This window comes from Streptomyces sp. CNZ301 (genome assembly GCF_004217425.1).
On record NZ_SHLG01000002.1, the window covers coordinates 399076 to 455543 of the forward strand.

51 protein-coding genes (2 of these 51 only partly in view) are annotated in these 56468 nt (G+C 71.5%); 27 read left to right on the top strand and 24 right to left on the bottom strand.

All coding sequences use genetic code 11. The annotated features are described in order from the left end of the window. The 4 genes in view from EV375_RS25945 to EV375_RS25960 are tightly spaced (each overlapping or abutting the next) and all read right to left on the bottom strand, a layout consistent with a single transcriptional unit that may run on beyond the window. Window positions 1-211, bottom strand: partial view of a CDP-alcohol phosphatidyltransferase family protein gene (locus EV375_RS25945; RefSeq protein ID WP_130302362.1) — the 5' portion only. Its footprint begins 569 nt before the window's first position; 211 of the gene's 780 nt are visible here — the first part of the coding sequence; it begins with the start codon at window positions 209-211; the stop codon falls past the left edge of the window. Beyond that, window positions 189-1250 carry an iron-containing alcohol dehydrogenase family protein gene (locus EV375_RS25950; RefSeq protein ID WP_130302363.1) on the bottom strand — a complete coding sequence of 354 codons (1062 nt, stop codon included), beginning with the start codon at window positions 1248-1250 and terminating at the stop codon, window positions 189-191. The genes EV375_RS25945 and EV375_RS25950 overlap by 23 nt, the downstream gene beginning before the upstream one ends. Further along, on the bottom strand, window positions 1238-1990 hold the full coding sequence (locus EV375_RS25955) for a phosphocholine cytidylyltransferase family protein (protein ID WP_130302364.1): 753 nt from the start codon (window positions 1988-1990) through the stop codon (window positions 1238-1240). The genes EV375_RS25950 and EV375_RS25955 overlap by 13 nt, the downstream gene beginning before the upstream one ends. Then, entirely contained in the window at window positions 1987-3912 is a 1926-nt protein-coding gene (locus EV375_RS25960) for a CDP-alcohol phosphatidyltransferase family protein (protein ID WP_130302365.1), read from the bottom strand. The genes EV375_RS25955 and EV375_RS25960 overlap by 4 nt, the downstream gene beginning before the upstream one ends. Window positions 3913-4293: 381 nt before the next feature. Here EV375_RS25960 and galE point away from each other — a divergent pair, with 381 nt between their 5' ends. The 3 genes from galE to idi all read left to right on the top strand — a co-directional run bounded on the left by galE (window position 4294) and on the right by idi (window position 7020). Next, complete coding sequence (galE, locus tag EV375_RS25965) at window positions 4294-5286, top strand: UDP-glucose 4-epimerase GalE (RefSeq protein ID WP_130302366.1); 993 nt, start codon at window positions 4294-4296, stop codon at window positions 5284-5286. Between the two features lie 172 nt (window positions 5287-5458). Next, on the top strand, window positions 5459-6394 hold the full coding sequence (locus EV375_RS25970) for a cation diffusion facilitator family transporter (RefSeq protein WP_130302367.1): 936 nt from the start codon (window positions 5459-5461) through the stop codon (window positions 6392-6394). A 65-nt stretch (window positions 6395-6459) separates the two neighbouring features. Beyond that, on the top strand, window positions 6460-7020 hold the full coding sequence (gene idi, locus EV375_RS25975; RefSeq protein WP_130302368.1) for an isopentenyl-diphosphate Delta-isomerase: 561 nt from the start codon (window positions 6460-6462) through the stop codon (window positions 7018-7020). Here idi and EV375_RS25980 read toward each other — a convergent pair. Beyond that, window positions 6995-7543, bottom strand: coding sequence for an ATP-binding protein (locus EV375_RS25980; RefSeq protein ID WP_130302369.1), 549 nt, complete (start codon window positions 7541-7543; stop codon window positions 6995-6997). The genes idi and EV375_RS25980 overlap by 26 nt on opposite strands. Before the next feature lie 246 nt (window positions 7544-7789). On the opposite strand from EV375_RS25980, the gene EV375_RS25985 reads away from it, so the two are divergent. The 4 genes from EV375_RS25985 (at window position 7790) to EV375_RS25995 (ending at window position 12446) form a co-directional block, all read left to right on the top strand. Beyond that, window positions 7790-8671 (top strand): enoyl-CoA hydratase/isomerase family protein, encoded by an 882-nt coding sequence (locus EV375_RS25985; protein WP_130302370.1) that lies wholly within the window; start codon window positions 7790-7792, stop codon window positions 8669-8671. A gap of 98 nt (window positions 8672-8769) precedes the next feature. After that, window positions 8770-9630 carry an SCO6745 family protein gene (locus EV375_RS25990; RefSeq protein WP_130302371.1) on the top strand — a complete coding sequence of 287 codons (861 nt, stop codon included), beginning with the start codon at window positions 8770-8772 and terminating at the stop codon, window positions 9628-9630. Window positions 9631-9718: 88 nt separating this feature from the next. Further along, complete coding sequence (locus tag EV375_RS29985) at window positions 9719-9844, top strand: LPFR motif small protein (protein ID WP_486588814.1); 126 nt, start codon at window positions 9719-9721, stop codon at window positions 9842-9844. A 163-nt stretch (window positions 9845-10007) separates the two neighbouring features. Then, entirely contained in the window at window positions 10008-12446 is a 2439-nt protein-coding gene (locus EV375_RS25995) for a Tex family protein (RefSeq protein ID WP_486588815.1), read from the top strand. A gap of 179 nt (window positions 12447-12625) precedes the next feature. On the opposite strand, the gene EV375_RS26000 is transcribed toward EV375_RS25995, so the two are convergent. Next, entirely contained in the window at window positions 12626-14305 is a 1680-nt protein-coding gene (locus tag EV375_RS26000) for an ABC-F family ATP-binding cassette domain-containing protein (RefSeq protein ID WP_130302373.1), read from the bottom strand. Between the two features lie 111 nt (window positions 14306-14416). Then, window positions 14417-17893: a hypothetical protein gene (locus EV375_RS26005; RefSeq protein ID WP_130302374.1), complete on the bottom strand. Its 3477-nt coding sequence runs from the start codon at window positions 17891-17893 to the stop codon at window positions 14417-14419. Window positions 17894-18053: 160 nt separating this feature from the next. On the opposite strand from EV375_RS26005, the gene EV375_RS26010 reads away from it, so the two are divergent. Beyond that, a complete protein-coding gene (locus tag EV375_RS26010) occupies window positions 18054-18980 on the top strand; it encodes an FAD-dependent oxidoreductase (protein WP_130302375.1) in 927 nt (308 codons plus the stop codon). Window positions 18981-19117: 137 nt separating this feature from the next. Continuing rightward, window positions 19118-20608, top strand: a complete 1491-nt coding sequence (locus tag EV375_RS26015; RefSeq protein ID WP_207228466.1) for a M1 family metallopeptidase — start codon at window positions 19118-19120, stop codon at window positions 20606-20608. A gap of 122 nt (window positions 20609-20730) precedes the next feature. Here EV375_RS26015 and EV375_RS26020 read toward each other — a convergent pair whose 3' ends face one another. Both EV375_RS26020 and EV375_RS26025 read right to left on the bottom strand, forming a co-directional pair. Then, entirely contained in the window at window positions 20731-21516 is a 786-nt protein-coding gene (locus tag EV375_RS26020; protein ID WP_130302377.1) for a VOC family protein, read from the bottom strand. A 131-nt stretch (window positions 21517-21647) separates the two neighbouring features. Continuing rightward, on the bottom strand, window positions 21648-22562 hold the full coding sequence (locus tag EV375_RS26025; protein WP_130302378.1) for an oxygenase MpaB family protein: 915 nt from the start codon (window positions 22560-22562) through the stop codon (window positions 21648-21650). Window positions 22563-23149: 587 nt separating this feature from the next. Between EV375_RS26025 and EV375_RS26030 the strand changes: the two genes are divergently transcribed. The 5 genes from EV375_RS26030 (at window position 23150) to EV375_RS26050 (ending at window position 27521) form a co-directional block, all read left to right on the top strand. Next, window positions 23150-24850 (top strand): ATP-binding protein, encoded by a 1701-nt coding sequence (locus tag EV375_RS26030; RefSeq protein ID WP_130302379.1) that lies wholly within the window; start codon window positions 23150-23152, stop codon window positions 24848-24850. Further along, the gene (locus tag EV375_RS26035) at window positions 24847-25263 is read left to right on the top strand and encodes a roadblock/LC7 domain-containing protein (protein WP_130302380.1); all 417 of its coding nucleotides are present in this window, start codon (window positions 24847-24849) and stop codon (window positions 25261-25263) included. The genes EV375_RS26030 and EV375_RS26035 overlap by 4 nt, the downstream gene beginning before the upstream one ends. Next, window positions 25260-25616: a DUF742 domain-containing protein gene (locus EV375_RS26040; protein ID WP_130302381.1), complete on the top strand. Its 357-nt coding sequence runs from the start codon at window positions 25260-25262 to the stop codon at window positions 25614-25616. Before EV375_RS26035 ends, EV375_RS26040 begins: the two co-directional genes overlap by 4 nt. Then, on the top strand, window positions 25597-26211 hold the full coding sequence (locus EV375_RS26045) for an ATP/GTP-binding protein (RefSeq protein WP_130302382.1): 615 nt from the start codon (window positions 25597-25599) through the stop codon (window positions 26209-26211). Before EV375_RS26040 ends, EV375_RS26045 begins: the two co-directional genes overlap by 20 nt. A gap of 110 nt (window positions 26212-26321) precedes the next feature. Continuing rightward, window positions 26322-27521 (top strand): cytochrome P450 family protein, encoded by a 1200-nt coding sequence (locus tag EV375_RS26050; RefSeq protein WP_130302889.1) that lies wholly within the window; start codon window positions 26322-26324, stop codon window positions 27519-27521. Window positions 27522-27591: 70 nt separating this feature from the next. On the opposite strand, the gene EV375_RS26055 is transcribed toward EV375_RS26050, so the two are convergent. Beyond that, window positions 27592-28461, bottom strand: a complete 870-nt coding sequence (locus EV375_RS26055) for an AMP-binding protein (RefSeq protein WP_486588874.1) — start codon at window positions 28459-28461, stop codon at window positions 27592-27594. Window positions 28462-28529: 68 nt separating this feature from the next. Here EV375_RS26055 and EV375_RS26060 point away from each other — a divergent pair, with 68 nt between their 5' ends. Next, complete coding sequence (locus EV375_RS26060; RefSeq protein WP_130302383.1) at window positions 28530-29294, top strand: MerR family transcriptional regulator; 765 nt, start codon at window positions 28530-28532, stop codon at window positions 29292-29294. Here EV375_RS26060 and EV375_RS26065 read toward each other — a convergent pair whose 3' ends face one another. The 5 genes from EV375_RS26065 to EV375_RS26085 form a co-directional block, all read right to left on the bottom strand. After that, a complete protein-coding gene (locus EV375_RS26065) occupies window positions 29295-31475 on the bottom strand; it encodes a 3-hydroxyacyl-CoA dehydrogenase NAD-binding domain-containing protein (RefSeq protein WP_130302384.1) in 2181 nt (726 codons plus the stop codon). It abuts the gene before it with no gap. Window positions 31476-31569: 94 nt separating this feature from the next. Further along, window positions 31570-32784 carry an acetyl-CoA C-acetyltransferase gene (locus EV375_RS26070; protein ID WP_130302385.1) on the bottom strand — a complete coding sequence of 405 codons (1215 nt, stop codon included), beginning with the start codon at window positions 32782-32784 and terminating at the stop codon, window positions 31570-31572. A 48-nt stretch (window positions 32785-32832) separates the two neighbouring features. Continuing rightward, on the bottom strand, window positions 32833-33975 hold the full coding sequence (locus EV375_RS26075) for an acyl-CoA dehydrogenase family protein (protein WP_130302386.1): 1143 nt from the start codon (window positions 33973-33975) through the stop codon (window positions 32833-32835). Between the two features lie 119 nt (window positions 33976-34094). Beyond that, window positions 34095-35120, bottom strand: a complete 1026-nt coding sequence (locus tag EV375_RS26080; protein ID WP_130302387.1) for an LLM class F420-dependent oxidoreductase — start codon at window positions 35118-35120, stop codon at window positions 34095-34097. Next, window positions 35117-36289: a CaiB/BaiF CoA transferase family protein gene (locus tag EV375_RS26085; RefSeq protein WP_130302388.1), complete on the bottom strand. Its 1173-nt coding sequence runs from the start codon at window positions 36287-36289 to the stop codon at window positions 35117-35119. Before EV375_RS26085 ends, EV375_RS26080 begins: the two co-directional genes overlap by 4 nt. A gap of 408 nt (window positions 36290-36697) precedes the next feature. Between EV375_RS26085 and EV375_RS26090 the strand changes: the two genes are divergently transcribed. From EV375_RS26090 to EV375_RS26105, 4 genes are all read left to right on the top strand, one after another. Continuing rightward, window positions 36698-37585: a sugar isomerase gene (locus EV375_RS26090; protein ID WP_130302389.1), complete on the top strand. Its 888-nt coding sequence runs from the start codon at window positions 36698-36700 to the stop codon at window positions 37583-37585. 233 nt (window positions 37586-37818) lie between these two features. Then, window positions 37819-38661 carry a class II fructose-bisphosphate aldolase gene (locus tag EV375_RS26095; protein WP_130302390.1) on the top strand — a complete coding sequence of 281 codons (843 nt, stop codon included), beginning with the start codon at window positions 37819-37821 and terminating at the stop codon, window positions 38659-38661. Continuing rightward, the gene (locus EV375_RS26100) at window positions 38658-39464 is read left to right on the top strand and encodes a DeoR/GlpR family DNA-binding transcription regulator (protein ID WP_130302391.1); all 807 of its coding nucleotides are present in this window, start codon (window positions 38658-38660) and stop codon (window positions 39462-39464) included. The genes EV375_RS26095 and EV375_RS26100 overlap by 4 nt, the downstream gene beginning before the upstream one ends. A 144-nt stretch (window positions 39465-39608) precedes the next feature. Then, complete coding sequence (locus tag EV375_RS26105; protein ID WP_486588816.1) at window positions 39609-41234, top strand: CoA transferase family protein; 1626 nt, start codon at window positions 39609-39611, stop codon at window positions 41232-41234. 39 nt (window positions 41235-41273) lie between these two features. Here the strand turns inward: EV375_RS26105 and EV375_RS26110 are convergent, their stop codons facing one another. From EV375_RS26110 to EV375_RS26120, 3 genes are all read right to left on the bottom strand, one after another. After that, window positions 41274-42005: a DUF1707 SHOCT-like domain-containing protein gene (locus EV375_RS26110; RefSeq protein ID WP_486588817.1), complete on the bottom strand. Its 732-nt coding sequence runs from the start codon at window positions 42003-42005 to the stop codon at window positions 41274-41276. Between the two features lie 133 nt (window positions 42006-42138). Next, entirely contained in the window at window positions 42139-42537 is a 399-nt protein-coding gene (locus tag EV375_RS26115) for a hypothetical protein (RefSeq protein ID WP_130302393.1), read from the bottom strand. Between the two features lie 108 nt (window positions 42538-42645). Beyond that, window positions 42646-43200: a glycoside hydrolase family 25 protein gene (locus EV375_RS26120; protein ID WP_130302394.1), complete on the bottom strand. Its 555-nt coding sequence runs from the start codon at window positions 43198-43200 to the stop codon at window positions 42646-42648. A 253-nt stretch (window positions 43201-43453) separates the two neighbouring features. Here EV375_RS26120 and EV375_RS26125 point away from each other — a divergent pair, with 253 nt between their 5' ends. The 4 genes from EV375_RS26125 to EV375_RS26140 all read left to right on the top strand — a co-directional run bounded on the left by EV375_RS26125 (window position 43454) and on the right by EV375_RS26140 (window position 46057). Further along, complete coding sequence (locus EV375_RS26125; RefSeq protein ID WP_130302395.1) at window positions 43454-43879, top strand: OsmC family protein; 426 nt, start codon at window positions 43454-43456, stop codon at window positions 43877-43879. A gap of 52 nt (window positions 43880-43931) precedes the next feature. Further along, complete coding sequence (locus EV375_RS26130; RefSeq protein ID WP_130302396.1) at window positions 43932-44810, top strand: DNA-formamidopyrimidine glycosylase family protein; 879 nt, start codon at window positions 43932-43934, stop codon at window positions 44808-44810. 92 nt (window positions 44811-44902) lie between these two features. Beyond that, the gene (locus tag EV375_RS26135; RefSeq protein WP_130302397.1) at window positions 44903-45613 is read left to right on the top strand and encodes a GAF and ANTAR domain-containing protein; all 711 of its coding nucleotides are present in this window, start codon (window positions 44903-44905) and stop codon (window positions 45611-45613) included. Window positions 45614-45664: 51 nt separating this feature from the next. Next, window positions 45665-46057, top strand: a complete 393-nt coding sequence (locus tag EV375_RS26140) for a Rid family hydrolase (RefSeq protein WP_130302398.1) — start codon at window positions 45665-45667, stop codon at window positions 46055-46057. Window positions 46058-46219: 162 nt separating this feature from the next. Here the strand turns inward: EV375_RS26140 and EV375_RS26145 are convergent, their stop codons facing one another. The 4 genes from EV375_RS26145 to EV375_RS26160 form a co-directional block, all read right to left on the bottom strand. After that, window positions 46220-46468, bottom strand: coding sequence for a DUF4236 domain-containing protein (locus EV375_RS26145; protein ID WP_130302399.1), 249 nt, complete (start codon window positions 46466-46468; stop codon window positions 46220-46222). Window positions 46469-46518: 50 nt separating this feature from the next. After that, window positions 46519-49176 carry an ATP-dependent Clp protease ATP-binding subunit gene (locus EV375_RS26150; RefSeq protein WP_207228468.1) on the bottom strand — a complete coding sequence of 886 codons (2658 nt, stop codon included), beginning with the start codon at window positions 49174-49176 and terminating at the stop codon, window positions 46519-46521. A 168-nt stretch (window positions 49177-49344) separates the two neighbouring features. After that, entirely contained in the window at window positions 49345-50244 is a 900-nt protein-coding gene (locus EV375_RS26155) for a DMT family transporter (protein ID WP_130302400.1), read from the bottom strand. Next, on the bottom strand, window positions 50244-50903 hold the full coding sequence (locus EV375_RS26160; protein ID WP_130302401.1) for a MarR family transcriptional regulator: 660 nt from the start codon (window positions 50901-50903) through the stop codon (window positions 50244-50246). Before EV375_RS26160 ends, EV375_RS26155 begins: the two co-directional genes overlap by 1 nt. Before the next feature lie 219 nt (window positions 50904-51122). On the opposite strand from EV375_RS26160, the gene EV375_RS26165 reads away from it, so the two are divergent. Both EV375_RS26165 and EV375_RS26170 read left to right on the top strand, forming a co-directional pair. Continuing rightward, entirely contained in the window at window positions 51123-51962 is an 840-nt protein-coding gene (locus EV375_RS26165) for a Scr1 family TA system antitoxin-like transcriptional regulator (RefSeq protein WP_130302402.1), read from the top strand. Continuing rightward, entirely contained in the window at window positions 51959-52171 is a 213-nt protein-coding gene (locus EV375_RS26170) for a DUF397 domain-containing protein (RefSeq protein WP_130302403.1), read from the top strand. Before EV375_RS26165 ends, EV375_RS26170 begins: the two co-directional genes overlap by 4 nt. 21 nt (window positions 52172-52192) lie before the next feature. Here the strand turns inward: EV375_RS26170 and EV375_RS26175 are convergent, their stop codons facing one another. Then, window positions 52193-52924 carry a FadR/GntR family transcriptional regulator gene (locus EV375_RS26175; protein ID WP_130302404.1) on the bottom strand — a complete coding sequence of 244 codons (732 nt, stop codon included), beginning with the start codon at window positions 52922-52924 and terminating at the stop codon, window positions 52193-52195. Window positions 52925-53015: 91 nt separating this feature from the next. After that, window positions 53016-53810: an SDR family oxidoreductase gene (locus tag EV375_RS26180; protein WP_130302405.1), complete on the bottom strand. Its 795-nt coding sequence runs from the start codon at window positions 53808-53810 to the stop codon at window positions 53016-53018. A gap of 137 nt (window positions 53811-53947) precedes the next feature. Between EV375_RS26180 and EV375_RS26185 the strand changes: the two genes are divergently transcribed. Continuing rightward, window positions 53948-55969, top strand: a complete 2022-nt coding sequence (locus EV375_RS26185; protein ID WP_130302406.1) for a beta-galactosidase — start codon at window positions 53948-53950, stop codon at window positions 55967-55969. Between the two features lie 101 nt (window positions 55970-56070). After that, window positions 56071-56468 carry the beginning of an extracellular solute-binding protein gene (locus tag EV375_RS26190; RefSeq protein WP_130302407.1) on the top strand. The gene runs 928 nt beyond the window's last position, so the window shows 398 of its 1326 coding nt (coding positions 1-398); the start codon lies at window positions 56071-56073; the stop codon falls past the right edge of the window.

The following is a 56468-nucleotide window of genomic DNA, read 5'->3' on the forward strand; positions in this document are numbered from 1 at the left end:
GCAGCAGTGCCGGGGCGGCGAGGACACCTGCGAGAGTCATCAGGTAGGTCAGCTGGTTGGGCGTGACCCCGGTGTTCACCAGGTGCCGGTCCACGCGCAGGGAGACCTCGCGCATGTAGAGCCGCCCGGCCCAGTGCTCACCGCTGCGCCTGTCCTTCACGCCCTCCGGGTGAACGACCGGACGGAGTTCAGCTACTGATGGCTTGTGCATAGTCGCGGTATGCGTCCCTGATCTGGTCGGCGGACAGGTCGAGGTGTTCGAGGATGGTGTACCGCCCGGGCCTGGTCTCCGGGGCGTACTCCGTCACTTTCACGAACTCGTCCTCGTCGAAGCCGATTTCGTGAGGCAATACGGGAAGGCCGTGGCGCTGGAGCACCTCGACCATGAGCATCGACATCTCCCGGTCGCCCCGCAGGAACGTGGCGAACGCCGCCCCGAGACCGCACTGTTCGCCGTGGCTGGCGGCGCGCTTGGGGTAGAGCAGGTCGAAGGCGTGGTTGATCTCGTGACAGGCACCCGAGGCCGGCCTGCTGTCACCGGCGACCGACATCGAGATCCCGGTCATCACCAGCCCCTCGGCGAGGACTTGGAGGAACGCGTCGTCGCCGACACCGCCGGGGTGCCGCAGCACGGCCTCCCCCGCCTGGCGGGCCATGGCGGCTGCGAGGCCGTCGATGTCCTCACCGCGCACCGTGTGGGCGAGCTCCCAGTCCCGCACCGCGGAGATGTTGGAGATCGCGTCGCCGATCCCGGAGCGTACGAACCGCGCCGGTGCCTCCCTGATGACGTCGAGGTCGATGACGACGGCGATCGGGTTGGGCACGCCGTACGAGCCCCGTCCCGCGTCGTTGTCGAGGGTGGCGACCGGCGAACACAGGCCGTCGTGGCTGAGGTTGGTGGCCACCGCGACCAGCGGCAGGCCGATGCGCGCCGCCGCGAACTTGGCACAGTCGATGATCTTGCCGCCGCCCAGGCCGACAACCGCGTCGTAGCGCCCGGACTTCATGGAGTCGGCCAGCTTGATGGCGTCGTCGATGGTGCCGCCGCCGACCTCGTACCAGTCGGCGCTGGGGAGGGCGGGGGCGAAGCGCTCACGCAGAGCCGCGCCCGAGCCACCGCTGATGGCGAAGGCCAGCCTGCCGTTCGAGGAGATCCGCTGATCGGCCAGCAGGCCCGCCAGGTCGTCCAGGGCGCCGCGGCTGATGTCGACGACGACGGGCGACGGAATGAGGCGGGTCAGTACTGGCATGCGATCTCCCTGCCCTTTGCGAGGTCGTCGTGGTTGTCGATCTCGACCCACTTCACGTCGCCGATCGGCGCGACGTCGATCTTGAAGCCGCGGTTGACCAGCTCCTGGTAGCCGTCCTCGTAGTAGAGCTGCGGGTCGCGCTCGAAGGTGGTCTTCAGCGCGTCGGCCAGCTCCTCGGCGGCCTCGGGCTCGATGAGGGTGAGGCCGATGTACTCGCCGCTCGCCGTGGCCGGGTCCATCAGCTTGGTGATCTGCTGGACGCCCTTCTCCGGGTCGGTGACGACCTTCATCTCCTCCTCGTCCAGGTGCTTGACCGTGTCGAGGGCGAGGATGATCTTCTGGCCGTTGCCGCGGGCGTCGAGGAGGGTCTTCTCGACGGATACGGGGTGGACGGTGTCGCCGTTGGCGAGCAGCGCACCCTGCTTGATCACGTCGCGTGCGCACCACAGGGAGTAGGCATTGTTCCACTCCTCGGCCTTGTCGTTGTCGACGAGGGTGAGCTTGACGCCGTGCCGCTTCTCCAGGGCTTCCTTGCGCTCGTACACCGCTTCCTTGCGGTAGCCGACGACGACGGCGACGTCGGTGAGGCCGACGGCCGCGAAGTTGGCCAGGGCGATGTCGAGGACGGTCTGCGACTCCTCGTCGCCTTCGGGGCCCACCGGCACGAGTGCCTTGGGAAGGGTGTCGGTGTAGGGGCGCAGACGCCGTCCGGCGCCGGCGGCCAGCACGAGGCCGATCATGCGGGTTCTCCTGTTTCGTCGTGTACGGCGGGTGCTTTGGAGGACACCCAGAAACGGATGCTCTCGATGAGCACCACTGCCGCGACGACCACGGCGAGCGTGGTCAGCGCGATGGTGAAACCTGTCGGGCCTGGGCCCTGCTCCGGGCCGCGGCCTGCGCCGGAGGCCCAGAGGGCCGCGGCGAGGGCGACGACCAGGGCTCGTCCTTCGTGACCCCCGGTCGCACGGACAAGCCAGTGCGGAGGCGCGCCGGTGCCGCCGCGGATGCGGTACACCGTGTCGTAGTGATGGTAGGCGACCGCCGCCACCAGCCCGAAAGCGGCGGGCAGCGCGCCGTTCACCCCTGATTGTTCCGCCCGTGCCGCAAGGACAAGCACGAGCACGTATTCCGCAGTACGGAAGACGGGCGGGGCAAGCCAGTCCAGTGGGCCCCGCAGCGGGGCGGCGACGGCGAAGCCGGAGGTCAAGGTGTAGACGAGCGCGGCCACGCACGGCCAGACGCTGCCCAGCGGCGTCCACAGCGCTGTGGCCAGCAGCCCGGCGGCGCCGAGGAAGGCGACGGCCGGAGGCCCGTATGCCGGAGCCTCACTCCCCCTGCCTCCGGCGGGGGGACCCCCGGCGCGGCGGGCCAGGGCCGCGAAACCCTCCGCGAGGGGGCCGCTGTCGGCGAGGTCGGCCAGGGCACGGGCGGCGCGGTCGGTGCGCCGGGCCTTGCGCGTGAGTGAGCGCAGCACGCGGCCCGCGGTGGTGTAGCAGGCGGCGAGGGCGCAGCCCACGAGGAGCACTACGAGGGTGATGCGGGGCGTGGTGCAGGCGGTCAGCACCGCGATGAGGGCCCAGCGTTCGCCGATCGGAAGCACGATCATGCGGCGCAGCCACACCGTCCACCCGACGTCGTCGAGCCTGGTGGAAAGGGCCGCGGTGGGGCTGGTGTTGGCGACGGCGTCGTGGTTGGCCTCGTTGAAGGAGAAGTCCACGACGTGGCGGACGGTCTGCAGCACCATCGCTCCGAGGGCCAGCGCCCATACGTCGTCGCCGCCGCGGGCCGCGCCGAGGGCGAGGCCCGCGTAGTAGGCGTACTCCTTGGCCCGGTCGAAGGTGGCGTCGAGCCAGGCGCCGAGAGTGGAGTACTGAAGGTCGTAGCGTGCGAGCTGCCCGTCGGTCGCGTCCAGCACGAAGGAGGCGATCAGCAGCACCCCGGCGGCGACGAAACCAGCCCTCGTGCCGCTCGCGGCGCATCCGGCCGCGATCAGCGCGGTCACGAGGGATGCGGTGGTGACCTGGTTCGGGGTGAGGCCGCGGCGTGCGCACCAGCGGGCGATGTAGCGGGAGTAGGGGCTGACGCAGAAGGTGGTGAAGAAGCCGTCCCGCGACTTCACCGCGTTGCGCAGGCGCACCGCCTCGTCGTCCACGCCGTCGACCGCGCTGCGTGCGGCCGCGCGTGCCTCCTCGCCCACCGGGACGGACGCGACGAGCGGACCCAGTTCCGGGCGGTGCACGTCGACGTCGCCGGCTTCCAGCGCCCCGGCCACGGCGTCGGGCAGGGTGCGCGGCGGTGCGGTGACCGCGCCCTCGTCGTCAGGTCCGGGGCCCGACGCGTCGGGGGCGGCGCCGGAGCCCGCGGAGTCCGCTTCGTGCAGGGCACGCGTCAGCGCGCCGCGGGCCTGCGCCTGTACGGACAGGGCCCCGGTGACGGCGCCCGCCGCGAAGCGGGGGTCGGTCAGCGCCAGCCGGAGGCTGTGGCGGTGACCGACGAAGTGCGGGTCGACGAGCGCGACCCGCGCTCCCGCGGGGGCGGCGGCCACTGCCGCGGCCACCTGGCCCGTCTCCGCGGCGACCTGGACGTCGAACCCCAGCGACCGCAGGTCGCCCTCCAGCGGCGACCCCGCGACCGGCGGACCGGTGAGGATGGCGGTCGACAGTCGAACTCACTCCTTGGACGCTGGCACAGCGCGTCTTCCGGCCTGGGGAGGGCCGGGCAGCGGGCAGGGTGCGCCGTGGCCCGTACGGTGGCGGGCGGCGCGTCGGCAGAGGCTATCGGATCGCACGGGCGCGCTTTCATCGCGCGTTCACCGTGCGGGGGTTGCACTGCCGGAGCACAGCATGGTCGATCTTGGACGGAGCGCAAAATGCGGTCCTGCCGCCGCCGCTTCCGGCTTCCGGTCCCCTGCGCACACCACCGGCGCCGCCGGGGACTCGTTCGGGTGGTGCCCTGCGGCGGGCCCGCCGCGAGCGGAGCGGCGGCCTGCACCGGCGTGCACGGAGCGCGGAACGGCCTCCCGGCCGGCGGATAGTCTGCCGTCATGACGTGGTTGATCACAGGCGGGGCCGGTTATATCGGGGCGCACGTCGCGCGGACGATGGCGGAGGCCGGGGAGCGGGTGGTCGTCCTGGACGACCTCTCGGCGGCGGTGCCGGAGCGCCTGGAGGGGATGCCGGGGCCACAGCCCGTACTGGTGCGGGGTTCGGTGCTGGACCGGGAGCTGCTGGACCGCACGTTCGCCGAGCACGGCATCACGGGAGTGGTGCATCTCGCGGCCCGCAAGCAGGTCGGGGAGTCCGTCGAGCAGCCGCTGCGCTACTACCGGGAGAACGTGCACGGGCTGACGGTGCTGCTGGAGGCGGTCGTCGCGGCGGGGGTGCGCCGCTTCGTCTTCTCCTCCTCAGCCGCTGTCTACGGCACTCCGGACGTCGATCTGGTCACCGAGGAGACGCCGTGCGTGCCGATGAATCCCTACGGTGAGACGAAGCTCACGGGCGAATGGCTCGTGCGCGCCACCGGCCGGGCCGCCGGCCTGTCCACCGCCTGTCTGCGCTACTTCAACGTCGCGGGCGCCGCCGAGCCGCGGCTGGCCGACACCGGCGTCTTCAACATCGTGCCGATGTTCTTCGACGCGCTCACCCGCGGCGAGGCCCCGCTGATCTTCGGTGACGACTACCCCACCCCGGACGGCACGTGCGTGCGCGACTACATCCACGTCCAGGATCTGGCCGAGGCACACCTCGCGGCGGCCCGCAGGCTGCCGGCGTCCGGGAGCGGCGGCGATCTCACCGTGAACATCGGCACGGGCAGGGGGCTGTCGGTACGGGAGATGGCGGATCTCGTCGCCGAGGTCACGGGGAAGCGGGAGCCTGCGGCGAAAGTCGCTCCCAGGCGGCCCGGCGACCCGGCGCGCGTGGTCGCTTCGGCACAGCTCGCCGAGAAGGAGCTGGGCTGGGCGGCCCGCCACAGCGTTCGCGGCATGATCACCTCCGCGTGGGAGGGCTGGTGCCTGCGGCACCCCGGCGCACGCTGATCACGCGAGGCGTCCGCTGATCCTCTGCGCTGCCCGCCCCCGGACGGAAACCGCAGGTCACGGCACATGACAACGGTGTTCAGCGTCGCGTTGCACCTGCCCGCCCGGCGTAGTTCACTTGCGTCCGAAAGGCGCTGGGCGCACAGGACCGAGGACGCGGAGGCTCACAGCGATGGGCGCTGGGCACGCTCACGGAGGGCCCGCTCCGGCGGCGGGCGGCACCGCGTCCGCCGCGTACCGGAAGCGGCTGCGTGTCGCCCTGTTCATCACGCTCACCGTCCTGGTCACACAGATCGTCGGCGGGCTGCTCGCCGACTCGCTGGCCCTGCTGGCCGACGCCGGGCATGTGGCGACCGACGCCCTCGGACTCGGCATGGCCCTGCTCGCGATCCACTTCGCCAACAGGCCTTCGAGCGAGCGGCGCACCTTCGGCTTCGCCCGGGCCGAGATCCTCGCGGCGCTCGCCAACTGCCTTCTGCTGCTGGGCGTCGGCGGCTACATCCTCTTCGAGTCGGTGGAGCGCTTCATCGAACCGGCGCAGACCGACGGCGTGCTCACCGCGGTCTTCGGCGGCATCGGCCTGGTGGCGAACGTCGTTTCGCTCTCGCTGCTGCTGCGCGGCCAGCGGGAGAGCCTCAATGTGCGCGGCGCCTTCCTGGAGGTGCTGGCGGACGCCCTGGGTTCGCTGGCCGTGCTGATCTCCGCCGTGATCGTCGCGACGACGGGATGGCAGGGTGCCGACCCCGCCGCCTCCCTCGTCATCGGCGCGATGATCGTCCCCCGCACGCTCAAGTTGGCGCGGGAGGCCCTGGACGTGCTGCTGGAGGCGGCTCCGCGGGACGTGGACATGGCCGAGGTGCGTGAGCACATCCTCTCCGTGGAGGGTGTGGTCGGGCTGCACGATCTGCATGTGTGGACGATCACTTCCGGCATGCCGGTGCTCTCGGCCCATGTGGTGGTCACACAGGAGACGCTGGGCACCGCGGGGCACGAGAGAGTGCTGCACGACCTGCAGCTCTGCCTCGGTGACCATTTCGACGTCGAGCACTGCACGTTCCAGCTGGAGCCGCGCGGACATGCGGCCCACGAAGCGAAGTTGTGCCACTGATCTGCGGCAGACTGGGGCCCGTTGCCGGCAGGCGGACGACGGACGGCCCCGACAGAAGGATCAACATGGCGAACAGCGCAGCGGCACCGATCATGCTCGAACTGGTCGATGAGGACGGGACCACGATCGGTACCGCGGAGAAGCTCTCCGCACATGTGGCACCGGGCCGGCTGCACCGCGCGTTCTCCGTTTTCCTCTTCGACGATTCGGGACGGCTGCTGCTGCAGCGCCGCGCGTTCGGCAAGTACCACTCCCCCGGAGTGTGGTCCAACACCTGCTGCGGACATCCCTATCCGGGCGAGTCGCCCTTCGCCGCAGCGGCGCGGCGCGTGAGCGAGGAACTCGGGACCGCACCTTTCCTGCTGCGTGAGGCGGGCACGGTCCGCTACAACCACCCCGACCCCGACTCGGGCCTCGTCGAGCAGGAGTACAACCACCTCTTCGCGGGGCTCGTACGCGGCGAACTGCGCCCCGACCCGGAGGAGATCGCCGAGACGGCGTTCGTCACCTCGGGCGAGCTGGCCCGCCGTCAGGCCGAAGGGGACTTCTCCACCTGGTTCATGACGGTGCTCGACGCGGCACGTCCCGCGATCGGGGAGCTCACGGGAGCGACGGCCGGCTGGTGACCGCCGGCGGCAGGCCGCCGTGGACGACGGGGATGGGCAGTGCCGCCCAGATCACCTTGCCTCCCGTGCCGGTCTGTTCGACGTCGCACACGCCGCCCGACTCCGATGTGATCACCTTGACGAGCAGCAGGCCCCTGCCGCCGACGTGCTCCTGATCGGGGTCCGCCTCCAGGGCCTTGGGTCTGTAGGGGTGGCTGTCCTCCACGGCGATGCGCAGCCACCCGTTCTGCAGGGCCACCTCCACTCCGATCTCGGGTGAGAGCAGCGCCGCGTGCCGTACGGCGTTGGTGGCCAGTTCGGAGAGGATCAGCAGCAGGTTCTGCAGGACGTCCTCCGGCACGGCGCCCTGGCGCCGGACGAGATCGCGTACGGCGTACCGCAGTTGCGGCACGGAGGAGTCCAGGGCGGGTGCGGTGAACCGCCAGCTTCCCTCGCGGACCGGTGGTGCGGCCCGTTCCTGCACCGGCAGGGCCGCCGGGGACATCCCGCCCGCTCCGGGCCCCATGCGCCCGCGGTTCTCCATTTCCCGCACCCCGATTCTCTCCGGATGTACTTGCACGCGAGCGTTCTTGCAGATGTACGTGCATAGAGTGTTGGTACGCCAGGGGCCGGCTCCTGCCCACTGACCGCAAGTCGGCACTTATCGATGGCAATTGACAGAAGACTTCCGCCCGGGACGGGTCTGTGACAGACCTTGCGCCCATGCTCCGGTGCTCGCCGGCCCGCCGCCTGACGTCTGCCCGGTCACCGTCCCGGCTACGATCCGTACATGGAGCGAGCACGACCCGCGCAGCAAGGACCGGCGGAGCCGCAGGCACATGCGGCAACTGAGGCACAGCGGACGCAGTGGGCTGAGCAGACACAGCAGGCACAGCCCACGCTGCTCACCGAGCACGCGGACGGCGTGGCGACCCTCGTCCTCCACAATCCGGCCAAGCGCAACGCGATGACCGAGGCCATGTGGCGGGAGGTGCCCGGGGTGCTCTCGGCCCTCGCCGACGACGCATCCGTACGCGTCCTCGTCGTGACGGGCGCGCAGAACACCTTCTGCGCGGGAGCCGACATCTCCACTCTGCGTGACTCCGTGGAGTCCTCACAGGCACTCGCGATCGCGGCCGAGGAGGCACTGAGCGCGTTCCCCAAGCCGACGCTGGCAGCCGTGCGCGGCCACTGCGTGGGAGGCGGCGCGCAGCTCGCGGCGGCATGCGATCTGCGGTTCGCCGCGCAGGGCTCGCTGTTCGGCGTCACACCGGCGAAGCTCGGCATCGTCTACCCGGCCTCGTCCACGCAGCGCCTCGTCCGGCTCGTGGGGCCCGCGACGGCCAAGTACCTTCTCTACTCCGGTGAGTTGATCGACGCGGACCGCGCGCTGCGCAGCGGGTTCGTGGACGAGGTGCACCCGCAGGAGAGCCTGGACGAACGCGTCCGCGCCTTCACGCGCACGCTGGTCGAGCGTTCGCAGCTGACGCAGGCGGCGGCAAAGGAGTTCACAGGGAGCACGGTGGACGCGTCACGTACCGAGCACTGGCGGCGGGTGGCCGCGGAGAGCGGCGAAGCGGCCGAGGGCGCCGCCGCGTTCATGGAACGGCGGGCCCCGCGCTTCCGCTGGGCCCCTGGTCCGGCGGGTCCGGCGGGTCCGGCGAGCCGGTAGCGCCGCAGGCGAGGCCACCCGTCCCCGCAGGCCCGCGCCGCACGGCTGCCCCGGGAGGAGACCGGGACAGGAGAATTACCTATCGGTAACGTGTGGTCATGACGTCTCTCCCGGAACGCGCCGCCCGCCGGTGCCACAACATGCTCAATCCCCTCCACTCGGCCGTGTACTTCTCCCCCGCGCTGGGCAAGGAGCTCGCCCCGTACGGCATCGAGGACCCCAGCGCCGTCTACCTCGCGGGCCGTGCCGCGCCTCTCGGTGCGGTGAATGCCGGCACGGTCACCGCCACCTTCTACAACTTCAGCCCCGCACTCGTCGCGCGCTTCGTGCCCGCCGTGTGGGAGTCCGCCTCGCCCGCGACGGTGCTCGCCGCGCGGCTGCGGGCCGTCGATTCGATGCTCCGTGAGCTGCTCGGCGAAGAGGTCCTCACCTCCCCGGAGATGACCGAGGCTGCACAGCTCGCGCTGAAGGCCACCGAAGGCTGCACGCGCCCGGGCCGTCCGCTCTACGCCGCCAATGCCGACCTGCCCGTGCCGGAGGCGCCGCACCTGGCCTACTGGCACGCCGCCACCGTGCTGCGCGAACACCGCGGCGACTCGCACATAGCCGTGCTGCTCTCGGCGGGCCTGGACCCGTTGGAGGCTCTCGTCAGTCACACTTCCAGCGGTCGCGGCATGTCCCCCAAGTGGGTGCTGTCGACGCGCGGTTACAACCAGCAGGACTGGACGGCGGCCCAGCAGCGGCTGCGGGAGCGCGGCCTGCTGGACGCCGAGGGCGAACTCACCGAGGAGGGCGCCTCCTTGCGCAAGGAGCTGGAGCACAGCACCGACCTTCTGGACAGCGCCCCCTACGAGCATCTGGGTGAGCAGGGGGTGGCGCGGCTCACCGAACTGGCCGGAGGCTTCGCCGCGTCGGCCGCGAACGCGGGTGCCTTCCCGGCGGACCTGTTCGGCAAGTGACACGGGCTGCGGGCAGGTTGGCCCGCTGCGGGTCGGGCACCGGGCCCGCCCGGGGTTTGCGTGCACCGTTCGGGGCCACCCGGTGCGTATGTTCCGAGCTATCGCAGACGCACTCCGCATGGTCGCGGGCGCCATCGCGACCGTGGTGACCCTGCCCTTCCGCCTCGTGGCGCGCCTCTTCGGCGGCGCGCCGAGGGCCGGCCGCAGGGTCTGAGCCTCCTACCACGCGACAGGACAACGGGAGACGGTACAACGGCCGGGCCCGCGTGCGGAGTTTTCCGCACGCGGGCCCGGTCCGTACCCCCGCCTGACGGTGCCACCTGCCACAATGCATGCTCACCGGGGACACCCAGCACCAAGAAGGCGGACCAACCATCGTGACGACGACCATCGAAGGCAGGATCGCCGAGGAACTCGGCGTACGGGAGCGCCAGGTCAAGGCCGCCGTCGAGCTGCTCGACGGCGGGTCGACCGTGCCGTTCATCGCGCGCTACCGCAAGGAGGCGACGGAGCTCCTCGACGACGCCCAGCTGCGCTCCCTCGAGGAGCGGCTGCACTATCTGCGGGAGCTGGAGGACCGGCGCGAGGCGGTACTCGAATCCGTGCGGTCCCAGGGCAAGCTCGACCCGAAGCTGGAAGAGCAGATCCGCTCGGCCGAGACGAAGGCCCGCCTGGAGGACATCTACCTGCCGTTCAAGCCCAAGCGCCGCACCAAGGCGCAGATCGCCCGCGAAGCCGGGCTGGAGCCCCTTGCGGACGGGCTGCTGAGCGACCCGGGCGTCAAGCCGGAGGCCGCAGCCGCCGCCTTCGTCGACTCCGAGAAGGGTGTGGCCGACGCGGCCGCGGCGCTGGAGGGTGCCCGTGCGATCCTCTCCGAGCGCTTCGGCGAGGACGCCGACCTGATCGGAGAACTGCGTGAGCGCATGTGGCTGCGCGGCCACCTCGCCGCCAAGGTGCGCGAGGGCAAGGAGGAGCAGGGCGCCAAGTTCAAGGACTACTTCGACTACACCGAAGCCTTCACGGAACTTCCCTCCCACCGGGTGCTGGCCATGCTCCGCGGCGAGAAGGAGGAGATCCTCGACCTGACGCTGGAGCCGGAGGAGCCGGGAGAGACCGCGGCGCGGGGCACGCCCAGCTCGTACGAGAGCACCATCGCCCAGCACTTCGGTGTGCGCGACGAGGGCCGTCCCGGCGACGCCTGGCTGCTGGAGACGGTGCGCTGGGCGTGGCGTACGCGCATCGTGGTGCGCCTCGGCCTGGATCTGCGGGTGCGGCTGCGCACCGCCGCGGAGGACGAGGCGGTCGGGGTCTTCGCGTCGAACCTGCGTGATCTGCTGCTGGCCGCGCCGGCCGGCACGCGTGCGACTCTCGGCCTCGACCCGGGTCTGCGCACGGGCGTGAAGGTCGCCGTCGTCGACGCGACGGGCAAGGTGGCCGCCACGGACACCATTTACCCGCACGCCCCGCAGAAGCAGTGGAAGGAGTCGCTGGCGAAGCTCGCCGTGCTGGCGCGGGAGCACTCCGTTGAGCTGATCGCGATCGGCAACGGCACGGCTTCCCGCGAGACGGACAAGCTGGCGGCCGAACTCATCGCCGCCGAACCGGAGTTGAAGCTGACGAAGGTCACGGTCTCGGAGGCGGGCGCCTCCGTTTACTCGGCGTCCGCCTACGCCTCGCAGGAACTGCCGGAACTGGACGTCTCGTTGCGCGGTGCCGTGTCCATCGCACGGCGGCTTCAGGACCCGCTGGCGGAACTGGTCAAGATCGACCCCAAGTCGATCGGTGTGGGGCAGTATCAGCACGATCTGTCCGAGGTGAAGCTGTCGCGCTCGCTCGACGCCGTCGTGGAGGACTGTGTGAACGGTGTCGGCGTGGACGTCAACACCGCGTCCGCGCCGCTGCTCTCCCGCGTCTCGGGCATCGGCACGTCCCTCGCGGAGAACATCGTCGCGCACCGCGACGGGCGGGGCCCCTTCAAGAACCGCAGCGAACTGAAGGACGTGGCGCGGCTGGGCCCGAAGGCGTACGAGCAGTGCGCGGGCTTCCTGCGCATCCGCGACGGCGAGGACCCACTGGACGCCTCCAGCGTGCACCCCGAGTCCTACCCGGTCGTCCGCACGATGGTGCGGGCCGCCGGCACCGACGTGACCACGCTCGTCGGCAACACGGCGGTGCTGCGCTCGCTCGACGCGAAGCAGTTCGTGGACGACACCTTCGGGCTGCCGACCGTCACGGACATCCTGCGTGAGCTGGAGAAGCCCGGCCGCGACCCGCGTCCCGCCTTCAGGACGGCCGCGTTCAAGGAGGGCGTGGAGAAGCTCACGGACCTCGAGGAGGGCATGGTCCTGGAGGGCGTGGTCACGAACGTGGCCGCGTTCGGGGCCTTCGTCGACGTGGGCGTGCACCAGGACGGGCTTGTGCACGTGTCCGCGATGTCGAAGTCTTTCGTGAAGGATCCGCGGGACGTCGCCAAGCCCGGCGACATCGTGAAGGTGAAGGTCCGTGAGGTCGACGCGGCACGCAAACGCATCTCGCTGACGATGCGGCTGGACGACGACACCTCCGGGGGCGGTGCGGGTGCCGGCGACGGCAGCGGCGGCGGTGAGCGCCGCAGGCGCCAGGGCGGCGCGGACCGCACGCCGGGGCCCCGCAAGGGCGGCGGGAAGCAGGGCGGAGGCCGTCCCGAGGGCCGGAAGCAGAGCGGGGGCGGCAACGGCGGCAGGCAGCAGCGCCGCGACGCGCAGCCCGCCAACAGCGAGATGGCGGACGCGTTGCGCAGGGCCGGGCTGCTGGGCGGCGACGGCAAGAAGCGCTGAGCGCGCGCGGCCGGGCCACCCCCGCGGGGGTGGCCCGGCCGTTGCACGGGAGCAGCCCGGCCGTTGCACCCCGCATCCGGGCCCGCGGTGACGAATGCGGCGGCGTCACCACGCAGTTGAGGGCGGGCGGTCGGCCCCGCTCCCAGCCCCCCGGACCGAGGGCAAGCGTCCCGGGGTGCCTACCGAGGCGGAGCTTGCGCCGGGGAGGCCTCCGGGCGCCGGCGTTCCCGTACGGTGCCGCCGGACACCTCGATGTGCCGCGTCGTGCGAACGGCCTCCAGCATGCGGCGGTCGTGGGTGACGAGCAGCAGCGTGCCCTCGTAGGAGGCCAGCGCCGCCTCCAGTTGCTCGATGGCCGGCAGGTCGAGGTGGTTCGTGGGCTCGTCCAGCACCAGCAGGTTCACACCGCGCCCCTGAAGGAGCGCCAGCGCCGCCCGGGTCCGCTCGCCGGGTGAGAGGGTCGCCGCGGGACGCAGCACATGACGGGCCGAGAGCCCGAACTTCGCGAGCAGCGTGCGTACTTCTTCCGGCTCCATCGCCGCGGCGTCGCGGAAGGCGTCCAGCAGGCTCTCCTCCCCGTGGAAGAGGCGGCGCGCCTGGTCGACCTCGCCGATGACCACGCCGGAGCCCAAGGAGGCGTTGCCCGCCTCGAGTTCGGCGCGGCCGAGCAGGGCGGCCAGGAGAGTGGACTTGCCGGCTCCGTTGGGCCCGGTGACGGTGACGCGGTCGCGCCAGTCGATCTGGAGGTCGACGGGCCCCAGCGCGAAGTCGCCGCGGCGCACCCGGGCACCCCGGAGCGTGGCGACGACGGACCCCGACCGCGGTGCGGCCGCGATCTCCATGCGCAGCTGCCACTCCTTGCGCGGCTCCTCCACGGCCTCGGCGTCGAGGCGTTCGATCATCCGGTCCGTCTGCCGCGCCTTGGCGGCCTGTTTCTCCGTGGCCTCGATGCGGGCGTTGCGCACGTTCTTGTCGTTGTCGGGCATCTTCCGGCGGGCGTTGCGCACGCCCTTGTCCATCCAGCCGCGCTGCTGCCGCGCCCTGGCCTCCAGTCCGGCACGGGTCCGTGCGTACTCCTCGTACTCCTCGCGGGCGTGGCTGCGGGCGCGGGCGCGCTCCTCCAGGTAGCTGTCGTATCCGCCGCCGTACTGGCTCACGAGCTGCTGCGCGAGGTCGAGTTCGAGCACGCTGTCCACGGTCCGGGAGAGGAACTCCCGGTCGTGGCTGACGAGCACCGTGGCGGCGCGCAGGCCGCCGACGAAGGTCTCCAGGATGTGGAGACCGTCCATGTCCAGGTCGTTCGTGGGCTCGTCCAGGAGGAAGACGTCGTAGCGGCTGAGCAGCAGGGACGCCAGGGAGGTGCGGGCGGCCTGGCCCCCGGAGAGGGTCGTCATCGGGCGGTCGAGGGCCACGTCCAGGCCGAGCCGGGAGGTGACTTCCGCCGCTCTTTCGCTCAGGTCGGCGGCGCCGAGGGCCAGCCAGCGTTCCAGGGCCAGGGCGTAGGCGTCTGCGGCGCCGTTCCGGTTCTCCTCCAGGGCGCGTGTGCTCTCGTCCAGCGCCCTCTGGGCCGCCGCCACGCCGGTGCGGCGTTCCAGGAAGGCGCGGACCGTCTCGCCCGCACGCCGCTCCGGTTCCTGCGGGAGGTGGCCCACCGTCGCTTCCGGCGGGTTGAGCGACACCTCCCCCTCCTCGGGCCCGGTCAGCCCGGCGAGGATCCGAAGCAGGGTGGACTTTCCGGCGCCGTTCACCCCGACGAGGCCCACCACTTCCCCGGGGGCGACGACGAGACCCAGTCCGGAGAAGAGCGTGCGGTCACCGTGACCTGCCGCGAGTGCCTTGGCGACGAGAGTTGCGGACATGCCCGCCGATGCTACGGGTACTTCTGACGGAGGTCGCGCGCATTCCGGGCTTCGGCGACGGCATGGCCGGCCGGGAGCACGGCCGCGGGGGCCGGTCACCGCGGGAGCCGGTCACTCCCCCGGGTCGGTCTCCAGCTCCAGTGCGGCGGCCCGCACGTCGGGCACCTCGTGGCGGCGCATCGCCCGCAGCAGTTCACGCCAGGACTCCGACCAGCCGGATGCCGGGTTGACCGCGGCGGCGAGCGTCACGGCCAGCAGCCCCGCCGCCGTGCCGCCGTCCTCGGCGAGCTCCCGCGCCACGGGCAGCAGCCGCTCCCTCGTCTCGGCCGGCCGCTGGAGGGGACGCAGCGAGCGGCGCAGCTCCTCGGCGGTCCGCCACGCCAGTCCGGGGCGGTGACCGTGCAGGCCGGCGATGCCGCGCAGCTGACGGCCGACGGTTTCCGGGTCGCTCTCCAGGGTCACCGCCGAGCACAGCAGTTTCGCCGCGACAGGTACGAACTCCTCGTGCCCGGCGAGGAGTACGCCCGTCCGTCCGGCAGGGCGGCGGGCGGCGTCCCGCTGCCCCGCGCACTCGCCGAGAGTGCGGGCGATGTGCTGGACGCGGCGCCTGGCCGGGCGGTCGCGGTCGGCGCGGGCGTCGGGGGTGTCGGGCGCGGAGTCCGCGGCGATGAGCCCGGACAGCACCTGTTCGAGCGTGCGGCCGGTGCCGGGAAGCGTGATCACCAGCTCGACGAGCCCTTCGGCGGCCTGCCGCCAGGTGCCGCGGTTGCCCAGGTCGGTGACGGCCGAGGACAGCACGGCCGCCGCGTCCGGTGCCCACAGCGCCCAGTCGGCCAGCGAGGAGTAGACGGCCTCGGTCACACCCCGGTCGTCCACGTGGCACAGGCCGGTGATCAGCCCGGCGTACCGTTCCCGGTGCCGCTCGGGCAGTTCGAGGGGACGTACGCGCATCAGGGCGTGGCGCAGTACGGGCACTCCCTGTGCCGCGGATTCGACGATTTCCCAGGCGCGGTCGTCGTCGAGCAGCCGCGGTGCGCACCTCACGCATGCCGACTTCACATCCGGGTGCTGGCCCGGGAGCGAGTAGACCTTCAGCAGCAGCTCCGCCGCCTCGGCCAGGGGCAGGCACTCCACGGCGAGCCGCACGGCCGTTCTGCGTGCGGCGAGCGACGCGGCTGCGGTGCGGACCTCCTCCGGGCCGCGCTCGGCGCCCGGCCGGCTCCGCTGCTCCGTCTGCGGCGCGCCGGACGCCGGGAGCAGCAGACGGCGCAGCACGTCCGACAACCGCCACGGGGCGGTGTACCGGAACGCGCGGGGCAGCGCGGGGACGGCGATGTGGGCGCGCCCGTCGCGGACGTGCTCCAGCAGCAGCGGAAGCGCCTCGTCGGGCCGGTCGGTCCGCACGGTGGCCGCCAGCGCGGTGTCGGCGAGTTCCGACTCGGCCTCGACCGGGTCGTTCGCCCACAGCCGCAGCTCCCTGCCGCCCTCACCGGGAATCGCGGCGAGGCGCCGCAGTGCCGCTCGCCGCGCGGGCATCTCGCTGCTGTCGTCGTCCGCCTCCTGCGCCAGGAGCTTCGCCGCGGCGCGCAGTTGGCGCGGCAGCCAGCGCGCCGTGCACTTCCCGACCGGCGGCTGCGGACGGCGGCTCTCCTTGCTGAAGAACCGGCCGCAGGGCGGGGTGGCGTCCAGGACGGGGTCGAGCAGATCCGTGCGCCGCGTCGTGATCGTCCGCGAGACGATGGGCAGGAGCGCCGCCGAGGCGTCCACGGCGAGCACCCGCTCGGCTCGCTCCGCCCTCCTCGCCGGGTCGGCCAGCCACAGTTCGACGGCGGTGCGGGCGGTGTGCTCGGTGCCGAACTGGACGGCCTGCCACAGTAGTTGCTGCAACTCCGGCATCCCCGAAGCGCGGCTGCCGACGGCGCGTGCGAGCGCGAACGTCAAGCCGTGGTCGTCGTTCTCGGCGCCCGCCTCCAGCCAGTAACGCAGCGCCTCGAAGACGGCGTGCTCCCCGCCGTGCGGCAGTCTCCGGTCGAGACGCCCGAGGTCCGCCTCGTCGGTGTTGCCCGTGAGCCGGACGATGGTGCGCAACGCCCATCCGGTCAGGCCCTGTTGGGCGCCGGCGACGTGCTCGCGCAGCACCGAGCGGGCGAGCCGGCCGAGTGCGGCGCGGCTCTCCTGCGAGGAGCCCGGCGCCCCCACGGCGTCGCCCGCGACACGGTCCAGGTGCTCGACGGCGGCGTCCTCGAAGAGCCGCGCCGGAAGGTCCGCGAGGGCGCCGAGCGCCGCGGCCCGTACGGACTCCTGCTCGTCGCGCAGCCGGGCCATGTCCGCCACGAGGGCCGTCACCACGGTCCGGTTGCCGCCGTGGCGCTCCGAGGTGTGTGCGGCCTGACGCACCAGCATCGGCCAGGCCAGGGCCCTGTCCTCGGGCGAGGGACGGCGAGTGGCGGCGGTGACTTCCGCGTACGCCGATTCGTCGGGCAGATGCGCCAGGGCGGCCGTCGCGGTCGACCAGTGCGCTCCGCGTGCGCGCGCCTGGTGCGCCATCCGCCGGGCCTCCTCCTCCCGGAGGCTGTGCGGCAGCGCCCGGAGCACCTCCTCGTGCACGGGTGCGTGCTCACGTTCCTCGGCGTCGGTCACGGCTTCGTAGAAACCGGCCCGGCGGCCGGGGGGCAGCGCGTGCAGCAGCTCCGCCAGGCGCGCGGGGTGGCCGCTGAACACCCGCCCCAGGTCCTCCAGTTCGGCCGGACCGACGTGCACCAGTCGCCGCAGCACGTGCGCCGGCAGCCCGGTCTCGCGAAGCCGGCCGATCTGGGCGGGACGCAGCAGCAGCCGCAGCGCACGTCCCGGGTCGGCCGAGACGAGCCGCACGAGGTGCGGAAGGAACTCAGGCGTGAGCAGGCCCTCCTCGCGGTACTGCTCCAGCAGATCCAGCACGCGTCGCGGCCGGGCGGCGGCCGCGCGGGCGATCCCGGCCCCGTACTGCCGCCACCACTGCTCGCGCAGCACGTGCGGCAGGTCTTCCAACTGCCGCCCCGCCTCGGCCAGAAGGAGATCCGGGTGCCGGGCCGCCAGCGAGCGCCAGCCGGTGACGGCGTGGAAGAGCGCCGGCAGCAGACGGGCCGCCGTCTCGGGGCTGCAGGCCGGGAGCAGCCGCGCTGCCTCCGCGTCGCCCCAGCGGCCGCGGACGGCGTCGATCAGGCCGTCCGTGAGCTGTGTGCGCCGCCCTCGGACGATGGTGCGCGCCAGTTGGGCCCGTACCGCGGACGGCGCGTCGTGCAGGGCCACCCACAGCGCGTCGTCGCTGACACGGGAGGAGGGTGCGGCGGCCGCGCGCTGGGCGTGACCTCGGATGAAGGGGTCGGGGTGTGCCAGCCGGGCGGAGAGGTAGTCGGTGTCCTGGCCCGCGCACGCGGCGATCACGGCGATCCGCTGCCCGTACGTCCCGTACTCCTCGAGCCCGTGCAGAAGTCCCGTCAGCTCCTCGGGGCCGGCGGCCCGTGCGTGGGCCGCGACCTGCCGGGTGCGCTGCGGATATGCGAGCGGCTCGAGAACGTCGAGAAGTTCGGTGGCGGCTGCACGGGACATGGCGCGGATTCTGCCCGCTGTATGTGCCACGCGTAAGGGTTCTCCGCAGGGATGTGCAGGACGTGAGTGTTTTGCGGCCGGCACGTGTGCGCAAGCGGCTGCCGGGGCATCTCCTACCGTCGGACGGTTCCCACGAGTCGCGGCGGGATAACGTCGCGGCATGGATGAAGTGATCGTCGTCGGCGGCGGGGTGAGCGGGCTGACGACGGCCGTGCTGCTCGCCGAGCGCGGCCTGGACGTTCGGGTGTGGAGCCGCGACCGGGACGCGGACACGGCGTCGGGGATCTCCGGAGGTCTGTGCTGGCCGTACCGCATCGAACCCAGGGAGAAGGCGCTGGAGTGGGCGGTGCGCTCGTTCCGGAAGTTCGCGTGGCTCGCCGAACAGCCGGCGCTCACGGGAGTACGGCTGGTGCGGGGCACCCTTGAAGGAGGGGCGTCGTCCTCCGTACCGCCGGAGTGGATGTCCCTCATCGGATCGCCGCCACGCACCCCCCTTGTCGACATGCAGACCTATCTCCCTTATCTGCGGGGGAGGTTGACGGCCGCGGGCGGCCGCTGCGAACAGCGCACGGCCGCCTCTCTCGCGGAGGCGTCGGCCGAGGCGCCGGTGGTGGTCGACTGCAGCGGGCTCGGAGCGCGCGAGCTGGTCGGCGACACCGAAGTGCGGCCCGTACGGGGGCAGATCGTCGTCGTGGAGAACCCGGGCATCGAGGAGTGGTTCCTCTCCTCGGAGGCGGGCGCGAGCGAGACCACCTACGTACTGCCGCAGCCCTACGGCCTGTTGCTGGGCGGCACGGCCGACGAGGACGCGGAGGAGACCACTCCCGACCCGGCAACCACGCGGGCCGTCGTGGAGCGTTGCGCCCGCGTCCACCCCGAGCTCGCGCAGGCGCGCGTCCTCGAGGTCCGCGTGGGGCTGCGCCCGTACCGCCCCCGGGTCCGGCTGGAGACGGAGACGCTGCCGGACGGCGCGCTGTGCGTGCACAACTACGGTCACGGCGGCGCGGGTGTCACGGTCTCGTGGGGCTGCGCACTGGAGGCGGTGCGGCTGCTGGGAGACGCCGGGCACAAGGGCACGCAGGGCTGAACGCAGCGGCGGATTCCAGCCGCACGGCATTCATGTGTAGATACACACGAAACAGATACGGAGGACGAGCGGAGTACATACCCTGCGACTGCTCACATCGCGCATCTTCGCGCTGTCGCAAGGGAGTTGGAGGACTCGTGCGTCAAAGACTCATCGTTACGGGCGCGGTGGCTGCCGTTCTCGCGCTGACCGTCCCGGCCTCCGCGGCCGAGGCCGGTCCTTCACCGGGCGCACCGGGAGCGGGAGACTCCTACTACCCGGACTACGGCAACGGCGGCTACAACGTCTCGCACTACGATCTGCGGCTGAAGTACCAGCCGAAGACGGACGAGTTGAGCGGCACGGCGACGGTCCTCGCCAAGGCCACCCAGGAACTGAGCCGCTTCAACCTGGACTTCGCGCTCGACGTGAAGGAAGTGCACGTCAACGGCCGCAAGGCGAAGATCTCCACCTCCGGCTCCCACGAACTGGAAGTCACGCCCGCCGAACCGCTCGCGAAGGGCGAGAAGTTCAGCGTCGTCGTCCGCTACTCGGGCGTCCCCTCGACGGTGGAGGTCGACGGCTACACGTCGTGGCAGCGCACCCCCGACGGAGCGGTCGCCGCCAACGAGCCGGAATCCGCGTGGTGGTGGTACCCCAGCAACGACCACCCCAGCGACAAGGCGACGTTCGACATCAGCATCGCGGTACCCGAGGGCTACAAGAGCATCAGCAACGGCGACCTCGTCTCGGAGGAGCCGGCCGGAGGCGGCTGGACCCGTGCCAACTGGCGCTCCGGGCAGCCGCAGGCCACCTATCTGGCGACCATGGCCGTGGGGAAGTTCGACGTCACCAGGAGCCGGACGGAGAGCGGCACACCGGTCATCAACGCCTACAGCAGGAAGCTCGGCGACGAGGACGGTTCGGCGCGCGCCAGTGTCGAGCGAACCGCCGAGATCACCGACTGGCTGGAGAGCGTCCTCGGCGAATACCCGTTCAGCTCCATCGGCGGCTACGTGCCTGCCAGCGGTGCCCGCTTCGCGCTCGAGACCCAGACGCGGCCGTTCTACGGCAACGCGCGCTTCAAGGACGGCACCGACGTCTCCGTCGTCGTGCACGAACTGGCGCACCAGTGGTACGGGGACAGCGTCTCGGTGCGGAAGTGGCGCGACATCTGGCTCAACGAGGGCTTCGCCTCGTACGCGTCGTGGCTGTGGTCGGAGAAGGAGGGCGACGGCACGGCACAGGAGATCGCCTCCGAGGTCTACGAGTCCTACCCCGCGAACGACTCGTTCTGGAAGGTCGCTCCGGGCGATCCGGGGCCCGAGAACCAGTTCCACGCCGCCGTCTACGACCGCGGCGCCATGGCGCTGCAGGCACTGCGCAACAAGATCGGCGACAAGGACTTCTTCAGGATCCTCAAGGGCTGGCCGGCCGAGCGCGAGGGCGGCAACGCGCGCGTCGGGGACTTCGTGAAGTACGCGGAGAAGGTCTCCGGCAAGTCCCTCTCATCGCTGTTCGACACCTGGCTGTACAAGACCTCGAAGCCGAAGAAGCCGGCGCTCGGCGGCGACGTGAACGCCGCCGATGGGAAACGGCCCAAGTCGTGGGAGGAGATCCAGGCCGTGCACGGCGCGCACCGCCACTGAACCTGCGTCACACCCGGCGGGGCGCCCGGCACCTCGCGCCGCACACACCGCGCACGGCCCGGCCCCGGGAGGCGGTCTCCGCTCCCGGGGCCGGGCCGTGCGCCCCTCCGTCTGCGTCCGGCTCAGGCGTTCCCCATCGGAACGGGCCTGATGAGCGCGAAGGCCGCCCCCTGCGGGTCCTGAACGACTGCCATGCGGCCCGCCATCATGTCGAACGGCGGCACGAGCACCGAGCCCCCCGCCCGGATCAGGGCGTCGACGACGCTGTCGGTGTCGTCGACCGCGAAGTACGTGATCCAGTGCGAGGGCGTTCCGGGCGGCGAGTTCTCCAGGCCCTGCATGCCCCCGACCGTCCTCCCCCCGGCGTTGAGCGCGTTGTAGCCGGGGGCGCCTTCCATCGGCGCGGCATCGATGGCGAGGTTGCGGTAGAAGGACGTGGCGGCGTCGACGCCGGAGGTGTTGAGCTCGCTCCAGATCACTGCGCCGTGCTCGTTGACTGTCTGCGCGCCGATGAACTCCTTCGCCTGCCACAGGCCGAACACCGCGCCCGTCGGGTCCTTGGCGACGGCCATGCGCCCCAGGTCCATCACGTCCACGGGCGGCACCAGCAACGCGCCACCGTTGTCCGTGATGCGCTCCGTCGCGGCGTCCGTATCCTCCGTGGCCAGGTACATGGTCCACGCGGGAGGGGGCGCCGGCCGGTCGTCCTCGGCGGGTGTGGCCATGATGCCCGCGACGGGCCTGTCGTGCAGGGTGCAGACCGAGTACCCGCCGGTCTCCGGAGGCCCGATCTCGCCCTGCCAGCCGAAGAGATCCTTGTAGAAGTCGAGGGCCGCCTGCTGGTCGGGGACCATCAGATCGACCCAGCACGGGACGCCTGGCTCGTACCTCTCAGTTACCTCGGGCATGACAGCTCCTTGTGGGGACTCGGTGCCGGTCACTGTGCCGAGAGGCTGTGCCGGGCCGCCTCCGCCACGCCGCCCCGGCGCCCTGCGGGCCCCGAATTCACCCGCATCCCCGCCGCGGCAAGGCCGAGCCGTCAGGCGCGGCGGCCCTCCCGGTACGCCTTGCGGGCGGCGTACGCCGGGGGCAGGAACCGCAGCCGCTCCGGGAGCCTCGGCACCAGGGCGCCCGCCACCCGCCCGAGGCGCACCAGCCGCCGCTCCTGCCTCGGCGACCACGGCAGGCCGATCGCCTCGCGGGCGTCCGGCGGCATGAAGCCGATGGTCACGAAGCGCTGGAAACGGGCGAACGCGGGCCGCAGCACGGGCCACAGGAGCCTCAGCAGCACACGCACGGGGCGCGGGCCGCGGTCGGGCGGGGGCACCCTGCGGCCGACGGAGACCAGCTCCTCCACGACGAGGGTCCTCTCCACCTGTTCGCGGAGCATCCGCCGGTAGTACGGCCAGAACTCCTCGAGGGTCTGCGGCATGTCGCGGTCCTGGATGCCGAGGACCCTCCCCACCTGCAGCCACTCCGCGTACAACTGCCGCTCCTCGTCCCGCGTGTAGGGGCGGCCACCGAGGTAGCGCCGGGAGTGCTGGAAGACGGGGAAGCCGGTGGCGTGCACCCAGGCGTAGTTGGCGGGCGTCAGGGCGTGGTACCCGCGGCCGTGCGCGTCCACTCCCTGGATGTCCCGGTGCAGGCGCCGCAGGCGGCGGCCCTCCTCGACGGCCTCCCCGCCGCCGTAGACCCAGCGCTGCACGCTGGCCACGGAACGCTCGGCCCGGCCCCACGGGTCGGTGCGGAAGACCGAGTACTCGTCGACGCCGGCGCTGACGGCCGGGTGCGCCACCTGCATGGTCAGGGCCGCCGGCAGCGTCAGCAGCACCCGTACCTCGCCCGCGAGGTCCCACAGCATGCCGTCCGGAGGGGGCGGCCGGGGATCGTCGCGGGCGGTTCGGGCACCCTCCGGGCCCGTGCTGCCGCCGCGGTCGCTGCTCGTGCTGCTCATCTTGTTCATGATGCTCCCGGCGGTCGGGGAATGCGCGTACGTCTGCCGGCGGCCGTTGGGTTCTTTTCCGTGCGCTGCGCCACTGTCTGGCCGTTCTGTCCGCCGAATCGGAGTGCGCCCGCTTTCCGGAGACCCTGCCCGATCCGCAGGCCCGAGGGTGGACCCGCAACGGGGCGGCAGCGCGATGCGGAACCTGCCGGACTCTTCCCACGGGAGGCATCCATGGCCAGACTGAGGACGGCAACCGGCCGGGTACACCGCCCCCGCGAGGCAGGCAGTTGACGGGCGGTCACGGCCATGACCGATACGACATGGAACGGCATTTTGCGCGCAGTGCCACTTTGACGGTCCACTGCGCGGGAACGGCATCCAACGGGAAAGCCATCGGCAGGAGTTACCGCCCCCGCGGCCGGTCCTGCAAACCCCGCGGATCCTGAACGGGCGGACGTAGGTGAGCGATTGATCAGATGTTTTCGGCCTGTGACCATGAATGATCACTGCCTCCCCTATATTGGTGCGGCGCTGATCGGACTGTCGTGGCCCACTCCCCACCCTGCCCGGACCTGTCCCCACAAGGACCCTGATTGATGACCCCCGAGACCTCCCCACCCAGCAAACGCCCCGCCCCCGGCGCAGCGGCCCCTGGATCCGGACAGCCGCCGAGAAAGCCGAGAGCGGGAACGGGCACCGCACTCGCGCTGCTGATCGCGGTGCTGCTCACGGGGCCGGCGTGCCTGGTGGCCGTCCACACGGCACCCCAGTCCATACGCCCCGGCATCGCCTGGGGCAGCGGCGCGGCAGCGCTCGCGCTGAGCGTCGCGGTCGCCGTCGCCACCCGCGGCATCCTCGTCTCACGCGGGCTGCGCGCCCTCGTCGCGCACCAGAACGCCGAAGCCGAGGCCGAGCGGGCGGTCGCGGCCCACTTCGCGGACGTCGTCGTCCCGATCCTCGTGGAGCGGCTCCGCTCCGGCGCCTCCGCGCAGACCGCCCTCGCCGCCGTACCGACCGTCGCCAACCCCACCCATCAGCGCGTGCTGCACTCGCTCGCCAACGAGGTGCACCGCGGTGAGGGCATGCGCGCGGCCGCGATGGCCGCGTGCGCCAACGCGGCGGGCCGCGTACAGGCGTTGGCCACGAGCATGGCCGCGGACCTGCGGGAGATGGAGCACAAGTACTCCGACGAGGAGGTCCTGGGCGACCTGCTGCACCTGGACCACCGCACGGCGCAGACTGGACGCCTCGCGGACTCCATCGCCGTGCTGACCGGCGCCCGCACCGGGCGCCGCTGGGCCAAGCCCATCGTCATGGAGAGCATCCTGCGCGGCGCGATGGGACGCATCAGCGGCTACCAGCGCATACGCCTGCACTCCTCGTGCGACCTGGCGGTGGCCGGTCACGCCGCCGAGGGCGTGATGCACGCGCTGGCCGAACTCATGGACAACGCCGCCAATTTCTCGCCTCCGACCTCCGAAGTGCACGTGTACGTGGAGGAGGCGTCGGCCGGTGTCATCATCACCGTCGAGGACGGGGGGCTCGTCATGGGTGACGTCGCCCTGGAACGCGCCCAGCAGGCCGTCTCCTCGGAGTCGCTGGACCTGACGAACCTCTCCGGTACACGCCTCGGCCTCGCCGTCGTGGGACGACTGGCCCACAAGCACAAGCTCTCCGTCTCCTTCCGCCCGTCGGCGCACGGAGGCACGGGAGTTCTGCTGATGATCCCGCAGACACTGATCACCACGGCGAAGCGGGAGCCCGAGACCGCGGCGCCCGCACGGTCCCGCGACTCCGGTGCCCTCACAGGTCCGCGTCCGTCGCCCGTCGGCGCCGCTCCCTCCGGGCCGCGTCCGTCAGAACCGCTCCCCCGGTCCTCGGACGGGTCGTCCCTGCCCGGCCGGGAGCCCGGGAGCGGTACCGAACTGCCCCGGCGCAGGCGCCCCGAGACCGCCCCGGCGAGCGAGGGGCCGGGGCACACGGAGCAGACCCTGGACCTGTCGTCCGGGAGCTCCGCCGAACCGTCCCCCGAGCACGCCTCGGCCACCGAGGCCGGTCCCCGCGGCCTGCCCAAGCGGCGCCGCGGGCAGACACTCGCGGCCTCGCGGCAGCGCAACGCGTCGCCCGAAGCGGGGAGGACGGCCGAGCCGGCCAGATCGTCGGAGCAGTCGGGATCGCGGTTCGGGGCCTTCCGCCGCGCCGTGCAGGGCGGTTCGTCCGTCCAGGAGAAGCCCGACGACGCTTCTTCCGTGTCCCCCTCCCCCTCCTCGTCACGTCCGGAGGACAACACCGAATGATCACAGACGGCAAGCTCGACTGGCTGCTGGAGAGTCTGCTGCGGCGGACCCCGGGGGCACGTCACGCCCTCGTTCTCTCCCGTGACGGACTGAAGTTGTGCAGCTCCTCGGAGCTCGACATGGACCAGGCCGACCAGCTGGCCGCCATCTCCGCGGGCATCCAGAGCCTCTCGCACGGCGCGTCCGTCGAGTTCGGCAACGGCACCGGCGGCGTGCGGCAGGCGATGGCGGAGTTCTACGGCGGCATCCTCTTCGTGGTGGAGGCCGGCTCCGGCGCCCACCTCGCGCTGGTGGCGACGGAGGACTCGGACGTGGGCCTCATCGGCCACAACATGAACGAACTCGTGGAGCAGCTGAGCGAGTACCTCACCACGCCGCCCAGGCAGCAGGACGAGACCAGAGACCCCGCATGAAACGGCCGGGCCGGGACGACGACCCGGACCGGCTGTACACCGTCACGGGCGGGCGCAGCCGGTCCGGCACCGACGCCTTCGACCTGGTGACGCTGGTGGTCAGCGAGTGCGAGCCGACCCCCGGGATGCAGTCGGAACACGCCTCCATCCTCCGGATCTGCAGCTCGCCGACGGCGGTGGTCGAGATCGCCTCGGACCTCGGACTGCCGGTGAGCATCGTCCGCATCCTCCTCGGCGACCTGCACGCCGCAGGCCGGATCACCGCCCGCCATCCGCGTACGGCCGCAGCCGCGGATCAACTCCCCGATCCAGAAATCCTGAAGCAGGTGCTCGTTGGACTCCGCAACCTCTGATCTGACCGGAACCCGCCCGCCACTGCGCAGCACCGCCGACAACGGCCTCAAGATCGTCATCGTCGGCGGTTTCGGCGTCGGCAAGACCACGATGGTGCGCTCCGTCAGTGACATACGTCCGCTCAACACCGAGGAGACGATGACGCGGGCGGGAGTGGGCGTCGACGACGCCGACGGCGTCCCCTCCAAGACGACAACCACGATCGCCTTCGACTTCGGGCGCATCAGCCTCGACGAGCGGACGGTGCTCTACCTGTTCGGTGCACCCGGCCAGGAGCGCTTCTGGTTCCTGTGGGACCGGCTCTTCACCGGCACGCTCGGCGCGGTCGTGCTCGTGGACACCCGCCGCCTCGCCGACTCCTGGTACGCGATCGACCGCCTCGAGGCGCACGGCATGCCCTTCATCGTGGCCCGCAACGACTTCGGCGGCCCCCAGCACTCCGCGGAGGACGTGCGCGACGCGCTCGACCTGCCGGACGACATCCCGCTCATCGAATGCGACGCCCGGTCACGCGCGTCCAGCAAGGAAGTGCTGATCACCCTCGTCAACCACCTGTACACCCTGTCCTCCTCCGCCCGGGAGACCGCTCAGTGACCACGCCGCACCCGCAGTCCGCCTCCGAGGAGCCCCGGGCGTACGGCGACTCCGCCGACGAGCGGACCGCACCCCCGTCCGGTGCCCCCGTGCACCCTGACGCCGTCCCCATGTTCGGGCCCCGCTTCATCAGCGAGGACCGGGGCAAGCTCTACCGCGAGATGCGCGAGCAGCACGGCCCGATCGCTCCCGTGACGCTGCTCGGCGACATACCCGCCTGGCTGGTGCTCGGCTACCGCGAGCTGCACCAGATCACCGGCAACCCGGCGCTGTTCACCCGTGATTCGTCGGTGTGGAACATGTGGGACCGGATACCGCCGGACTGGCCGCTGATGCCGATGGTGGGCCGCCAGCCGTCCATCCTCTACGAGGTGGGCGAGCGCCACGAGCGCCGCTCGACCCTGGTGAGCGACGCGCTACGCGAGGTCGACCCCTTCGAGCTGCGCACCCACTCCGAACAGCACGCGGACGAACTCATCGACGCCTACTGCGGAAGCGCCGAGGCCGACCTCGTCGACCAGTACGCCATGCAGCTCCCCGCCCTCGTGCTGGCCCGGATCTTCGGCTTCACCGCGGAGGACGGAGCCGCGCTCGTCCCCAGCATCAACGCGGTCGTCGACGGGTCCGACGGCGCGATCGAGGGCAGGCAGCATCTCCAGCGCGCCATGGGAACACTGCTGCGCTCCCGCGCCATCGCACCGGCCGGCGACGTGGCCACACGGATGCAGACGCATCCCAACTCGGGCGAGTTCTCCTCGGAGGAGATCCTGGAGGACATGATGGTCGCCCTGATCGCGGGCCATCAGCCCACCGCCGACTGGATCAGCAACTCGCTGCGGCTGATGCTCACCGACGACCGGTTCGCCGCCTCCCTCGGCGGAGGACGCGCCAGCGTCGGCGAAGCGATGAACGAAGTGCTGTGGGAGGAGACGCCCACGCAGAACATCGCCGGGCGCTGGACGACGCGCGACACCCAGCTCGGCGGCAGGCTCATCCAGAGCGGCGACCTGCTCGTCCTCAGCTTCGCGGCGGCCAACGCCGATCCGCACATCCGCCCCGACCAGCACTCCTTCACCGGTGGCAACAGCGCTTTCTTCTCCTTCGGGCACGGCTCCCACCGCTGCCCCTATCCGGCGCAGGAGATCGCCGAGGGCATAGCGCGTACGGGCATCGAGGTGCTGCTGGACCGGCTCCCGGACGTCGACCTGGCCGTGGACGAGGCCGAGTTGGCGTGGCGCCCCTCGCCCTTCCTGCGCGGCCTCGAAGCGCTGCCGGTCACCTTCACGCCCACCTCCGCCGTGGGCGGGTGACGGCTCCCGTCCGGCGGCGGGGACGGCCGGGCCCGCCGGCGGGGAGCGCCGCGGCGGGAGAGGCGTCGGATCAGCCGTCCGGTGTCCGCCCACCCTGCCCGTGAAGCTCCTCGACGACGGACCCGTACTTCTCCCGCAGGGCGCGGCGCCGCAGCTGGAGCGACGGCGTCAACTCGCCGGTCTGCAACCCCCATTCGTCGCCGAGGAGCTCGCCGGTGGTCCCGGAGGTGCAGACGACGGTCACGGGGTCGGTCGCGGGGTCGGTCGCGCGCGTCTCGCGCCAGGTGCGCTCGAAGACCTCCGCGTCGTAGGGGCGGTCCAGATCGGCGTAGGGGATGCAGCGGAAGTGCCCGGCGGCGGCGTCCGGTTCGACGACGACGAGACGGTCCAGCAGCGGCTGCCATTTCACCGACTCCGCGGCCCCTTCGGTCACGGCCAGCCGTGCGCGGCTGTGCTCGACGATGTGCGCGATCCGGCCGGGCGCAGCCGTGCCGTAGACCGAGTTGGACACGTAGACGGAGTCGGAGACGGGGACGGAGTCGGAGACGGGGACGGCGCCGAGATGGGTGAGGGCGAGATCGGTCAGCCGATGCTCGGGGCGGTTGCCCGTCATCATCAGGACGTGATCGCCGCGGGCGATGCCGAGAGCGGCAGGCCCGGAGGCGAGCCTGGCGATGCTCTCACGCGCCTCGGCCCAGGTGAGGGTGGCCCAGTGGGTCTCCCCGCTCTCACCGTGCTCCCGATAGGACAGGCGGGCGGGTCTCCGTGGTCCTCTGCGTTGCGCAACATCAGTGCGGGGACGGTGACTTCGGCCGGGTCCGCTTCGGTGAGTCGCAAGGTGGTGGGGACGGCGGCCTCCGGGGCTGGATACGGCTGTGCCCGGTGCACGGCCTTCGCGGCGGACCGGGGTGCCGGTAGATCTCCCTGGGAGGCATTGCAGTACAAGAGTGGTGAGACAGCAATACTGTTGAACGCAGTTGGAACGGACCGGGTCAGGGAGACGGGCGCATGGAGCAGCAGCAGCGGAACGGCCAGGCGGGCGCGGACAGCCTGACCGTGGACGAGCTCGCCGCGCGGGCGGGCGTCACGGTCCGCACGATCCGCTTCTACAGCACCCGCGGCCTGCTCCCGCCGCCCACCATCGGGGCGCGCAGGGTCGGCCGTTACGGACCGGCGCACCTCTCCCGGCTGGCCCTGATCGAGGAACTGCAGAACCAGGGCATGACGCTGGCGGCCATCGAGCGCTACCTGCAGCGCCTGCCCGAGGACACCGACCCGCACGACCTTGCGATCCACCGGGCCATGGTCGCCTCCTGGATGCCCGACACCGTCGACGAGGCGACGCGGGAGGTCCTCGAGCGGCGGGTGGGCCGCGAGCTGACGGAGGACGACCTGGAGCGGCTGACCGCGATGGGCGTCCTGGAGACCACGGAGGATCCGGCCCGCTTCCTCGTGGACCCCGCACTGCTGCACCTGGGTGTGCGGGTGCTGGACATGCCCCTGTCGCAGGAGACGATCCTGGCCGCGCGCGAAGCCATGCTGGAACATGCGCGGGCAGCCGCGCGGGAGTTGAGCCGCCTGTTCAAGGACGAGGTGTGGGAGCCCTACCGGGCGCGCGAGGCCGACCCGGAGCAGGTCGAGCGGATGAAGTCGCTGTCGGCCCATATGCAGCCGATGGTCGTGCAGGCGCTGATGACCGCTTTCCAGCGGTCACTCAAGGAGGAACTGCGGGGCGCGTTCCCGAAGGGGCGCGCCCCGCAGTCCCCCGGCTAGTCAGTCCTTGAAGAACTCGCCCTTGCCGGCCTTCTCCGCGAGGAGGTCCGGCACGGCGAAACGGTCGCCGTAGCGCTCCTGGAGCTCGCGGGCGCGCTCCACGAACCCGGCGGGGCCGCCCTCGTAGCCGTTGATGTACTGGATGACGCCGCCCGTCCACGGCGGGAAGCCGATGCCCAGGATGGAGCCGACGTTGGCGTCGGCGACGGAGGTCAGCACGCCCTCCTCGAAGAGCCGGACGGTGTCCAGCGCCTCTGCGAAGAGCATCCGTTCCTTCATGTCCTCGAACGGGATGCCGGGGTCGGCGTCCTTCTTGAAGTGCTCACGAAGGCCCGGCCAGAGCCTGCCGCGCTTGCCGTCCTCGCCGTAGTCGTAGAAGCCGGCCCCTCCGCTGCGGCCCGTGCGCCCGAACTCGTCGACCATCCTGTCGATGACGGCGTCCGCCGGGTGCGGCTTCCACTCCACGCCCTCGGCCTCCAGTCCGCGCCTGGTCTCCTCGCGGATCTTGCGGGGCAGGGTGAGGGTGAGCTCGTCCATCAGCGAGAGCACCTTGGCGGGGTAACCGGCCTGCGCTGCCGCCTGCTCGACGGTCGCGGGCTCCACGCCCTCGCCGACGAGGGCGACTCCCTCGTTGATGAAGTGCCCGATGACCCGCGAGGTGAAGAAGCCGCGGGAGTCGTTGACGACGATCGGGGTCTTCTTGATCTGCTGCACCAGGTCGAAGGCGCGCGCGAGGGCCTCGTCCCCCGTGCTGCGGCCCTTGATGATCTCCACCAGCGGCATCTTGTCGACGGGTGAGAAGAAGTGCAGCCCGATGAAGTCGGCCTGGCGCTCGACGCCTTCGGCGAGGGCGGTGATGGGCAGCGTGGAGGTGTTGGAGCACAGCAGGGCGCCGGGCTCGACGATGTCCTGGATCTCCTGGAAGACCTTGTGCTTGAGCGCCGGGTCCTCGAAGACCGCCTCGATGACGGCGTCGCAGCCCGCGACGGCCTGCGGTTCCGCGGCGGGTGTGATGCGGGCGAGCACCTCGTCCCGCTTCGCCTCCGTCGTACGACCTCGCTTCAGCGCCTTCTCCAGCAGGCCCTCCGAGTAGCGCTTGCCCTTCTCGGCGGCCTCCAGGGAGACGTCCTTGAGGACGACGTCGATGCCGGCCTTCGCGCAGGAGTAGGCGATGCCCGCGCCCATCATGCCGGCGCCGAGAACGGCCACCTTCCGGACGGGGCGGGACTCGATGCCCTTGGGGCGGCTGCGCCCCGCGTTGACGGCCTGCATGTCGAAGAAGAACGCCTGGATCATGTTCTTCGAGATCTGGCCGGTGACCAGCTCGACGAAGTAGCGGGCCTCGATGACCTGGGCGAGTTCGAAGTCGACCTGGGCGCCCTCGACCGCCGCGGCCAGGATGTTGTGCTGGGCGGGGTAGGGGGCACCGCCGGTCTGCTTCCTCAAGTTGGCCGGGAAGGCAGGGAGGTTGGCGGCGAGCTTCGGGCTCGACGGGGTGCCGCCGGGGATCTTGTAGCCCTTCACGTCCCAGGGCTGCACGGACTCCGGGTTGGCGTCGATGAAGGCGTGGGCGGCGGCCAGCATGGCTTCCTCGCTGTCCACGACCTCGTGGACGAGGCCCTTCTCCTTGGCCTTGGCCGGGAAGTACTGCTGCCCCTGGAGCAGCACGTTGAGCAGCGCGTCCGCGATCCCCAGCAGACGGACGGTACGCGTCACACCGCCGGCTGCGGGAAGCAGGCCGAGAGTGGCTTCCGGACAGCCGATCTTGGAGCCCTTCGCGTCGAGGGCGACACGGTGGTGGCAGGCGAGCGTGATCTCGAAGCCCCCGCCGAGCGCGGCACCGTTGATCGCCGCGACGACGGGCTTGCCGAGGGTCTCGATGCGCCGCAGGTCTCGCTTGAGCTCCATGCTGCCCTCGAAGACCTCCTGGGCGTCCTCGGGGCGGGCGCGGATGAGGTCGTTGAGGTCGCCGCCGGCGAAGAAGGTCTTCTTGGCTGAGGTGAAGATGACGCCGCGGAGGTTGCCCGCCTCGTTCTCGCGCTCCAGGCGGTCGGCGATGACGCCGAGCGACTCCTTGAACGCGGCGTTCATGGTGTTCGCGGACTGGTCCGGGTCGTCCAGCACGAGGGTGACGACGCCGGACCCGTCCTGTTCCCAGCGGATGGTCGTGGACTCAGGCATGGTGGGTTTTCTCTCCGTACGTGAGGGCGGGATGGCGGTGGGCGCGGTGCGGGAGTCGGCGCTCCCGCGGTGGTGGCCGCTTCCGGTCGGGCAGTCAGAGCCGTTCGATGACGGTGGCGCTGCCCATGCCTCCGCCGACGCACAGGGTGACCAGGCCGTAGCGCTGGTCGCGGCGCTCCAGCTCGTCCACGAGGGTGCCCAGCAGCATCGCGCCCGTGGCGCCCAGCGGGTGACCCATGGCGATGGCGCCGCCGTTGACGTTGACCTTCTCCAGCGGCAGTTCCATGTCACGGGCGAAGCGCAGCACCACCGCCGCGAACGCCTCGTTCATCTCGACCAGGTCCATGTCGGCCGCCGTCAGCCCGGCCTTGGCGAGGGCCTTGCGGGAGGCGGGCGCGGGCCCGGTCAGCATGATGGTGGGGTCGGCGCCGGAGACGGCTGCGGAGAGGATGCGCGCGCGGGGGCGCAGCCCGTAGCGCTGTCCGACCTCCTCGCTGCCGACGGCGACGAGGGCGCTTCCGTCGACGATGCCGGAGGAGTTGCCCGCGTGGTGGACGTGGTCGATCTCCTCCACCCAGTGGTACTTCTGCAGCGCCACCGCGTCGAAGCCGCCCATCTCACCGATGTCCTTGAAGGACGGCTTCAGCCCGGCGAGGGAGTCGGCCGTCGTGCCCGGCCGGATGTGCTCGTCGCGGTCGAGGACGGTCATGCCGTTTCGGTCGAGCACGGGGATGACGGAACGGTCGAAACGGCCGTCCTTCCACGCCTCGGTTGCCAACTCCTGCGAGCGGGCGGCGTATTCGTCCACGTCGCGGCGCGAGAAGCCCTCGATGGTGGCGATGAGGTCGGCGCCGATGCCCTGGGGCACGAAGCCCGTCTCCAGGCTCGTCAGGGGGTCCATGTGCCATGCGCCGCCGTCGGAGCCCATCGGCACGCGGGACATCGACTCGACGCCGCCCGCCAGGATCAGGTCCTCCCACCCCGAACGCACCTTCGCCGCCGCGAGGTTGACGGCTTCGAGGCCGGAGGCACAGAAGCGGTTCTCCTGGACGCCCGCGACGGTGTCTGGGAGCCCGGCGGCGATGGCGGCGGTCTTGGCGATGTCGGAACCCTGGTCCCCGATGGGGCTGACGACTCCGAGCACGATGTCGTCGATCGCGGCCGGGTCCATGCCGGGGTGACGGCGGCGCAGTTCGTGGATGAGGCCGACGACCAGGTCGATGGGCTTGGTCCCGTGCAGGGCGCCGTTGGCCTTGCCGCGGCCGCGCGGGGTGCGGATCGCGTCGTAGATGTACGCTTCGGTGCTCAAGATCGGCAGCCTTTCGGTGCGTGGCGGATCGGGCGGGTCGGGGCCGGTTCAGTCGAGGATCGAGCGGCCGATGATCTCTTTCATGATCTCGGTCGTGCCGCCGTAGATCGTCTGGATGCGCCCGTCGGTGTAGGCACGGGCGACGGGGAATTCGTTCATGTAGCCGTAGCCGCCGTGCAGTTGGAGACAGCGGTCGGTGACGCGCTTCTGCAGTTCCGTCGCCCACCACTTGGCCATGGACGCGTGGGCGGCGTCCAGTTCGCCCTTCGAGTGGTCCTCGATGCAGCGGTCGAGGAAGGCGCGGGTCACGGCGCACTCCGTGGCGAGCTCGGCGATCTCGAACCGGACGTGCTGGAGCCTGGCGAGCGGCCGTCCGAACGCCTCCCGCTCCTTCACGTACCGGGTCGTCTGCCCGAGGACCTCCTCGGCGCCGGCGATCGCTCCGACCGCGATGGCCAGCCGCTCCTGCGCGAGGTTGGTCATCAGATGGACGAAGGCCCCGTGCAGTTCGCCGAGGAGGTTCTCCTTGGGCACGTGCACGTCGTTGAAGAACAGCTCGGCGGTGTCCTGCGACTTCTGGCCGATCTTGTCGAGGTTGCGGCCCCGCTCGAACCCCTCCGTGCCCCGTTCGACGACGAGGAGGCTCAGGCCCTTCGCGCCGCCCTCGGGCTTCGTACGTGCCACGACGATCACCAGGTCGGCGAGGATGCCGTTGGAGATGAAGGTCTTGGAGCCGTTCAGCACCCAGTGGTCGCCCTTGTCCTCCGCGGTCGTACGGATGCCCTGGAGGTCGGAGCCGGCGCCGGGTTCCGTCATGGCGATGGCGGTGATGATCTCGCCGGAGCAGAAGCCGGGGAGCCAGCGGCGCTTCTGCTCGTCCGTCGCCAGAGACGTCAGATACGGGCCGATGATGTCGTTGTGCAGGCCCAGGGCGATGCCCGAGGCGCCCGCGCGGGCGAATTCCTCGCCGAGCACTGCGGCGTACCGGAAGTCGCCGGTGCCGCCGCCTCCGTACTCCTCGGGGACGGCGAGACCGAGCAGGCCCTGGCGGCCGGCCGCGAGCCACGCGTCGCGGGAGACGATGCCGTCCTTCTCCCACTGCTCGTAGTGCGGCTCGACCTCCTTGGCCAGGAAGGTGCGGACGGTCTGCCGGAACGCTTCGTGGTCCTCGGTGAAGATCTGGCGCTTCATGTGGTCGGTGCTCCCCTTCGAGCCTTCGCGTGGTCGCTCTGCACGTCTCGCCTGTTCACCCCGTACGCCGTGTCGCACGCTCCGTGGCGATCGCGGTGTCGGACCGGACGACGGCTCCGTCAGAGCCAGCCCTTGACCTTCTCGATCAGAGCGGCCGGGTCGGGCCCGACGGGCGTCACGTTGAGCATCGTCACCCCGGCCTCGCGGAACGCCTCGACGCGCTCACGCACGTAGCTCTCGGGGCCGCAGAGGGAGACCAGCTCACAGAACTCGGCGGGAACCGCGGCCTCCGCCTCCCGCTTCTTTCCCGCGAGGTAGAGGTCCTGCACCTTCTCGGCCGCCTCCTCATAACCGTACGCCCGGGCCACATCGTTGTAGAAGTTCCTGCCCTTTGCGCCCATGCCCCCGATGTACAGGGCGATCAGGGGCCGCACGGACTCCCGGACGGCCGCCGCGTCCTCACCGATGGCCAGGAGGGTGCCCGCGGAGATCTCCAGGGGACCGCGTTCCGGTGCGCGCAGCGCGGTGCCCTCCGCCAGCGCGGTGCCCCACACCTGCTCCGCCTTCTCCGGGACGAAGAGGTGCGGCAGCCAGCCGTCGGCGATCTCGGCGGTCATCCGGACGTTCGCCGGGCCGAGGGAGGCGATGTAGAGGGGGATCTCCTCCCGCTGCGGCCGGTTGAGGAACTTCAGCGGCTTGCCCAGCTTGCCGCCCTTCTCGGCGGGCAGCGGCATGTCGGTGATGCCGTGGTGGTCGATGACCTCGCGCCGCCAGATGCGCCGGCACAGTTCGACGGTCTCCCGGGTGCGGCCCAGCGGCTTGTCGTACGCCTTGCCGTGCCAGCCCTCGACGACCTGCGGCCCCGAGGCGCCGAGGCCCAGCAGCGCGCGCCCCTCGGAGAGGACGTCCAGGCCGGCGCCGGTCTGGGCGATGAGCGCGGGGGTGCGGGAGTAGACGTTGAGGATGCCCGCGCCGATGAGCATGCGCTCGGTGCGGGCGGCGATGTAGCCCATGACGGTGGGCGAGTCGAACCCGTACGCCTCGGCGACCCACACGGCGTCGAGGCCGGCGGCCTCCAGCTTCACGACCTCTTCGGCTGCCGTGCGGGGATTGTCGGCGTACTGGAGGGGCGTGGCGATCTTCATGCGTCACTGTCCTTGGCGGGGTCGGAGTCGGAGGGGGCATGCCCGGCGAGTGCGGGCAGCTGCCAGTCGCGGGCCACCTCGGCGGCGTCGGCACCGGGCAGCGCGGGCGGCCGGGAGACCGCGGCCGGAGTCGCGGAGAAGCGCGGCGCCGGTGCGGGCTGGGTGATTCCGGCGTGTTCGACGAAGGTGCCGCGGGCGGCCAGGTGAGGGTGCCGGGGAGCTTCCCGCAGGGAGAGCACGGGGGCGACGCAGGCGTCCGAATCGCGGAAGACCTCGTCCCACTCGTCCCTCGTACGGGTCCTGAAGCGGTCCGCGACGGCGGCGCGCAACTCCCCCCAGGCGGCGGGGTCGTCGCGGCCGGGCGCCTCGTCCCCGAGACCGAGGAGCCTCGTGAACTCCCCGTAGAACCGGGGCTCCAGCGCGCCCACGGCCATGAAACCGCCGTCGGCCGTCTCGTAGGTGCCGTAGAAGGGCGCGGCGCCGTCGAGCAGATTGGCACCCCGCCGGTCCTGCCACGCACCGGCGGCGAGCATCCCGTGGATCATGGCCGTGAGGTGGCTCGTGCCGTCGACGATGGCGGCGTCGACGACCTGGCCGCGTCCGTCCGGAGCGCGCGCGTGCTGGAGGGCCGCCAGCACGCCGATCACCAGGTAGAGCGAACCTCCCGCGTAGTCCCCCAGCAGGTTGGCGGCGGCGTACGGAGGGCCCTCGGCGGGACCGGTCATCCCGAGCGCGCCCGTCACGGCGATGTACCCGATGTCGTGACCGGCGCGCGACGCGAGCGGTCCGTCCTGGCCCCAGCCCGTCATGCGTGCGTAGACGAGGGCGGGGTTGCGCGCGAGGCAGGCGTCCGGGCCGACGCCGAGGCGTTCGGCGACGCCGGGCCGGTTGCCCTCGATGAGGACGTCGGCGCGCTCGACCAGGTCGAGGGCGCTCGCGAGGCCGTCCGCGTCCTTCAGGTCCAGCGTCACGGAACGCTTGTTGCGGTTGGTGACGTCGCTGGCGGGGTCGATTCCCAGTGCGGCGCCGCCGGGGCGGTCGACGCGCACCACGTCCGCGCCCAGGTCACCGAGCACCATCGCAGCGAAGGGTCCCGGGCCGATGCCGGCCAGTTCCACGACGCGTACACCGCGGAGCGGGCCCTCGCCGTACGACGCCGCTGCTGCCATCACGCCCGCCCTCTGACACTTTGACACAACTGATGTAACACCGGTGATGCTAAGGACGCGTTGCCCATTCCACAAGCCCGGGCGGCAGGCGGAGCAGCGGCCGCGCCGTGGCATGCGCCACACGGAATACAAGCCTCCCGGGCGGCACTTCGGGCCGGTGCCGGACGGACCGCGGAGGACGTCAACATCGTGCGCGACTGCTCACCCGGAGGTGGCCTGGCCCCGAAGACCGTGATGCGTGATACTGATTGAAGTCCGGTGGAAAAGTGCAACTTCGCGCAACAGTGCGCGTTCGCACCCCGTCGTCCGGCGGTCGTCCGGACCACCGCCGGACGACGGGATCGGCCGGATTGCGGTACGGGCAGCCGGGTGGACACGGCGCCGGGGAGGCGCGGAGAGGTGGGGTCGATGGGCGGAACCACGCGCATGGAACGGGAGTTGAGCAGCCAGCCCGAGACGTGGCACTCGGCCGCTCAGCTGGCCGCCGGGGCTCCGCTGCCCCGCACCGGGGAGCGGGTCGCGGTCGTCGGGTGCGGCACGTCCTGGTTCATGGCTCAGGCGTACGCCGCCCTGCGCGAGAGCGCGGGACTGGGTGTGACGGACGCGTTCGCAGCATCCGAGGCGATGCTCGGCGCCGGCCGGGGCTACGACAGACTGCTGGCCATCACCCGCTCCGGCACCACGACAGAGGTGCTCCGGCTGCTGGAAGCGGTGCGAGGGCGCATCCCCACCGTCACCGTCGTGGGCGACCCGGACACCCCCGCGACCTCCGTCTCGGACGAGACGGTCGCCCTGCCGTTCGCCGACGAACAGTCCGTTGTGCAGACCCGGTTCGCCACGAGCGCGCTCGCTCTGCTCAGGACACATCTCGGCGAGGACGTCACGGCGGCAGTGCGGGATGCCGAGGAGGCACTCGCGGCCGAGGTCCGGCAGGAGTGGGTGGACGCCGAGCAGTTCACGTTCCTGGGCACCGGCTGGAGCGTCGGGCTGGCGCACGAGGCGTCACTGAAGATGCGGGAGGCGTCGCAGTCCTGGACCGAGTCCTATCCGGCGATGGAGTACCGGCACGGGCCCATATCCATCGCCGCCCCCGGGCGCGTTACCTGGCTTTTCGGGTCTTCACCGGAAGGGCTGGGAGAGGAAGTGGCCCGCACGGGCGCCGCGTTCGTGCACCACGGGCGGCGCGATCCGATGGCGGAGCTGGTGCTGGTGCAGCGCGTGGCACTGGCGCGCGCCCTTGAGCGCGGTCTCGATCCCGACGCACCGCGCAGCCTGACCCGTTCGGTGATGCTGTAGACCCCTTGAGGCTGCTGGAGGCCCGTGAGCGCGGACGGACGGCCCGGCCCGGGGCCGGCCTCCACTCCCCCGGCCCTTCTCGTCTCGCGCCGCTTCCCGCCGCCGCTGCTTCGGCCTCTGCCCGCCCCTGCCCGCGCCTGTGCCGTTGTTCCTGCGTCCTGCTACCTGCCACCTGATTCCTGCCTTCTGGTCCCTGGTCCCGCCCTGTCCCGTCCTCAACGGAGGTCCGCAGCATGCCCCTTGTCTCCACCGACGCCGTCGTCGGTCCGGCGCGCGCGGCGGGTCTCGGCGCTCCCGCCTTCAACGTGCTGCACCTGGAGACCGCCGAGGCGCTGGTCGCCGCGGCGGAGCGCGCGGAAGTGCCGCTCATACTCCAGATCAGCGAGAACTGCGTCCGGTATCACGGGAGTCTGCTGCCACTCCTGCGTGCCACCCTCACCCTGGCGGAGGCCTCCGAGGCGGACGTCTCCGTGCACCTGGACCACATCACCGACGCCGCGCTGCTGCGTGAGGGCGTCTCGGCGGGAGTACGGTCCGTGATGATCGATGCGTCGGCTCTGCCCTACGAGGAGAACGTGGCCGCCACCTCGGAGCTGACGGGCTGGTGCCATCGCGAACAGGTCTACGTCGAAGCAGAGTTGGGCGAGGTGGGAGGCAAGGACGGTGTGCACGCCCCCGGTGCGCGTACCGACCCTGAGCAGGCGCTCGCCTTCGTCGAGGCCACGCGGGTGGACGCCCTCGCCGTCGCCGTCGGTTCGTCCCACGCGATGCGGGAGCGAACTGCCGTGCTCGACAAGGAGCTGATCCGCTCCCTGCGGCAGCGGCTTCCCGTGCCGCTCGTGCTGCACGGTTCGTCAGGGGTCCCTGACGACGAACTGCGTGCAGCCGTCGCCGCGGGCATGACGAAGATCAACATCTCCACGCACCTGGTCTCCGTGTTCACCGGCGAGGTGCGCCGGACGCTGTCGGAGAGTCAGTCGCTGATCGACTCCCGCAAGTACGTGGGTCCCGCCAGGGACGCGGTCTCGCGGGAGGCCGAACGGCTGCTGCGCATGCTGGGAGCACCGGCTTCATGAAACGGCACGAGCGCATGAACGCCCTGCTGGAGCTGCTGAGTCAGCGGGGGCGGCTCGAGGTGGCGGAAGCCGCGACATCCCTGGAGGTGTCGGTTGCGACCATGCGCCGTGACATGGACGCCCTTGCGGAGCAGCAGTTGCTCAAGCGCACCCGGGGCGGGGCCGTACTCGCCCCGGTCGCCTACGACCTGCCGATCCGGTACAAGAACGGTCACCAGGCCGCCCGGAAGCACGCCGTCGCCGAGACCGCGGCGGCGATGGTGGAGGAGGGCGACGTCGTGGGGCTCAGCGGCGGCACGACGACGACGGAGATCGCCCGGTCGCTCGCAACGCGGCCGGAGTTCGCCGAGGCCGGCCCCCACGCGCGCCTGACGATCGTCACCAACTCCCTCAACATCGCCAATGAGTTGGCGGTCCGGCCGCAGATCAGGATCGTGCTGACGGGCGGTGTGGCCCATTCCCGCTCCTTCGAACTCACCGGCCCCTACAGCGAGATGGTGCTGCGGCAGCTCACGCTGGACATCGCCTTCATCGGTGTGAACGGCATCGACGCGCAGTGGGGCGGGACCGTCCACGACGAGGCCGAGGCGAGCACGAACAGGCTCATGGCCGAGCGGGCGGCCCGTGCCGTGGTCGTCGCGGACTCCTCGAAGCTGGGCCTGCGCTGCTTCGCCCGCGTCGGCGGGGCGGAGGTCTTCGGCACGCTCGTGACGGACCCGTCCATGGACGAAACCGCCCGGCGGGAGTTCGCGGACCAGGGTCTGCGTGTGGTGACGGCCGCGCCGTCCGCGGCCGAGGGCTGACCGGCCACCCTCGGCAGGTCCACGGCATGCGCGTGAGCATGCGCCCCTCCCGGCACCCACCCGGCCTCTCGGGTGCGTCGGCCCTGGCGACGCGGCCCGGCCTGCGAGTCCGCTGCCACGGGAGAACGCCCGGCCGGTGCCAGAATGCCCGGCATGGAACGATCTTCCTCAGCGGCAGTCGGTACAGCGATCCCCTCCGGCCCGGCGACCGGCTCCGGCAGCGCCCCGGTGAGCACGGAGCCCGCCCGGGCGCCTGCGGACACAGCCGGGGCCGGGGGCGGTGGTGATGCCGGTCTTCCGGGCATCGCCCACGCCTGGGCCGCGCTGGGAGGCGACGGTGCTCTGCTGGAGAGGGTCTCCTGCACACGGCGAGCGGTGCTGCCGGCCCGGCTGCCCGTACTCGAACTGGCCCGCGCGTCGGTCGCGGTGTGCTCACTGGCCGCAGCCGAGCTGTCGTCCGTACGGGCGGGAGGTACCGGGACGGGCAGCAGCGCGGGCGGCGCCGGCGACAACGGCCCCCTCGCGGTTCCGTCCGTGCAGGTCGACGACGGCGCGGTGGCCACCTCGTTCACCAGCGGGCGCCATCTGAGGACGGACGGGCGCGCCCCGGTGACGTTCTCCCCGCTGTCCCGCTTCTGGCGCACCGCGGACGGCTGGGTGCGCACCCACGCCAACTACCCGCACCACCGCACGCGGCTGCTGTCCGCCCTCGGGATCTCCGTCGAGGACCGCGACGACACCACACTCGCGGAGATCCTCGCCACGGAACTGGCCCAGCGTGACGCCGCCGAGGTCGAGGAGACGGTGCACGCGGCGGGCGGCCTCGCCGTGGCTGTCCGCACGCCGCAGGAATGGGCGGTGCATCCTCAGGGCGCGCAGTCCTCCCGCCGTCCGTTGCTGTCGACGGCCCGCATGGACCAGGCGCCCGTCCGAGCCCTGCCGGAGCCTTCGGGCCACGGCCCGATGCACGCGGTGCGCGTGCTGGACCTCACCAGAGTCCTCGCAGGTCCCGTCGCCACCCGGGCACTCGCGCTGTTCGGCGCCGACGTTCTGCGCATCGACGCCCCGCAGCTTCCGGAGAACCTGGACACGCACGCCGACACCGGCGCCGGAAAGCGCTCGGCGCTCCTCGACCTCTCGTCCCGGTCCGGGCAGGCGGCGTTCGACGAACTGCTGTCGTCGGCGGACGTCGTCGTCACCGGTTACCGTCCCGGGGCGCTTGACCGCTTCGGACTCGCGCCCGAGTCGCTGGCGGACCGCCGGCCGGGAGTGGTCGTGGGCCAGCTCAGCGCCTGGGGCGCGTACGGGCCCTGGCACAGAAGACGCGGCTTCGACAGCCTGGTGCAGGCGGCGAGCGGAATCGCCACCGTCGAGGGCCAGCGGGACGAGGCGGGCGAGGGCATTCCGGGTGCCCTGCCGGCGCAGGCCCTCGACCACGGCACCGGCTATCTGCTGGCGGCCGCGGTGATGCGGGCCATGACCGAGCAGCGGCGTGGCGGGCGCGGGTCGAGGCTCGTGCGGCTGGCGCTCGCCCAGACCGCCAACTGGCTGGTCGACGGGCTGACTTCGCAGCTCTCGCCGTACGCGCGGGCGGAGGCGGCAGACGCCGCGGCCCAGGACCAGGCCGATCCCGCCCCCTGGCTGGCCGAGGCGGACAGCCCGCTGGGCCGCCTGCGCTATGCGCTGCCGCCCGTCGCCTACGACGGGTCTCCCTCGGACTGGCCGCATCCGCCCGGCATGCCCGGCACGGACCCCGCTGCCTGGTGGTGATCCGGGCGGGACGGCCGCCCGCCGGGCCGCGAGTTCGCCCTACAGGGACTCCTGGCCGTGACCGCTGTGGCCGTGGCCGCTGTGACCGTGACCGCTGCTCCCGTGGTCGCGGTGGCCTCCGGGCGGCCCGCCGTGTCCCCAGTGGCGGTCCCGTCCCTGCCTCCGCTCCCGGCGCTCCAGCTCCCGCTTCTGGCGCCGCTCGGCGCGCAACTTCAGTTTCTCCTCACGCGGGATCTTCCGTACGACGGCGACGCCGCCCATCATCGTGACGCCGGTGATCACCACGTGCGGTGCGTCGGCGTCGCCGAATCCGGAGGCGGAGGAGTCGAATCCGCCCATGATGCCGACGCCGCGGACCTCGACGCCGACGCCGGGCGGCACGGTGACGCTGAAGCCGCCCATCAGCGCGAAGCAGCGAATGACCACGTTCCGGTCCTCGAAGCGGGCCTCCCGCAGGTCCAGTTCGCCGCCGCCCATGAAGCCAAGGGCGGTGAAGACGCGCGGCACCGTCCACTGGCCACGACGCCCGAATCCGCCCATGATGCCGATGCCCCAGCGTGAGGTGGCGCTTCCGCCGATCCGTTCCGCCCACCGTCGCGTCTTGCGGAGCGACGGGGGCGGCGACTCGTCCAGGGCACCGGCCCTCTCCGGCGAGCGGCCGGCGGAAGCACCTTCGTCCCCGTGGTGCGGGAGATCGCGTACGAGAGGCACCAACTCCCCGCGTGTGCGGGCCCGGTAGGCGCTGTCGAGGCGTTCCTGGAACTCGTCCATGCCGAGCCGCCCTTCGGCCAGCGCATCGCGCAGACGTCTGCGATGCGCTCCCGTTCGGCGTCCGAAGCGCGCATTTCGGGGAGTTCGTCACTCATGTGGTCACCCTATTACGCACCGTTGCCCCCGGAATCGGCTACTGGACGGACGCGAGAAGCCACTCGGCCAGGGCGACGGCCGCGAATCCCAGCACCAGCACTCCGGTGGCGACACGGGTGCGGCCACGGCGGCTGAGCACGATCGCGGTGCCGGAGAGGATGAGCGCGATGCCGTAGAAGCCCATGGTGAGCACGGAGGGCGCACTGCCCAGGCGTACGACGAGAGCGACGGCCACGGCCACCATGACGACGCCGGAGACGACGATGCGGACCCTGCGTGCCTGCCGAGGCGTCAGACCGGTACGCGCGTCCGCTTCCCCCTGATCCCCCTCTGCTCCCGGTGCGGGCCCGGGTCCTTCGTCACCGGTGACCGCTGCGGCCGCCCCGTCCCCGGTGGTCTCTTCTTCGGTCGGCGCGCTTATGTTGGCTTCGGGCATGCCGGGAGGTTATCCGCATTCGGCACCGCCTGTCGCGCGAGGGCCTGCCAGGGCCCAGGGCGGCCGGACCGGCGGGGAGATCAAGCGGGCGGGAGCCCAACTCCTCGCCTACGAGGGCTCCTTGTACGTCCACTCGCGCAGATCGGCGCGGCTGTCGAACTTGGCGAGGTTCGTGTCGATCGGGTCGTCGGTGTACTGGTGGAAGTGCCACGGGTGCTCGATCCCGGGCTTGCCCGGCTTGCCGTTGTAGTGCGCTATCCACAGGCCGTCGCCGGCGAACGACGTCGTGTCGTGGTTGAACCAGAAGTTGGTGTTGCAGTAGAGCAGGACTCTGGTGTGGGGGCGTTCCTTCTGGACGTACTTGATGAAGTAGTCCTTCTCCGAGTTGGAGACCTCCGAGTCCTCCCAGTCCAGGACGAGCATGTCGCCCTTGACCAGGTTGATCTTCGACATGAAGTAGTCGGCCTGCTTCTTCATGCTCCCGGCGCGGCCGAAGTGGTAGAAGCCGGTGACGAGTTCGGCGTCACGCGCCGTCTTGCGCTGCGCGACCCACTTCGGGTTCGTGTACGACGTGCCCTCCGTGATCTTTATGAAGACGAAGTCGAGCCCTTTCGTGCTGTAGTCCGACGGTTGGTACGACGAGACGTCGACGCCCTTGATCACCCTGCACTCCTTCTGCCGTCCGGCCGCGCGGTCATCAGTTCCGATACCCGTAAGTCGGCGCACCGTACCCCGAACGGGCCGCCGTGGGGCGCCGATCGGGCGCTCCGGGCGGCACCGCGACCGCGGGCCCCAGGGCGTGCTCCGGCGCGTCCCCCGCCGCTCGCGGCCCCCGGCGGGGAGGATCGGTGCGGGTGCGGCAGCGGGCGCGCCCGGCACACTGGCACAGACGCACACGCGACCGAGGAGTCCGACGATGGCGACGACACGCACCGCTCACACCGTGTGGAACGGCGATCTGAAGAAGGGGTCGGGTGAGGTCACCTTCGACTCCTCCGGCATCGGCACCCAGTCCGTCACCTGGGCATCGCGCGCGGAGGAGCCAAACGGGAGGACCAGCCCGGAGGAGCTGATCGCGGCCGCGCACTCCAGCTGCTTCTCGATGGCGCTCTCCAACGGGCTCAACTCCGCGGGCAAGCCCCCGACGCGGCTGGAGACGCGGGCCGACGTGACGTTCCAGCCGGGCACCGGCATCACCGGCATCCACCTCACCGTGCAGGGCGAAGTCCCGGGCATCGACGAGGCCTCCTTCACCGCCGCGGCGGAGGAGGCGAAGACCAACTGCCCCGTCTCCCAGGCCCTTTCGGGCACCACCATCACGCTGACCGCCAAGCTGAGCTGAGCCGGGCCGCAAGCGGGCACGAGTCCCGCTGCCGCACGGGAGCGGAGGAGAGATGCCCGAACTGCCCGAGGTCGAGGCGCTGCGCGACTTCCTCGACGACCGCGTCACCGGGCGCACGGTGGAGCGCGTCACGCCCGTCGCGATCAGCGTGCTGAAGACGTACGAGCCGCAGCCCTCCGCGCTGGAGGGCCGGACGGTCACGGGGGTCTCCCGGCACGGGAAGTTCCTCGACCTGGAGGCGGGAGGTCTGCATCTGGTCGTCCACCTGGCCCGGGCGGGATGGCTGCGCTGGCGGGATTCCGTCCCGGCGGCGCCGCCCCGCCCCGGCAAGGGGCCGCTGGCTCTGAGGCTGTCGCTGGCCGGACCGGAGCAGGGCGGCGAAGGCGGCGGTTTCGACCTCACCGAGGCAGGAACGCGCAAGCGCCTCGCCGTCTACTGCGTGGACGACCCGGCACAGGTGCCGGGCATCGAACGGCTCGGGCCGGACCCGCTCGCCGACGACTTCACCCGGGAGTCCTTCGCCGGCCTCGTGCGGGGGCAGCGCCACCGGATCAAGGGGCTGCTGCGGGACCAGAGCGTGATCGCCGGGGTCGGGAACGCCTACTCGGACGAGATCCTGCACGCGGCACGCCTCTCCCCGTTCAAGATCGCGAGCGAGCTCTCGGAGGAGGAGGTCACCGGGCTCTACGAGGCTCTGCGCTCCACCCTTCAGGACGCCGTCGAACGCTCGCGGGGGCTGGCCGCCGGAAAGCTGAAGTCGGAGAAGAAGACGGGTCTGCGGGTCCACGGCCGCAAAGGAGAGCCGTGTCCTGTGTGCGGGGACATTGTGCGGGAAGTCTCATTCAGTGATTCTTCCCTGCAGTACTGCCCCACCTGCCAGACCGGCGGGAAGCCGCTCGCCGACCGGCGCATGTCCCGGCTGCTGAAATAGCCACGGCCCCGGGCCCGGAGAGTGCCGCTGTGCAGGGGGCGTACTGTGGCGCGACGAAGGGTCCACCGATGCCGAACGTTGAGGGAACGGGAATGTCTGCCGACGAGCTGGACGAGTTCGCCACAGGCCTCGCCCATATGGCACGCGATCTGCTCGCCCAGGAATCCGTGCAGAAGACCCTCGACCGGCTCGTGGAGTACGCCGTGGAGCTGGTTGACGGCTGCGAGGCCGCGGGTGTCATGACCGTGGAGAACCATCAGGTCAGCACCCTGGCCACCACCAGCGACGTGGTACGCGCCTCGGACCGCATCCAGGGCGAGGTCGGTGAGGGCCCCTGCTTCGACGCCGCACGGACGCCGAAGGAGGTCTACCGCATCGCCGACATGAACACGACCGTCAAGCGGTGGCCCCGCTACGCACCCGAGGCCCGCAAGCTCGGCGTCGGGAGCATGATGGGCTTCCTGCTCTACACCGAGGACGACAACCTCGGGGCCCTCGACCTCTACTCCTCCAAGCCGAAGGTCTTCACGCCGCGCTCCGAGCACGTCGGCTGGCTGCTCGCCTCGCACGCGGCGGTCGCCTTCTCCAGCGCACGTACGCACGCGCAGATGAACGCCGCCATGGAGACGCGGCACAGCATCGGCGAGGCGATAGGCATCGTCATGGAGCGCTACCACCTTGACGAGGACCAGGCCTTCGCCGTGCTGAAGAAGAGCTCACAGGACCGGAACATCAAGCTGCGCGAGATCGTGCGCGTCGTCACCGACACCGGCGAGGTCCCCGGCGCGAAGCCCCGCTCTTAGGGCCTGGGCGACGACAGCCCCTGGGCCGCCGTCCACTGAGATCATGGCGCGATGGAACGCATTCGCCAGACAGTCAGCTCCGGGTCGCCGCTCGAACCGCAGATCGGGTTTTCGAGGGCGGTCCGCAAAGGGGCGTACATTGCGGTCGCCGGAACCGCCCCCATCGGCGACGACGGTGCCACCGTGGGGCAGGGCGACGTCTATGCCCAGACCGTCCGATGCCTGGACGTTGCGGAAGCCGCGCTGAAAGCGGCGGGGGCGTCGCTGGGAGACGTCGTGCGGACCCGCGTCATGCTCACTGACGTGACCCGCTGGAGGGAAGCCGCGCAAGCCCACGGAGAGCGGTTCACTTCGGTCCGTCCCGCGTGCACCTTCGTCGAAGTCTCGCGCTTCATCGATGCCGACTGGCTCGTCGAAACAGAGCTCGACGCCGTTCTCGACTGAAGGCCGATGCGGCGATCCCGGTTTCCGTCCCGGCCGGCCTTCCCGGGACCGTGCTGCGGGAGACCGCGCCGCCGCAGAAAGCCACCGCGAAAGGCCGCCGCAAAGAGGGGCCGCCCGGCCAACAGCCGGCCGGGCGGCCACTTCAAGATCTTCGTCCGTCTCCTAGTGCTTCCCCCGCATGACCTCGCTGAGCATCTTCAGCTTCCCCTTGCTGCTGCTGCGCTTGGACGAGCTGGTGTGCCGGTAGCCGAACGGGCCCGGCAGGTCCATCGACGTCGTTTGGCGACCGTTCGAGTTGACGGTGCGGCGCGGGCCCTTCTTGCCGCCCGTGGTCACCGACCACGACTTGCGGTTGATGTTCAGCTTGACCCCGGGCAGCACCTGAAAGCTCTTACGGAACGTCAGCGGCATGATCGCCTCCTTGTGTCAGGACCGCTGCTGTCCCTCGTGCCCGTGATCGTTCACGGCATGCGCCGGTCGTCCGAACCGGCCGACGCGACCTCGCCCTGCGGGCGGAAGACCAGCTCATCGTCCTCCGCATCGACCAACAGCCGGGTGTGCGGTTTCAGTTCACCGCTGAGCAGCATCCGCGAGAGCTGGTTGTCCACCTCGCGCTGGATGGTGCGGCGCAGGGGCCGCGCCCCGTACTCGGGCTGGTAGCCGCGCCTCGCGAGCCACTCGACGGCGGCGGGCGTGAACTCCACGGCGAGGTCCTGGGCATGGACCCGGTGCCGGGTCTCGTCCAGCATCATGTCGGTGACGGTGCGCAGTTGCTCGTCGGACAGCTGCCGGAAGATGACGATCTCGTCGATGCGGTTGAGGAACTCGGGACGGAACTGCTCCCGCAGCGGCCGCAGTACGCGCTCCCGCCGGGCGTCTTCCTCTTCCTCCTCGTCGCCGCTGCCGAAGCCGAGGACGGCGCCGCGTCCCGTGATCGCCTCGGAGCCGAGGTTGCTGGTCATGACGATGACCGTGTTGGTGAAGTCGACGGTGCGGCCCTGGGAGTCCGTCAGGCGTCCGTCGTCGAGCACCTGGAGCAGGAGGTTGAAGACGTCGGCGTGCGCCTTCTCGATCTCGTCGAGAAGCAGCAGCGAGTACGGGTTGCGGCGCACGGTCTCGGTCAGCTGGCCCGCGTCCTCGTGCCCGACGTAGCCGGGCGGAGCACCCACGAGCCGGCTGACGGTGTGCCGCTCCTGGTACTCGCTCATGTCGAGGCGCACCATCCGCTCGTCCGTGCCGAAGAGCGAATCGGCGAGCGCGCGGGCGAGTTCGGTCTTCCCCACGCCGGTGGGACCGAGGAAGAGGAAGCTGCCGATGGGCCTGTCGGGGCTGGCCAGTCCGGCCCGGGAGCGCAGCACGGCGTCGGCCACGGCGGAGACCGCCTCGTCCTGGCCGATGACGCGTTCGCGCAGCCGGTCCTCCATGCCGAGCAGGCGCTCGCGCTCCTCCTGGGTGAGGCTGCTGACGGGGATGCCCGTCTGGCGGGAGACGATGTCGGCTATGTCCTCGACGGTCACCTCGGCGATGCGCCCGTTGGGGTGCTGCTTGCGTTCGCCGCGGCCGATCTCCTCCTCCAGCTCCGTGAGCCGGTCACGCAGCTGTGTGGCGCGCTCGTAGTCCTCGGCCGCGACGGCCTGGTCCTTGTCCCGGCTGACGCGTTCGGCCTCGCGCTCCAGCGCCCTCATGTCGGTACCTCGGGTCGAGTTGCGCAGCCGCACGCGGGCACCGGCCTGGTCGAGGAGGTCGATGGCCTTGTCCGGGAGGAACCGGCCCGTCAGGTAGCGGTCGGAGAGCTCGACGGCCGCGATGAGCGCGTCGCCGCTGTAGCGGACCTGGTGGTGCGCCTCGTAGCGGTCCCGCAGGCCCCGCAGGATCTCCACCGCGTCGGGCACGCTCGGCTCGGAGATCAGGACCGGCTGGAAACGCCGGGCGAGCGCCGCGTCCTTCTCGATGTGACGGCGGTGCTCCTCGAGTGTCGTGGCGCCGATGACGTGCAACTCGCCGCGGGAAAGCGGCGGTTTGAGCATGTTGCCGGCGTCCATCGAGCCGCCTTCGGTTCCGCCTCCGCCGGCGCCGACGACGGTGTGCAGCTCGTCGATGAAGACGATCAGCTGCTCGGACCGTGCGCGGATCTCGTCGATGATGTTGCTGAGCCGCTCCTCGAAGTCGCCGCGGTAGCGGGTGCCCGCGACGACGCCGGAGACGTCGAGCTGGACGACGCGGCGGCCCAGGAGGTTGTCGGGCACGTCGCCGTCGGTGATGCGCTGGGCCAGGCCCTCCACGATGGCCGTCTTGCCGACACCCGCCTCACCGATGAGGACGGGGTTGTTCTTGCCGCGCCGGGCGAGGATCTCGATGGTCTGCTCGATCTCCTCGTCCCTGCCGATCACGGGGTCGATGCGCCCGTCGCGGGCCATCTCCGTGAGGTCCGTGCCGTACTTGTCGAGGGTGGGGGTCTCGGAGCGCGGCTTGCCCTGGGCTCCCCTGCCGGGGGGCGTCTCGGCGCCGGGGGGCTGCCCTCCCGGGTACTGCGGAGCGCCCTGGCCGGGCTGCCCCGGCTGGCCGGGATGGCCCGGATGCCCGGGAAAGGGCCCGGAGGAGGCCGCACGCGGGTCGAAGTGGGCCGCGCCCAGGATCTGTCCGGCCGCCGAGTCGCGGTTGGCGGCGAGCGCGATGAGCACGTGTTCGCTGCCGATGTAGGAGGCGCCCCGCGCGCGGGCGATGTCGTGGGCGTCCAGCAGCGCCCGCTTGACGGCGGGGCTCACGGCGATGGACTTGCGCGGCGTGCCCTCCCCCACCTCGCGGTCGATGTTCTCGGCGAGCGTGTCGGTGTCCGCGCCGGCCCGGGTGATCATGGTGCGGGTCGGTTCGGTGGTGAGCGCCGCGCGCAGCAGATGCTCGGTGTCCAGGTCGCTGCTGCCGCGCTGGGCCGCGTACGAGGCCGCTTCGGAGATGAGCTGCCGGGCCGGTTCGCTCATCAGACGGAGAAAGTCGTAGTAGCGGGGGTCCCGGCTTCCGCCGCTGCCGCCCGACGGGTCGGCGCCCCCCAGGATCCGCCGTATGTACTCTCCGAACGGGTCCCTGCCGAAGTCCCGGGGACCCATGTACCCGCTGGTCATTGGAATCCGTCCCGCCGGCCCGGCGGCGCCGGGCCACGCTGTGTCGGCTTCATGTCGGCTTCATCGAGCTTGCGGTGCGGGGTTCCCCCGAAAGGCCGGGCAACACGTGCGCGGCGGTGTTCGCGGCGGTGTTCGCGGCGGTGTCCGCGCCGCGATTCCCCGGCCGCTTCAGCCCGCGGTGAGCAGCCCCGTCGCGACGGCGGCGCCGACGAGCCCCGCGGACTGCAGCCCGGTGGGGCGTTCCCGCAGGGCGGTGAGCCCGAGAAGCACCGGTATCGCGGGATACAGCGAGGAGAGCACGACGGCGACGGTGACGGTCTGTTCCCGGGTGGCCAGGAGGTAGAGCACGAGGGCGAGCGAGGCGGCCATGCCTGCCGCGGCGGCGCCGGTGGCTCGGCGCGGCGTCAGCACCGTCCACGCGGCCCGCGCCGTGGTGCCCGCCCCGTCGGCAGCCGCCGCCCGCGGCCCCGCGGCACGCAGCGCCGCGAGCGCCGCGGGCAGGATCACGGCCACGGCGGTGACGCGGCCTGCCGTGACGGGCCAGATGCCGGAGCCCTGGCCGGCCTGCGCGAGGGCCGCGTACTGGAGGGCGATTCCGGCGCCGGCGGTGAGTCCGTCCAGGGAGGCGCCGGTGACGAGGGCCGGTGCGCCGGGCGCGGGCGCGCTGCGTGACGTCAGCCAGAGGGACGGCACGGCGACGAGGATGCCCAGCCAGGACAGCGCCGACGGACGGTCCCCGAGGACCGCGACGGCCGCCAGTACGGGCAGGGCCAGTCCGCCCACCGCGCTGACGGGCACCACGACGCTCATGGCTCCGCGGCTCATCCCCCGGTAGAGGAAGACCATGCCCAGGCCGGTGCCGACCCCGGAGAGCGCTCCCCACGCGAGGTCGGGGAGCTCCGCTCCGGGCGCCGGGAACAGCGGCGCCACCGCCAGGGTGACCGCGAGTCCCGCGGCCTGGCCGGTGAGGGCGACGAGGGCGAAGCCGGCACGGCGCGCGAGCAGGCCGCCGGTGAAGTCGGCCACGCCGTAGAAGACGGCGGAGGCGAGCGCGAGGAGCGGACCCATCAGTCGCGGCGCGGAGCGGCGCCCGCACCGCTTGCGCCGCCTGCGCCACTTGCGCCACCTGCGCCACCTGCGCCACCTGCGCCGGACCCTCCCGGCCGGCCGCGCCGCTCGTCGCGCTGGGCCTGTTCCCCGCGCTCGGTCTGTCCGTCGCGCTCGGCCTGTCCGACGGGGCAGACCGCGCCGCCGTGAACGCAACCCGCGCGGTCGCAGAGGCGGCACAGCAGATCGGCGTTGCCGACCTCCTCGTAGAGCCGCGTCAGAAGCTTGGTCAGGAGTGCGTCGAGCCTCTCCCGTTCGGCCTCGTCCAGTACGTCCACGATCTGGTTCAGCGGGGTGCCGCGTGCGGCGAGCATCGCGCGGGCGGTGCGGGTGCCGGCGGCGGTCGGGGTCACGGAGACCCACCGGCCCGGCCCCGGGCGCCGCTCGACGAGCCCGCCCGCTTCGAGCGAGTCGACCATGCGGGCGGCGGCGGGCTGTGAGAGGCCGACGCGGCGGCCGAGTTCGGTGACGCTCAAGCCCGGCGAGGCGGAGAGCACCACCAGCGCGGCGGCGCCGCTGGCGCTGGTCCCGGCCGCCTTGGTGGCTCCGGTGAGAGCCAGGTCGGTCACGGCGAGCGCGGTGGCGCCGAGGAGATTGGCAGTGCGGTTGGCATCATGCATGACTCATGCATACAGCGTTGCCGGTGCAGTCTCAACCCCTCGGACCGGATGCGTGCCGAGCCGGCCGGCATCCGGCATCCCGCCTCCTTTACCGAGGAGGACGTCGTCGTCGTCACCTCCTGTACGGGCGTCGCCCGGCGTTGTACGGACCGCTGCCCGTACCCCCGTGCGACGCAAAGGAGTTGGACCTCACATCTTCGGCAACGACGTGGGGCGCTCATGGGCGGGACGAAAAGCAAGCAGGCCGGCAAGAAGAACGACGACCGGCCCGCCATCTGGGTCGGCTACGGAAAGCTGCTGAAGCTCTTCCGCGAGAAGGCACGGCTGACGCAGGAGGAGCTGGCCGAACGCATCAGCTACTCGCACGAGTCGGTTGCCTCGGTGGAGCAGGGCCGCCGTCCCGCGAAAGCCCCCTTCACCGCCGCGGCAGAGCGTGTACTGGAGGCGGGCGGTGCGCTGCAAGTCCTCCAGGAGGAGGTCGACTTCGCGAAACTCCCCGCGTTCTTCCGGGACTTCGCCCTGATCGAGATGGAGGCGGTGAGCCGCAGCTCGTACGACCCACTGATGGTTCCTGGACTCCTGCAGACGCAGGACTACGCGCGCACCCTCTTCGAAGGTCACTGCCCGCGCCTTTCGGAAGAGGCAGTCGAATACAGCGTCGACGCGCGCATGAGCCGGCAGACGCTCCTGACAAGGACACCGACCGTCGAATTCGCTTTCGTCATCGGGGAGTCGGCGCTGCGCAATCCGGTGGGGAGCCGCGAGGTCATGCGACGTCAGCAGCAATACCTTCTGGAGCAGAGCGGGTTGCCCAACGTCGAGATCCAGGTGATGCCCGCGGAATACGGCTACCACCCGGGCCTGGAAGGACCGATCGTCCTCGTGGAGACGCTGGAACACCAGCGGTTCGGCTATTTCGAGTCCCAGGGCATCGGTAACGTCGTCAGCGATCCTGCGCTGGTGAGCGCCTTCGGGCTCCGGTATGGCAAGCTGCGGTCGCAGGCTCTGCACACCGGGGAGTCCGCGAGGTTGATCGAGCAGTTGGCAGGGGAGCAATGAGCGCTGAGCGCATCATCGACGCCGACAAGTCGGTTTGGTTCAAAAGCAGTTACAGCGGTTCCAGCGGCGGTGACTGTCTCGAAGTCGCCGCGGGTGCGGGCTCGGTGAACGTGCGGGACTCGAAGTCCGCGCACGGGCCGGTGCTTTCGGTTCCGTCACGGCAGTGGACGACATTCGTGGGGTTCGTCGCGGGCGCCGAGCGCCGCTGAGGCAAGGACGAGGGCGAGCTCTCAGCCTGCCGCACCCCTGCCCCGGATCTCGTCCAGGTCCCTGGCGGACTGTTCGAGCAGAGCCCGCATGGCCGCCTCCGCACCGTCGGTGTCGCGCGCCCGTACCGCGTCGAGGACGGCCCTGTGGCTGGGCACCGGGTTCTGCGGGCGGTGGCCTGAGGCGTGGACGAGCCGGTCGCGGTAGGCGAGGCCGGTGGCGATGACCATCTCCATGCGCTCCAGCATCTCGTTGTGCGAGGCCGCGAGCAGGGCGCGGTGGAAGGCGAGGTCGGCGTCGACGGCCTCGTCGCCGACCTCCGAGGCACGCTCCATGGCGGCGAGTGCGTCGTCCAGCGTCGCGAGGTCCGCATCGGTGCGGCGTTCTGCGGCGAGCTGTACGGCCGCCGGTTCGACGATGGCCCGCACCTCGCCGAGGTCACGCAGCAGAGTGTTGCCGGCGCCCGCGTCCGGGCCCTCGGCGGACTCGAACTGCCAGCGCAGCACGTCCGCGTCGAGGAAGTGCCAGTCGGCGCGGGGCCGCACGAACGTGCCCCGTTTCTGCCGTGCGTCGACCATCCCTTTGGCTGCGAGCACCTTCAGCGATTCGCGCAACACGGTGAGGCTGACGCCGAGTTCGGTCTGGAGCGCGCCGAGGTCGAGTGTGTCTCCCTCACCGATGCGGCCGCTGAGTACCCGGTGTGCGATGGCCTCGACGGTCTGGCCGTGTACTCCGCGGCGCGCGTAACCGGACATGCCCTGCTCTCCTTCTCCGATGCCTTCTCGGGTGCCGGTCCGCCCGGAGCCCGCTTCCCCTCCCCCGGGGGTCCGCCTCATGCCGAGGACCTCATGACGAGGACTTCATGACGCTCCACCCGCCGTCGACGAGGAGGCTCGCGCCGGTCACGTACGACGCCTCCGGCGAGGCCAAGTACGCGACGGCGGAGGCGACTTCGTCCGGTGTGCCGAAGCGGCGGGCCGCGGTCTCCGCGACGCTGGCCGCCCGTTCCTCCTCGGGGACCCGGTCCCACAGCCCGGTGAGGACCGGGCCCGGCAGCACGGTGTTGAACCGCACTTCGGGCCCGTACTCGACCGTCAACTGGCCGCACAGCGACAGCAGTCCGCCCTTGGCGGCCGCGTAGGCGGGGTGCCCGGGAATGCCGTGGTGTGCGTGGACGGACGAGACGAGGACGACTGCTCCGCGTTCGGCGCGCAGGTCCTCCAGGCAGGCGCGTACGCCGAGGAAGGCGGCGGTGAGCCCGACGGAGATCTGCCGGTTCCACGAGTCGGGCGTGGTCTCGTGGGCGGGCGCGACCTCGACCTTGACCGCGTTGCTGACCAGCACACCGACAGGCCCGAATTCGCGCGCGGAGCGGAGGACGCGCCGCCAGGCGCCGGGGTCCGCCACGTCGGCCGGGACGAAGACCGCGTCGCCGCCGCCGTCGCGTATCCCCTCCGCCGCCCGGGCGCCCCCCGGTTCGTCGACGTCCGCGACCACGACGGCGGCGCCCTCCTGCGCGAGGCGGTGCGCGGTGGCCGCGCCGATGCCCGAGGCGGCTCCGGTGACGACAGCGGTCCGTCCGTGGAAGCGGCCTGGAGCGCTGCCGGCCCCGGCCTCGGCGTCCTTCGTCGGCCCTGTCATCGGGCACCTCCTCGCTTCGTACGGAACCGGCCGGGGAGGGTTGACCCCTTCCCGAGGTGCACTTACGTTAATTCATAATTAATGGATTGAACCATGTGCGTGCGACAGCGACCGACGACCCGAAGGTGCCCGGCAGCATGAAGAGGTCAGACAGGCGGATCCACTTCGGCGGCGACTACTACCCCGAGCAATGGCCCGAAGAGGTGTGGGCCGAGGACACCCGGCTGATGAAGGAGGCCGGGGTCACGATGGTGACGGCGGGGGTCTTCGCCTGGGCGCAGGTCGAACCCCGGCCCGGCGACTTCGACTTCGGCTGGTTCGACCGCGTGATGGACAATCTCGCGCAGGCCGGTCTGCGCGTCTGCCTCGCGACGATGACCGCCTCCCCGCCGCCGTGGCTGACGCGGCTGCACCCGGAGGTCCTTCCGGAGACGGAGGACGGGCGCCGCAAATGGCCGGGCGGCCGGCAGCACTACTGCCCCTCCAGCCCCGTCTACCGCGAGTACGCGACCCGCCTGGTCGAGCAGGTCGCGGGCCGCTACGCGCAGCACCCGGCCCTGGAGGTGTGGCACGTCGGCAACGAGTACGGCTGCCACATCCGGCAGTGCTTCTGCGACGTCTCCGCCGCCGACTTCCGCCGCTGGCTGCGCGAGCGCTACGGCACCGTCGACGCTCTCAACGAGGCCTGGTCCACGGTTTTCTGGTCACAGCGCTACGACTCCTTCGACGAGGTGCTGCCGCCGCGCCTCGCGCCCACCTTCGCCAACCCCTCCCAGCAGCTGGACTACTGGCGCTTCAGCGACGACGCGCTGCGCCAGTGCTACCTCGCGGAGACGCAGGTGCTGCGCCGCGTCACGCCGGACGTGCCCGTGACGACGAACCTGATGCCGCACCACAAGCCCGTCGACGCCTTCGAATGGGCGCGGCACCAGGACGTGATGTCGCTGGACTTCTACCAGGACCCCCACGATCCGGACACCCACCTCTCCGCCGCGTACAACTTCGACCTGATGCGCTCGGCACGCGGCGGGCAGCCGTGGCTGCTGCTGGAGCAGGCGCCCGGCGCCGTCAACTGGCGTCCGCGCAACGGCCCCAAGCCGCCGGGCGCGATGCGGCTCTGGAGCTGGCAGGCCGTGGCGCAGGGCGCTGACGCGATCATGTACTTCCAGTGGCGGCAGTCGCGGGGCGGCGCCGAGAAGTTCCACTCCGCGATGCTCCCGCACGGCGGCACCGGCACCCGCATCCACCGCGAAGTCAGCGACCTCGGCCGCGAGTTGAGTTCCGTACCGGAGATCGCGGGGACCCGCTCACGCGCGGACGCCGCGCTGCTGACGGACTGGAACAGCTGGTGGGCGCTGGAACTCGACTCGCGTCCGTCGACCGCTCTGGACCAGACGCTGATCAACCGTGCGCACCACCGTGCGCTCTTCGACGCGAGTGTGGCCTGCGACGTCCTGCCGCCGTCGGGTGAACTGTCCGGCTACAAACTGGTCGTCGTCCCCAATCTGTATCTGCTCGGCGAGGACGACGCGCGCCGTCTGGCTCAGTACGTGGAGGGCGGCGGGCAGCTGCTCGTCTCGTTCTTCTCCGGCATCGTCGACGGCTGCGACCGGGTGCACCTGGGCGGATATCCCGCACCGCTGCGGGAGTTGCTCGGTCTGCGCGTCGAGGAGTTCTGGCCGCTGGACGAAGGGGTGAGCGTCCCCGTCGAGGGCGTGGCGCCCGACGGGCCGCTCGGCGGACCGGGCACCGAGGGCGATCTGTGGTCGGAGGCCGTCGAGTTGGAGGGCGCGGAGGCCGTCGCCGTCTTCCGCGGGGGCGAGCTGGCGGGACGCCCCGCCGTCACCCGCCACGCCTACGGCGCCGGCACCGCCTGGTACATCGGCACCCGGCTCCGGCAGGCCGCCATGCGCGGCCTGCTGGACCAGGTCCGTCAGGCGGCGGGCGTGGGCCCCGTACTGGCCGGGCTGCCCGAAGGGGTCCAGGCCACGGTCCGCGAGGACGACGAGCACCGCTTCCTGTTCCTGCTCAACCACGGCGACGAGGACGCCGTCGTGGAACTGCCCGAACCGATGCGTGACCGGCTGGGCCCTCACGGAACGGACCGGGTCACCGCGGTGACGCTGCCGCCCCGCGGGGTCGCCGTCATGGAGCACTGAGCCGCCGTCATGGGGCACTGAGAAGTCCGGCATTCCCCTACGCCCGGCGGGGACCCTCCCCCTACGCCTCCGGCGTGGGGGGACCCCCACAAGGAGGTCAGATGCCCGTCCGCAGGAAGGTTCTCTCATGGGGCGCCGCCGCGGCAGCGGCGCCCGCGCTCGCCGGGTGCGGCGAGTCGGCGGGCGCGGCGCGGCGCACGACGCAGGCACCGCGCAGGGACGGCGAGAAGGTCCAACTGGTCTTCTGGACCTGGGTTCCGCTGCAGAAGGCCGTGGCCCTGTGGAACAGGAAGCGTCCGGACATCCAGGTCCAGGTGCAGATCGTGCCGGCCAACACACAGGGCGGCTACCAGAAGATGCACTCGTCGCTGAAGGCCGGCAGCCCGCCCGACCTGGCCCAGGTCGAGTACTACGCGCTGCCTGAGTTCATGCTCGTGGGCGGACTGACGAACCTCAGCGAGCACGGAGCGGACAAGCTCAAGGACTCCTACGTCGACTG

Coding starts and splice junctions, on each gene's coding strand:
- idi (WP_130302368.1), top strand. CDS start 6,460: ATGGCGAACAGCGCAGCGGCACCGATCATGCTCGAACTGGTCGATGAG.
- EV375_RS26050 (WP_130302889.1), top strand. CDS start 26,322: ATGTTCGGGCCCCGCTTCATCAGCGAGGACCGGGGCAAGCTCTACCGC.
- EV375_RS25955 (WP_130302364.1), bottom strand. CDS start 1,990: ATGATCGGCCTCGTGCTGGCCGCCGGCGCCGGACGGCGTCTGCGCCCC.
- EV375_RS26135 (WP_130302397.1), top strand. CDS start 44,903: ATGTCTGCCGACGAGCTGGACGAGTTCGCCACAGGCCTCGCCCATATG.
- EV375_RS26165 (WP_130302402.1), top strand. CDS start 51,123: ATGGGCGGGACGAAAAGCAAGCAGGCCGGCAAGAAGAACGACGACCGG.
- EV375_RS26110 (WP_486588817.1), bottom strand. CDS start 42,005: ATGGACGAGTTCCAGGAACGCCTCGACAGCGCCTACCGGGCCCGCACA.
- EV375_RS25970 (WP_130302367.1), top strand. CDS start 5,459: ATGGGCGCTGGGCACGCTCACGGAGGGCCCGCTCCGGCGGCGGGCGGC.
- EV375_RS25950 (WP_130302363.1), bottom strand. CDS start 1,250: ATGCCAGTACTGACCCGCCTCATTCCGTCGCCCGTCGTCGTCGACATC.
- EV375_RS26030 (WP_130302379.1), top strand. CDS start 23,150: ATGACCCCCGAGACCTCCCCACCCAGCAAACGCCCCGCCCCCGGCGCA.
- EV375_RS26145 (WP_130302399.1), bottom strand. CDS start 46,468: ATGCCGCTGACGTTCCGTAAGAGCTTTCAGGTGCTGCCCGGGGTCAAG.
- EV375_RS26085 (WP_130302388.1), bottom strand. CDS start 36,289: ATGGCAGCAGCGGCGTCGTACGGCGAGGGCCCGCTCCGCGGTGTACGC.
- EV375_RS26000 (WP_130302373.1), bottom strand. CDS start 14,305: ATGTCCGCAACTCTCGTCGCCAAGGCACTCGCGGCAGGTCACGGTGAC.
- EV375_RS26035 (WP_130302380.1), top strand. CDS start 24,847: ATGATCACAGACGGCAAGCTCGACTGGCTGCTGGAGAGTCTGCTGCGG.
- EV375_RS26075 (WP_130302386.1), bottom strand. CDS start 33,975: ATGAAGCGCCAGATCTTCACCGAGGACCACGAAGCGTTCCGGCAGACC.
- EV375_RS26160 (WP_130302401.1), bottom strand. CDS start 50,903: ATGCATGATGCCAACCGCACTGCCAATCTCCTCGGCGCCACCGCGCTC.
- EV375_RS26025 (WP_130302378.1), bottom strand. CDS start 22,562: ATGAGCAGCACGAGCAGCGACCGCGGCGGCAGCACGGGCCCGGAGGGT.
- galE (WP_130302366.1), top strand. CDS start 4,294: ATGACGTGGTTGATCACAGGCGGGGCCGGTTATATCGGGGCGCACGTC.
- EV375_RS26140 (WP_130302398.1), top strand. CDS start 45,665: ATGGAACGCATTCGCCAGACAGTCAGCTCCGGGTCGCCGCTCGAACCG.
- EV375_RS26040 (WP_130302381.1), top strand. CDS start 25,260: ATGAAACGGCCGGGCCGGGACGACGACCCGGACCGGCTGTACACCGTC.
- EV375_RS26080 (WP_130302387.1), bottom strand. CDS start 35,120: ATGAAGATCGCCACGCCCCTCCAGTACGCCGACAATCCCCGCACGGCA.
- EV375_RS26115 (WP_130302393.1), bottom strand. CDS start 42,537: ATGCCCGAAGCCAACATAAGCGCGCCGACCGAAGAAGAGACCACCGGG.
- EV375_RS26090 (WP_130302389.1), top strand. CDS start 36,698: ATGGGCGGAACCACGCGCATGGAACGGGAGTTGAGCAGCCAGCCCGAG.
- EV375_RS26065 (WP_130302384.1), bottom strand. CDS start 31,475: ATGCCTGAGTCCACGACCATCCGCTGGGAACAGGACGGGTCCGGCGTC.
- EV375_RS26100 (WP_130302391.1), top strand. CDS start 38,658: ATGAAACGGCACGAGCGCATGAACGCCCTGCTGGAGCTGCTGAGTCAG.
- EV375_RS26150 (WP_207228468.1), bottom strand. CDS start 49,176: ATGACCAGCGGGTACATGGGTCCCCGGGACTTCGGCAGGGACCCGTTC.
- EV375_RS26170 (WP_130302403.1), top strand. CDS start 51,959: ATGAGCGCTGAGCGCATCATCGACGCCGACAAGTCGGTTTGGTTCAAA.
- EV375_RS26175 (WP_130302404.1), bottom strand. CDS start 52,924: ATGTCCGGTTACGCGCGCCGCGGAGTACACGGCCAGACCGTCGAGGCC.
- EV375_RS26020 (WP_130302377.1), bottom strand. CDS start 21,516: ATGCCCGAGGTAACTGAGAGGTACGAGCCAGGCGTCCCGTGCTGGGTC.
- EV375_RS26010 (WP_130302375.1), top strand. CDS start 18,054: ATGGATGAAGTGATCGTCGTCGGCGGCGGGGTGAGCGGGCTGACGACG.
- EV375_RS26185 (WP_130302406.1), top strand. CDS start 53,948: ATGAAGAGGTCAGACAGGCGGATCCACTTCGGCGGCGACTACTACCCC.
- EV375_RS25980 (WP_130302369.1), bottom strand. CDS start 7,543: ATGGAGAACCGCGGGCGCATGGGGCCCGGAGCGGGCGGGATGTCCCCG.
- EV375_RS25985 (WP_130302370.1), top strand. CDS start 7,790: ATGGAGCGAGCACGACCCGCGCAGCAAGGACCGGCGGAGCCGCAGGCA.
- EV375_RS26130 (WP_130302396.1), top strand. CDS start 43,932: ATGCCCGAACTGCCCGAGGTCGAGGCGCTGCGCGACTTCCTCGACGAC.
- EV375_RS26005 (WP_130302374.1), bottom strand. CDS start 17,893: ATGTCCCGTGCAGCCGCCACCGAACTTCTCGACGTTCTCGAGCCGCTC.
- EV375_RS26105 (WP_486588816.1), top strand. CDS start 39,609: ATGCCCGGCATGGAACGATCTTCCTCAGCGGCAGTCGGTACAGCGATC.
- EV375_RS26060 (WP_130302383.1), top strand. CDS start 28,530: ATGGAGCAGCAGCAGCGGAACGGCCAGGCGGGCGCGGACAGCCTGACC.
- EV375_RS25990 (WP_130302371.1), top strand. CDS start 8,770: ATGACGTCTCTCCCGGAACGCGCCGCCCGCCGGTGCCACAACATGCTC.
- EV375_RS26155 (WP_130302400.1), bottom strand. CDS start 50,244: ATGGGTCCGCTCCTCGCGCTCGCCTCCGCCGTCTTCTACGGCGTGGCC.
- EV375_RS26095 (WP_130302390.1), top strand. CDS start 37,819: ATGCCCCTTGTCTCCACCGACGCCGTCGTCGGTCCGGCGCGCGCGGCG.
- EV375_RS26180 (WP_130302405.1), bottom strand. CDS start 53,810: ATGACAGGGCCGACGAAGGACGCCGAGGCCGGGGCCGGCAGCGCTCCA.
- EV375_RS26125 (WP_130302395.1), top strand. CDS start 43,454: ATGGCGACGACACGCACCGCTCACACCGTGTGGAACGGCGATCTGAAG.
- EV375_RS29985 (WP_486588814.1), top strand. CDS start 9,719: ATGTTCCGAGCTATCGCAGACGCACTCCGCATGGTCGCGGGCGCCATC.